Origin of the sequence: Bradyrhizobium sp. A5 (genome assembly GCF_042076515.1) — a bacterium.
In the GTDB taxonomy this organism is placed as follows: Bacteria; Pseudomonadota; Alphaproteobacteria; order Rhizobiales; family Xanthobacteraceae; genus Bradyrhizobium; species Bradyrhizobium cosmicum.
The window spans coordinates 4,910,744-4,967,393 of sequence record NZ_CP148990.1 but is presented as its reverse complement, the minus strand read 5'-3'; the positions used below and the strand labels follow the sequence as shown (position 1 = coordinate 4,967,393).

The 56,650-nt window shown below is 65.0% G+C and carries 50 protein-coding genes (1 of these 50 only partly in view); 30 read left to right on the top strand and 20 right to left on the bottom strand.

Features of this window, described 5'->3' with window-relative positions:
- Positions 1 to 72: 72 nt before the first annotated feature.
- From WHZ77_RS23720 to WHZ77_RS23710, 3 genes are all read right to left on the bottom strand, one after another.
- Positions 73 to 1,350, bottom strand: coding sequence for an acyl-CoA dehydrogenase family protein (locus WHZ77_RS23720; protein ID WP_166351178.1), 1,278 nt, complete (start codon positions 1,348 to 1,350; stop codon positions 73 to 75).
- 295 nt (positions 1,351 to 1,645) lie between these two features.
- The gene (locus tag WHZ77_RS23715; protein ID WP_015687542.1) at positions 1,646 to 2,026 is read right to left on the bottom strand and encodes a VOC family protein; all 381 of its coding nucleotides are present in this window, start codon (positions 2,024 to 2,026) and stop codon (positions 1,646 to 1,648) included.
- Between the two features lie 129 nt (positions 2,027 to 2,155).
- Positions 2,156 to 2,935 (bottom strand): SDR family NAD(P)-dependent oxidoreductase, encoded by a 780-nt coding sequence (locus tag WHZ77_RS23710; RefSeq protein ID WP_375310161.1) that lies wholly within the window; start codon positions 2,933 to 2,935, stop codon positions 2,156 to 2,158.
- 178 nt (positions 2,936 to 3,113) lie between these two features.
- Here WHZ77_RS23710 and WHZ77_RS23705 point away from each other — a divergent pair, with 178 nt between their 5' ends.
- From WHZ77_RS23705 to WHZ77_RS23695, 3 genes are read left to right on the top strand one after another with little or no spacing between them, the layout of a single operon-like run.
- Entirely contained in the window at positions 3,114 to 3,902 is a 789-nt protein-coding gene (locus WHZ77_RS23705) for an enoyl-CoA hydratase/isomerase (protein ID WP_375310160.1), read from the top strand.
- Between the two features lie 10 nt (positions 3,903 to 3,912).
- Positions 3,913 to 4,899: a phosphotransferase family protein gene (locus WHZ77_RS23700; protein WP_375310159.1), complete on the top strand. Its 987-nt coding sequence runs from the start codon at positions 3,913 to 3,915 to the stop codon at positions 4,897 to 4,899.
- Positions 4,900 to 4,902: 3 nt separating this feature from the next.
- On the top strand, positions 4,903 to 5,280 hold the full coding sequence (locus WHZ77_RS23695) for a DUF6285 domain-containing protein (protein WP_375310158.1): 378 nt from the start codon (positions 4,903 to 4,905) through the stop codon (positions 5,278 to 5,280).
- Between the two features lie 137 nt (positions 5,281 to 5,417).
- On the opposite strand, the gene WHZ77_RS23690 is transcribed toward WHZ77_RS23695, so the two are convergent.
- Positions 5,418 to 6,197, bottom strand: a complete 780-nt coding sequence (locus WHZ77_RS23690) for an enoyl-CoA hydratase-related protein (protein WP_375310157.1) — start codon at positions 6,195 to 6,197, stop codon at positions 5,418 to 5,420.
- 210 nt (positions 6,198 to 6,407) lie between these two features.
- Here WHZ77_RS23690 and WHZ77_RS23685 point away from each other — a divergent pair, with 210 nt between their 5' ends.
- A complete protein-coding gene (locus tag WHZ77_RS23685; protein WP_375310156.1) occupies positions 6,408 to 7,682 on the top strand; it encodes an acyl-CoA dehydrogenase family protein in 1,275 nt (424 codons plus the stop codon).
- A 126-nt stretch (positions 7,683 to 7,808) separates the two neighbouring features.
- On the opposite strand, the gene WHZ77_RS23680 is transcribed toward WHZ77_RS23685, so the two are convergent.
- Positions 7,809 to 9,389 (bottom strand): fatty acid--CoA ligase, encoded by a 1,581-nt coding sequence (locus WHZ77_RS23680; protein WP_375310155.1) that lies wholly within the window; start codon positions 9,387 to 9,389, stop codon positions 7,809 to 7,811.
- Between the two features lie 134 nt (positions 9,390 to 9,523).
- Positions 9,524 to 10,396: an SDR family oxidoreductase gene (locus WHZ77_RS23675; protein ID WP_375310154.1), complete on the bottom strand. Its 873-nt coding sequence runs from the start codon at positions 10,394 to 10,396 to the stop codon at positions 9,524 to 9,526.
- Between the two features lie 116 nt (positions 10,397 to 10,512).
- Here WHZ77_RS23675 and WHZ77_RS23670 point away from each other — a divergent pair, with 116 nt between their 5' ends.
- From WHZ77_RS23670 to WHZ77_RS23660, 3 genes are all read left to right on the top strand, one after another.
- A complete protein-coding gene (locus tag WHZ77_RS23670; RefSeq protein ID WP_375310153.1) occupies positions 10,513 to 11,322 on the top strand; it encodes a crotonase/enoyl-CoA hydratase family protein in 810 nt (269 codons plus the stop codon).
- Between the two features lie 136 nt (positions 11,323 to 11,458).
- Complete coding sequence (locus WHZ77_RS23665; protein ID WP_375310152.1) at positions 11,459 to 13,003, top strand: acyl-CoA synthetase; 1,545 nt, start codon at positions 11,459 to 11,461, stop codon at positions 13,001 to 13,003.
- A 165-nt stretch (positions 13,004 to 13,168) separates the two neighbouring features.
- Entirely contained in the window at positions 13,169 to 13,963 is a 795-nt protein-coding gene (locus tag WHZ77_RS23660) for an enoyl-CoA hydratase/isomerase family protein (protein ID WP_375310151.1), read from the top strand.
- Between the two features lie 10 nt (positions 13,964 to 13,973).
- Here the strand turns inward: WHZ77_RS23660 and glgX are convergent, their stop codons facing one another.
- Positions 13,974 to 16,091, bottom strand: coding sequence for a glycogen debranching protein GlgX (glgX, locus tag WHZ77_RS23655; RefSeq protein WP_375310150.1), 2,118 nt, complete (start codon positions 16,089 to 16,091; stop codon positions 13,974 to 13,976).
- A gap of 219 nt (positions 16,092 to 16,310) precedes the next feature.
- Between glgX and WHZ77_RS23650 the strand changes: the two genes are divergently transcribed.
- The 3 genes from WHZ77_RS23650 to ppc all read left to right on the top strand — a co-directional run bounded on the left by WHZ77_RS23650 (position 16,311) and on the right by ppc (position 21,118).
- Positions 16,311 to 16,715: a YccF domain-containing protein gene (locus WHZ77_RS23650; protein WP_375310149.1), complete on the top strand. Its 405-nt coding sequence runs from the start codon at positions 16,311 to 16,313 to the stop codon at positions 16,713 to 16,715.
- Between the two features lie 396 nt (positions 16,716 to 17,111).
- Positions 17,112 to 17,393, top strand: coding sequence for a hypothetical protein (locus WHZ77_RS23645; RefSeq protein ID WP_375310148.1), 282 nt, complete (start codon positions 17,112 to 17,114; stop codon positions 17,391 to 17,393).
- A gap of 932 nt (positions 17,394 to 18,325) precedes the next feature.
- Positions 18,326 to 21,118 (top strand): phosphoenolpyruvate carboxylase, encoded by a 2,793-nt coding sequence (gene ppc, locus WHZ77_RS23640; RefSeq protein WP_375310147.1) that lies wholly within the window; start codon positions 18,326 to 18,328, stop codon positions 21,116 to 21,118.
- A 158-nt stretch (positions 21,119 to 21,276) separates the two neighbouring features.
- On the opposite strand, the gene WHZ77_RS23635 is transcribed toward ppc, so the two are convergent.
- The 3 genes from WHZ77_RS23635 to WHZ77_RS23625 are packed head-to-tail and all read right to left on the bottom strand — an operon-like array spanning position 21,277 to position 23,753.
- On the bottom strand, positions 21,277 to 22,191 hold the full coding sequence (locus WHZ77_RS23635; protein ID WP_143844097.1) for an SDR family oxidoreductase: 915 nt from the start codon (positions 22,189 to 22,191) through the stop codon (positions 21,277 to 21,279).
- Positions 22,192 to 22,196: 5 nt separating this feature from the next.
- On the bottom strand, positions 22,197 to 23,336 hold the full coding sequence (locus WHZ77_RS23630; protein ID WP_375310146.1) for a thiolase: 1,140 nt from the start codon (positions 23,334 to 23,336) through the stop codon (positions 22,197 to 22,199).
- Positions 23,337 to 23,339: 3 nt separating this feature from the next.
- On the bottom strand, positions 23,340 to 23,753 hold the full coding sequence (locus tag WHZ77_RS23625) for an OB-fold domain-containing protein (protein WP_339027603.1): 414 nt from the start codon (positions 23,751 to 23,753) through the stop codon (positions 23,340 to 23,342).
- 180 nt (positions 23,754 to 23,933) lie between these two features.
- On the opposite strand from WHZ77_RS23625, the gene WHZ77_RS23620 reads away from it, so the two are divergent.
- The 5 genes from WHZ77_RS23620 to WHZ77_RS23600 all read left to right on the top strand — a co-directional run bounded on the left by WHZ77_RS23620 (position 23,934) and on the right by WHZ77_RS23600 (position 28,848).
- Positions 23,934 to 25,283, top strand: a complete 1,350-nt coding sequence (locus tag WHZ77_RS23620) for an amidase (protein WP_375310145.1) — start codon at positions 23,934 to 23,936, stop codon at positions 25,281 to 25,283.
- Positions 25,276 to 25,962, top strand: a complete 687-nt coding sequence (locus WHZ77_RS23615; RefSeq protein WP_375310144.1) for a DUF2848 domain-containing protein — start codon at positions 25,276 to 25,278, stop codon at positions 25,960 to 25,962. The genes WHZ77_RS23620 and WHZ77_RS23615 overlap by 8 nt, the downstream gene beginning before the upstream one ends.
- 177 nt (positions 25,963 to 26,139) lie before the next feature.
- Complete coding sequence (locus tag WHZ77_RS23610; protein WP_375310143.1) at positions 26,140 to 26,889, top strand: 2OG-Fe(II) oxygenase; 750 nt, start codon at positions 26,140 to 26,142, stop codon at positions 26,887 to 26,889.
- A 9-nt stretch (positions 26,890 to 26,898) separates the two neighbouring features.
- Positions 26,899 to 27,552: a DNA oxidative demethylase AlkB gene (gene alkB, locus WHZ77_RS23605; protein WP_375310142.1), complete on the top strand. Its 654-nt coding sequence runs from the start codon at positions 26,899 to 26,901 to the stop codon at positions 27,550 to 27,552.
- Positions 27,553 to 27,606: 54 nt separating this feature from the next.
- Complete coding sequence (locus WHZ77_RS23600; protein WP_375310141.1) at positions 27,607 to 28,848, top strand: MFS transporter; 1,242 nt, start codon at positions 27,607 to 27,609, stop codon at positions 28,846 to 28,848.
- On the opposite strand, the gene WHZ77_RS23595 is transcribed toward WHZ77_RS23600, so the two are convergent.
- The 6 genes from WHZ77_RS23595 to hpaH all read right to left on the bottom strand — a co-directional run bounded on the left by WHZ77_RS23595 (position 28,826) and on the right by hpaH (position 35,247).
- Positions 28,826 to 30,454 (bottom strand): thiamine pyrophosphate-dependent enzyme, encoded by a 1,629-nt coding sequence (locus WHZ77_RS23595; RefSeq protein WP_375310140.1) that lies wholly within the window; start codon positions 30,452 to 30,454, stop codon positions 28,826 to 28,828. The genes WHZ77_RS23600 and WHZ77_RS23595 overlap by 23 nt on opposite strands.
- Positions 30,455 to 30,479: 25 nt before the next feature.
- Positions 30,480 to 31,349: a fumarylacetoacetate hydrolase family protein gene (locus tag WHZ77_RS23590; RefSeq protein ID WP_375310139.1), complete on the bottom strand. Its 870-nt coding sequence runs from the start codon at positions 31,347 to 31,349 to the stop codon at positions 30,480 to 30,482.
- Positions 31,350 to 31,351: 2 nt separating this feature from the next.
- Positions 31,352 to 32,335, bottom strand: coding sequence for a 3,4-dihydroxyphenylacetate 2,3-dioxygenase (gene hpaD / locus WHZ77_RS23585; protein WP_375310138.1), 984 nt, complete (start codon positions 32,333 to 32,335; stop codon positions 31,352 to 31,354).
- A 145-nt stretch (positions 32,336 to 32,480) separates the two neighbouring features.
- Positions 32,481 to 34,019, bottom strand: coding sequence for a 5-carboxymethyl-2-hydroxymuconate semialdehyde dehydrogenase (gene hpaE, locus WHZ77_RS23580; RefSeq protein WP_375310137.1), 1,539 nt, complete (start codon positions 34,017 to 34,019; stop codon positions 32,481 to 32,483).
- Positions 34,012 to 34,410 carry a 5-carboxymethyl-2-hydroxymuconate Delta-isomerase gene (locus tag WHZ77_RS23575; RefSeq protein ID WP_375310136.1) on the bottom strand — a complete coding sequence of 133 codons (399 nt, stop codon included), beginning with the start codon at positions 34,408 to 34,410 and terminating at the stop codon, positions 34,012 to 34,014. Before WHZ77_RS23575 ends, hpaE begins: the two co-directional genes overlap by 8 nt.
- 30 nt (positions 34,411 to 34,440) lie before the next feature.
- Entirely contained in the window at positions 34,441 to 35,247 is an 807-nt protein-coding gene (hpaH, locus tag WHZ77_RS23570) for a 2-oxo-hept-4-ene-1,7-dioate hydratase (RefSeq protein ID WP_375310135.1), read from the bottom strand.
- 111 nt (positions 35,248 to 35,358) lie between these two features.
- On the opposite strand from hpaH, the gene hpaR reads away from it, so the two are divergent.
- From hpaR to WHZ77_RS23510, 12 genes are all read left to right on the top strand, one after another.
- The gene (gene hpaR, locus WHZ77_RS23565) at positions 35,359 to 35,877 is read left to right on the top strand and encodes a homoprotocatechuate degradation operon regulator HpaR (RefSeq protein WP_375310134.1); all 519 of its coding nucleotides are present in this window, start codon (positions 35,359 to 35,361) and stop codon (positions 35,875 to 35,877) included.
- A gap of 273 nt (positions 35,878 to 36,150) precedes the next feature.
- Positions 36,151 to 37,296: an ABC transporter substrate-binding protein gene (locus WHZ77_RS23560; protein WP_143844112.1), complete on the top strand. Its 1,146-nt coding sequence runs from the start codon at positions 36,151 to 36,153 to the stop codon at positions 37,294 to 37,296.
- Between the two features lie 81 nt (positions 37,297 to 37,377).
- Entirely contained in the window at positions 37,378 to 38,250 is an 873-nt protein-coding gene (locus tag WHZ77_RS23555; protein WP_375310133.1) for a branched-chain amino acid ABC transporter permease, read from the top strand.
- Positions 38,247 to 40,025 carry an ATP-binding cassette domain-containing protein gene (locus WHZ77_RS23550; RefSeq protein ID WP_375310132.1) on the top strand — a complete coding sequence of 593 codons (1,779 nt, stop codon included), beginning with the start codon at positions 38,247 to 38,249 and terminating at the stop codon, positions 40,023 to 40,025. Before WHZ77_RS23555 ends, WHZ77_RS23550 begins: the two co-directional genes overlap by 4 nt.
- Complete coding sequence (locus WHZ77_RS23545) at positions 40,025 to 40,753, top strand: ABC transporter ATP-binding protein (protein ID WP_375310131.1); 729 nt, start codon at positions 40,025 to 40,027, stop codon at positions 40,751 to 40,753. The genes WHZ77_RS23550 and WHZ77_RS23545 overlap by 1 nt, the downstream gene beginning before the upstream one ends.
- 228 nt (positions 40,754 to 40,981) lie before the next feature.
- The gene (locus WHZ77_RS23540; RefSeq protein ID WP_375310130.1) at positions 40,982 to 41,758 is read left to right on the top strand and encodes an HpcH/HpaI aldolase/citrate lyase family protein; all 777 of its coding nucleotides are present in this window, start codon (positions 40,982 to 40,984) and stop codon (positions 41,756 to 41,758) included.
- A gap of 165 nt (positions 41,759 to 41,923) precedes the next feature.
- Positions 41,924 to 43,447 (top strand): UxaA family hydrolase, encoded by a 1,524-nt coding sequence (locus tag WHZ77_RS23535; RefSeq protein WP_375310129.1) that lies wholly within the window; start codon positions 41,924 to 41,926, stop codon positions 43,445 to 43,447.
- A 186-nt stretch (positions 43,448 to 43,633) separates the two neighbouring features.
- Complete coding sequence (locus WHZ77_RS23530) at positions 43,634 to 44,155, top strand: PAS domain-containing protein (RefSeq protein ID WP_375310128.1); 522 nt, start codon at positions 43,634 to 43,636, stop codon at positions 44,153 to 44,155.
- Positions 44,133 to 45,437, top strand: coding sequence for a methyl-accepting chemotaxis protein (locus WHZ77_RS23525; protein WP_375310127.1), 1,305 nt, complete (start codon positions 44,133 to 44,135; stop codon positions 45,435 to 45,437). Before WHZ77_RS23530 ends, WHZ77_RS23525 begins: the two co-directional genes overlap by 23 nt.
- A gap of 251 nt (positions 45,438 to 45,688) precedes the next feature.
- Positions 45,689 to 48,958 carry a DUF2126 domain-containing protein gene (locus WHZ77_RS23520; RefSeq protein WP_375310126.1) on the top strand — a complete coding sequence of 1,090 codons (3,270 nt, stop codon included), beginning with the start codon at positions 45,689 to 45,691 and terminating at the stop codon, positions 48,956 to 48,958.
- Between the two features lie 27 nt (positions 48,959 to 48,985).
- Entirely contained in the window at positions 48,986 to 51,511 is a 2,526-nt protein-coding gene (locus WHZ77_RS23515) for a circularly permuted type 2 ATP-grasp protein (RefSeq protein ID WP_375310125.1), read from the top strand.
- Complete coding sequence (locus WHZ77_RS23510; protein ID WP_375310124.1) at positions 51,508 to 52,386, top strand: transglutaminase N-terminal domain-containing protein; 879 nt, start codon at positions 51,508 to 51,510, stop codon at positions 52,384 to 52,386. Before WHZ77_RS23515 ends, WHZ77_RS23510 begins: the two co-directional genes overlap by 4 nt.
- Positions 52,387 to 52,407: 21 nt before the next feature.
- Here the strand turns inward: WHZ77_RS23510 and WHZ77_RS23505 are convergent, their stop codons facing one another.
- The gene (locus WHZ77_RS23505) at positions 52,408 to 52,638 is read right to left on the bottom strand and encodes a hypothetical protein (protein WP_375310123.1); all 231 of its coding nucleotides are present in this window, start codon (positions 52,636 to 52,638) and stop codon (positions 52,408 to 52,410) included.
- Here WHZ77_RS23505 and WHZ77_RS23500 point away from each other — a divergent pair.
- The 3 genes from WHZ77_RS23500 to WHZ77_RS23490 all read left to right on the top strand — a co-directional run bounded on the left by WHZ77_RS23500 (position 52,628) and on the right by WHZ77_RS23490 (position 54,756).
- Positions 52,628 to 53,149: a LysR family transcriptional regulator substrate-binding protein gene (locus WHZ77_RS23500; RefSeq protein WP_375310122.1), complete on the top strand. Its 522-nt coding sequence runs from the start codon at positions 52,628 to 52,630 to the stop codon at positions 53,147 to 53,149. The two genes, WHZ77_RS23505 and WHZ77_RS23500, sit on opposite strands and share 11 nt — an antisense overlap.
- Positions 53,150 to 53,371: 222 nt before the next feature.
- Positions 53,372 to 54,199: a metal-dependent phosphohydrolase gene (locus tag WHZ77_RS23495; RefSeq protein WP_375310121.1), complete on the top strand. Its 828-nt coding sequence runs from the start codon at positions 53,372 to 53,374 to the stop codon at positions 54,197 to 54,199.
- Positions 54,200 to 54,303: 104 nt separating this feature from the next.
- Positions 54,304 to 54,756, top strand: coding sequence for a TspO/MBR family protein (locus WHZ77_RS23490; protein WP_375310120.1), 453 nt, complete (start codon positions 54,304 to 54,306; stop codon positions 54,754 to 54,756).
- Between the two features lie 13 nt (positions 54,757 to 54,769).
- On the opposite strand, the gene WHZ77_RS23485 is transcribed toward WHZ77_RS23490, so the two are convergent.
- The 3 genes from WHZ77_RS23485 to WHZ77_RS23475 form a co-directional block, all read right to left on the bottom strand.
- On the bottom strand, positions 54,770 to 55,270 hold the full coding sequence (locus tag WHZ77_RS23485) for a sigma-70 family RNA polymerase sigma factor (RefSeq protein WP_375310119.1): 501 nt from the start codon (positions 55,268 to 55,270) through the stop codon (positions 54,770 to 54,772).
- Positions 55,271 to 55,470: 200 nt separating this feature from the next.
- Positions 55,471 to 56,118, bottom strand: coding sequence for a ChrR family anti-sigma-E factor (locus tag WHZ77_RS23480; RefSeq protein WP_375310118.1), 648 nt, complete (start codon positions 56,116 to 56,118; stop codon positions 55,471 to 55,473).
- On the bottom strand, positions 56,115 to 56,650 hold the 3' portion of the coding sequence (locus tag WHZ77_RS23475) for a sigma-70 family RNA polymerase sigma factor (protein ID WP_375314799.1). The gene runs 10 nt beyond the window's last position; the window shows 536 of its 546 coding nt (coding positions 11-546); its start codon lies beyond the right edge, outside the window; it ends in the stop codon at positions 56,115 to 56,117. The genes WHZ77_RS23480 and WHZ77_RS23475 overlap by 4 nt, the downstream gene beginning before the upstream one ends.

The window sequence follows — 56,650 nt, the reverse complement described above, 5'->3', positions numbered from 1 at the left end:
TCTCGTGCGGCGGCGATGGTGGGCACGACGCGCGAAGAGCGCGTCTTTGCCCACCCTGCGGCATCTCGTGGTTCACGCCATGCTCAGCTCGTGGCGCCCCACCACCATCCAGTGCACCTCGTCCGGACCATCCGCAAAGCGCAGGTGACGGACGTCCTGATACATCTCGGCGAGCGGGGTCCAGTGCGAGATGCCGGTCGCGCCGTGCATCTGGATCGACTGGTCGATGATCTTGCAGGCGCGCTCCGGCACCATGGCCTTGACCATGGAGACCCAGACGCGGGCCTCCTTGTTGCCGAGCACGTCCATGGCCTTGGCGGCCTTCAGCACCATCAGCCGCATCGCCTCGATCTCGCAGCGTGCCTGCGCGATGATCTGCATGTTGCCGCCGAGATGGGCGATCTTCTTGCCGAAGGCTTCACGGGTGAGGCCACGCTGCACCATCAGGTCGAGTGCCTTCTCGGCCTTGCCGATCGTGCGCATGCAGTGATGGATGCGGCCGGGTCCGAGCCGGAGCTGCGAGATCTCGAAGCCGCGGCCTTCGCCGAGCAGCATGTTCTCCTTCGGCACGCGCACGTTGTTGAAGCGCATGTGCATGTGGCCGCGCGGCGCGTGGTCCTGGCCGAACACGTACATGGGCCCGAGCACCTCGACGCCGGGCGTGTCGCGCGGCACCAGGATCTGCGACTGCTGCTTGCTCGGCGCCGCATCCGGATTGGTCTTCACCATCACGATGAGGATCTTGCAGCGGGGATCGCCGACGCCGGAGATGTAATACTTCTCGCCGTTGATGACCCACTCGTCGCCGACGAGCTTTGCCGTCGTCGAGATGTTCTTGGCATCGGAGGAGGCGACGTTCGGCTCGGTCATGACATAGGCCGAGCGGATCTCGCCGTTCATCAGCGGCTTCAGCCACTTCTCCTTCTGTTCCTTGGTGCCGACGCGCTCCAGCACTTCCATGTTGCCGGTATCAGGCGCCGAGCAGTTCATGCTCTCTGACGCGAGCGGGCTCTTGCCGAGCTCGGAAGCGATATAGGCGTAGTCGAGGTTCTTCAGGCCCTGGCCGGTCTCGTCGTCGGGCAGGAAGAAGTTCCAGAGGCCTTCTTTCTTGGCCTTGTTCTTGGCGACCTCGAGCACTTCCAGCTGCTTCGGCGTGAAGCTCCAGCGATCCTCCTTGCCCTCGCCAGCCTTGGCGAACTCGATCGACATCGGCTCGACGGTGTCGCGGATGAACTTCCTGACGTGATCGTAGAGCGGCCGGACCTGGTCCGACATGCGCAGGTCGTTGAGCTCGTCGCCGGGATTGAGGGTGTAGTTGGTGGTGCGGGGTATGTAGGCGTGTTTTGTCATTGTTCCTCCCGGGGTCACTGAGATCGCGTTGGGCGAAAGATAGTCGCAGCGCGGCCAAAGCGCGAGCGCGCATTTTCTCACGCGAGCCATGCCACGTGATGGAATATCGCGAGGGCGTTTGAAATGTTGTTTGAATGGGACGAAGTTTCGGTGCGCACGCGCCGCAATCCCGGCTGTCATCGCCCGATTTAATCGGGCGATCCAGTACGCCGAGACGTCGGAGAGATACTGAGAAGCCGCGGCGTACTGGATTCCCCGCCTTCGCGGGGAATGACAGCGATGGATATAACCGTAGCTAATTCGGCATCCGGTGCATCGCGCAGATCTTGTTGCCGTCGAGGTCGCGCAAATAGGCGAGATAGAGCTTGCCGCCCGGACCCTGGCGCACGCCGGGTGGATCTTCGATCGACGCGCCGCCGGCCGCGAGGCCGGCCGCGTGCCAGGCATCGACCTGCTCGGGCGAAGCGCAGGCAAAGCCGATAGTGCCGCCGTTCGCGCAGGTTGCGGGCTCGCCGTTGATCGGCTTCGACACCGAGAACACGCCGGTCTTGGTGATGTAGAAGATGCGATGGCCGTCGACCCTGGCCGGCCGTACCTCGAGGGTGCTGAGCAGATTGTCGTAGAACGCCTTGGCCTTGTCGAGGTCGTTGGTGCCGATCATGATGTGTGAAAACATTTTGATTTCCCCCTCTGCGCTCCCGAAACGAGACGCCGTAGGGTGGGCAAAGCGCAGCGTGCCCACCACGACAGTTGAAATTGCTGAGGGTGGGCACGCCACGAGTGCGGCTTTGCCCACCCTACGAGATCAGAACGCGGTGTAGCCGCCATCGATCACGAACGTATCCGCCGTATGATACGATGACGCCTTGCTCATCAGGTACACCGCGATGCCGCCGAAATCGCTGGCCTCGCCGAAGCGCCGCATTGGAATCCGAGGCATGACGTTGGCGACGAACTTCTCGTTGGCCATGATGCCGGCGGTCATGTCGCTCTTGATCCAGCCGGGCAGGATCGCATTGGCGGTGACGCCGTGACGCGCCAGCTCGACCCCGAGCGCGCGCACCAGCGCGTTGATGGCTGCCTTGGTCGCCGCGTAGTGCTCGTTGCGCGCGGTGCCGAAGATCGAGGCGAGGCTCGATGTGGCGACAAGACGGCCGAAGGGATCGCCGGCATTGGCGCGGTCGGTCATGTGCTTTGCCGCGGCCTGGAACGCGTGGAACACGCCGTCGAGATTGGTCGCAAACATCGTGCGCCATTCCTCCTCGGTGCGCTCGATGAAGGAGCGCCGGCCGCCGCCGCCGATGCCGGCATTGGCAAAGCACCCGTCGACCCGGCCGAACGTATCGAGCGTGGCCTTCATCGCCGCATTGACCGAGGCCGGATCGGTGACGTCGCAGACGCGGCTATCGACCTTGCCGGAGAAGCCCGCCATGCTCGCGGCAGCAGCCTTGTTCTTGTCAGCATTGCGGCCCCAGATCGAGACGTTGCAGCCCTGGCCGGCAAGCGCCTGCGCGATGCCGAGCCCGATACCGCCATTGCCGCCGGTGATCACGGCCACGCGGCCGGAGAGGTCGAAGATGCTCATGGGGCGTTTCCTGTTTTTGGCACGGTTGCGCGCCAGCCTGTGCGCGCAAGATTGTGCGATACGACGACAAGGTATGTTCGGACCACCATGGACAAGGCCGCGACAAAAATCAAATATGCGCCGGACAAAACCAATTCCGGTCTGCGAAACATCGCCGCCCGCAACTGACGAGGAAACCATGCAGTTCAAACACGTCACGCTCGATTTCGATGGTTCGGTCGCGATCCTCAAGCTCGACCATCAGGAGGTGATGAACGCGGTTTCCGTGGACATGCTGGGCGGTCTTTCCGACGCGCTCGACACGATCGAGGAGAAGAAGGACGAGGTGCGCTGCGTCGTGCTGACCGGCGCTGGGCGGGCGTTCTGCACCGGCGCCAATCTCCAGGGCCGCAACAATCAGTCGAAGAAGACCAAGGCCGGCATGACGCTCGAGACCGGCTTCCATCCGTTCCTGCGCCGCATCCGCAACCTGCACTGCCCGATCGTGACCGCGGTGAACGGTCCGGCCGCCGGCGCCGGCATGAGCTTCGCGCTGCTCGGCGACATGATCCTGTGCGCGCGGTCCTCATACTTTCTGCAAGCGTTCCGCCGCATCGGCCTCGTGCCGGATTGCGGCTCGACCTGGCTGCTGCCGCGCCTGATCGGCAAGGCGCGCTCCGTCGAATTGTCGCTGATGGGCGAGCGCCTGCCGGCGGAGAAGGCGTTGGAATGGGGTCTCGTCAACCGCGTCCATGACGACGGCGTGCTGATGGACGAGGCGATGAAGCTCGCGCGCGATCTCGCCAGCGGCCCGACCGTCGCGCTGTCGCTGATCCGCAAGCTCTATTGGGACAGCCCGGAAAACTCCTTCGAGGATCAGCTCAATCTCGAGTTCCAGTGCCAGCTCCGCGCCGGCGATACGGATGATTTCCGTGAAGGCGTCGGTGCCTTCCTGGAGAAGCGCCCGGCCAAATTCAACGGCAAATGAACAAAGGCAAATGATCGAGGCCGAGCTTTCGCGCAGCGTTCAGCGCTGGTGTCCGGGCGCGACCGGCGTCACCGGCGGGGCAAAGCTGTCGGGTGGCGCCAGTCAGGAGACCTGGCGCTTCGACATCGTGCATCCCGATGGGCCGATCGGTGCGATCCTGCGCCGCTCGCCGAAGGGCTATGGCGCAGCGCCGACACGCGCGGCGGGTCTTGCCGCCGAAGCGCAGTTGATGCAGCTCGCCTATGAGGCGGGCGTGCCGTCGCCGCGCGTGATGCACGTGCTGACTCCGGACGAAGAGCTCGGCACCGGCTTCATCATGCAGCGGGTCGAGGGCGAGACCATCGCGCGCAAGATTCTGCGCGATGACGAGTACGCGGCGGCGCGGCCGCATCTCGCGCGACAGATCGGCGGCGTGCTGGCCGGCCTGCACAAGCTGCCGCAGGGCAAATTGCCCGAGCTGCGCAGTCGTGGCGCGACGCAGGAGATTGACGAGTTCGAGCGCGATTATCGCAGCCTGAACTGGCCCAAGCCCGTATTCGAGCTGGCGCTGCGCTGGCTGCGCGACCACGATCCCGGCCCCTCGGCCGAGACGACGCTGGTGCACGGCGATTTCCGCAACGGCAATCTCATCATCGGCGCCGATGGCGTCCGCGCCGTGCTGGACTGGGAACTCGCCCATCTCGGCGATCCCATGGAGGATCTCGGCTGGGTCTGCGTCAACTCCTGGCGCTTCGGCGAGATCGACAAGCCCGTTGGCGGTTTTGGATCACGCGAGGACCTTTTCGCGGGCTACGAGGCCGCGGGGCGCAAATGCGATCCGGCGCGGGTCAAATTCTGGGAAGTGATGGGCACGCTGCGCTGGGGCATCATGTGCGGCGGCATGATGCAGCGGTTCCGCGAAGGCCCTGATCATTCCATGGAGCGCGGCATGATCGGTCGCCGCGCCTCCGAGACCGAGATCGATTTGTTGCGGCTGCTGTCGCCGCGCGGGAGTTGACGCATGCAGGACGAACCGACCCCGATCGAGCTAACCAAGGCGGTCGCCGATTTCCTCCGCAACGACGTCACGCCGCTGATCTCCGGCCACCAGGCCTTCAAGCTGCGGGTCGCCATCAACATCCTCGACCTCGTCACGCGGCAGTTGACGCGGGAGGAGGCGAGCGACGCTGCGGAAGTGGACCGGTTGCGCGCGCTGCTCGGCATGGACGGCTCGGTCGCCGATCTCAACCGCGCGCTTGCTGAGCGCATCGCGAACAGCGAGGTCGATCTGGCAACGCCGGGGCTGGCCGAGCATTTGTGGGCGACCACGATGGACAAGCTGGCTGTGGATCAGCCGAACTATGCGTCGTACAAGCGAGAGCTGGGACGAGGCGGGTAAACGGCGCCTCATCCTCCGTCATTCCGGGGCGTCGCGTAGCGACGAGCCCGAAATCCATTTTTCCACCGTCACTGTCGCCCGATGGATTCCGGGTTCGCGCCCAAGTGGGCGTGCCCCAATGACCGCTCAAAGCGCGGTCACTTCCCCACCCATTTCGGCGGCCGCTTCTCGGAAAACGCCTTCGGCCCCTCGATGTAATCCTGCGAGGCCACCATCGCCTTCACCGCCGGGTATTCGCGCTGTTCCTCGATCGCCTGCTCCAGCGAGACACCAAGCCCCTTCCGGATGGTCTGTATCGAGGCCCGGATCGACATCGGCGAGTTCTTGGTGATCATCTCGGCCCAGCGCAGCGCGCCGGCAAGCGCCTCGCCCTGCGGCACCACCTCGTTGACGAAGCCGAGCTCGAAGCCTTCCTTTGCGCCAACATGGCGCGCGGTGAGGATCATGCCCATGGCGCGCTTCAACCCGATCTGCCGCGGCAGGCGATGCAGGCCGCCGGCGAGGGCGGCAAGGCCGACGCGCGGCTCGGGCAGGGCGAAGGTCGCATTCTCCGAGGCGATGATCAGGTCGCAGGCCAGCGCGATCTCGAAGCCGCCGCCCATGGCAACGCCGTTCACCGCGGCGATGATCGGCTTGTCGCAGTCGAATCGCGCGGTGAGGCCGGCAAAGCCGCCCTTGTCCCAGCCGCGCTTGCCGCCCGCCGCCTGCCACTTCAAATCGTTGCCGGCGCAGAATGCCTTGTCGCCGGCGCCGGTGACGATCGCGACCCATTGTGCAGGGTCCGCGGAGAAATCGTCGAATACCTTCTGCAGCTCGAAATGCGCATCGGTGTGTAGCGCGTTGTAGACCTCGGGCCGCGACAGCGTGACGATCGTGATCGGTCCCTTGCGTTCCACCTTCGAAAACTTCAGCTCCATCGCGCGCTCCGGCATTTTCTCGTGAAGGAATATTGGCGTCATACTAGCGCGCACCGGCGCTTCGACACCATCGAATTGCGCAATGCGCCTTGCGTGCGTCACACGCCTCGGCTTGCTTGACTTGTCCGCGCTCTTCTCACCTTAATCGCGCGAAGCAGAAATGCGCCTAGCGCCTTAACGCAAAACGATAAAATCATCCGGGAGAGAACTGTGGATTTCTCACTGCCTGCCGATCTCGTCGCCTATCTCGGAGAGCTCGATCGTTTCATCGAGAGCGAGATCAAGCCGCTGGAAGCGGCCGACGACAACATCCGCTTCTTCGATCATCGCCGGGAATGGGCGCGCACCGATTTCGAGAATGGCGGCTTGCCGCGCCATGAATGGGAGGCGCTGCTGCGCAAGGCAAAGGATCTTGCCGATGCGGCGGGCCATTTGCGCTTTGCGGTGTCGAAGCAATATGGGGGCAAGGACGGCTCCAACCTCTGGATGGCGGTGATCCGCGAGCATTTTGCCGCAAAGGGTCTTGGCCTGCACAACGACCTCCAGAACGAGCATTCCATCGTCGGTAATTTTCCGGTTGCCACAATGCTCGACCGCTACGGCCGGGACGACCAGAAGGCGATGATCGACGGCTCGATCAAGGGCAAGTACCGCATCACCTTTGGCCTCACCGAGCCCAATCACGGCTCGGACGCCACGCACATGGAGACGCGCGCGGTGCCGGCGACTCGCGACAACGTCAAGGGCTGGATCATCAACGGCGAGAAGATGTGGACCACCGGCATGCACGTCGCCACGCATTGCGCGCTGTTTGCGCGCACCAGCGGCAATGACGGCGATGCCCGCGGCATCACCTGCTTCCTGGTGCCGGCCAAGAGCGACGGCGTCAAGGTCGAGGAGTACATGTGGACCTTCAACATGCCGACCGACCATCCCCGCGTCAGCTTTACCGACGTGTTCGTGCCGGAAGACGCGCTGTTCGGCGAGGTCGGCCGCGGCCTGTCGCTGGCACAATGCTTCGTGCACCAGAACCGCATCCGCCAGGCCGCGAGCTCGCTGGGCGCCGCCGTCTACTGTATCAACGAAAGCGTCAAATACGCGCGCGAGCGAAAGCCGTTCGGCAAGGCGCTGGCCGAGAACCAGGCGATCCAGTTCCCGCTGGTGGAGCTTGCCACCCAGGCCGAGATGTTGCGCCTGCTGATCCGCAAGACCGCATGGGAGATGGATAAGCTCACCGAGGAGCAGATCGAGCGCACGCTCTCCGACCGCGTCTCCATGTGCAACTATTGGGCAAACCGCCTCTGCTGCGAATCCGCCGACCGCGCCATGCAGGTCCACGGCGGCATGGGCTATTCAAGGCACAAGCCGTTCGAGCACATCTACCGCCACCACCGCCGCTACCGCATCACCGAAGGCAGCGAGGAGATCCAGATCCGGAAGGTGGCGGGATTCCTGTTCGGGTATATGGGGCCGGGGAAGCATTAGTTGTCGTTGCGAGGCGCCGTTGTTTTAGGGTGGGCAAAGCGGAGCGTGCCCACCATTCTTCGGTTATCGTAGCGAGATGGTGGGCACGGCGCTGTGCGCCTTTGCCCACCCTACGAGACCACGCGATCAATTCACCCTTCTATCCTTCCCCGCCCAATAGGGCTCCCGCAACTGCCGCCGCAAAATCTTGCCGCTCGGATTCCTTGGCAGCGCCGGCAGAAACTCCACGCTCTTCGGCGTCTTGAACCCGGCGATGCGCTCGCGGGTGAAGTTGATGATGTCGGTGGCGGTCGCCTGCTTGCCAGGCTTCATCACCACCACGGCCTTCACCGCCTCGCCCCATTTCTCGTCGGGGATGCCGATCACGGCGGCTTCCGCGACGTCAGGATGATCGCACAGCGCGCTCTCGACTTCGGCGGGATAGATGTTCTCGCCACCGGAGATGATCATGTCCTTGATGCGGTCGTGGATGTAGAGATAGCCGTCCTCGTCCATGTAGCCGGCATCGCCGGTGCGCAGCCAACCGTCGCCGCGCAGCGTCGAGGCGGTCGCCTCGGGCAAATTCCAGTAGCCCGCCATGTTCGAGCCCGAGCGCGTCGCGATCTCGCCGACCTGTCGCGGCGGTAGTGGTTTTCCATCGAAATCGAGGATCGCGATCTCGACGCCCGGCAGCGCCTTGCCGGCCGAGCGCATCCGCTCCAGCCCCTCGACGTGATCTTCCGGCGGCAGCGCGACGATGGTGCCGGTCGTCTCGGTCATGCCGTACATCTGCACGAAGCCGCATTTGAAGACCTCGATGCATTCCTTCAGCAGCGCCGCCGGTATCGGCGAGGCGCCGTACAGCATGTATTTCAATCGCGAGAAATCGACCGTCCTGGCGCGCGGCTGCCGCACCACGAACTGCATCGCCGCGGGCACCATGAACAGCTTCGTGATGCCGGACTGCTCGAAGAAATCGAGCACCTTGGTCGGATCGAACTCGCGCGCGATGACGCCGCGGGCGCCGTGATAGAGCCCCATCACGCCCCAGCCGGAGCCGCCGATATGGAAGATCGGCATCGCGACCAGCGACACGTCCTCGGTCGACCACCGGTTCCACTCCGGCTTGTCCGCGGCGTTGCCGGTCTGAACGAGGTTGAGGAAGTTCGCGTGGCTCAGCATCGCGCCCTTCGGCTTGCCGGTGGTGCCGGAAGTGTAGAGCTGGATCGCGATGTCCCCGGTAGCGATCGGCACCTTCGGGTCGTCTCCGCTCTGCGCGTCGCGCCACGCCGTAAAATCCTGCCATTCCGGCGCACCGCCCTCGGTGGTGATGACAGTGCGCACGCTCGGCAGCTGATCCTTGATCTGGCGGACCTGCGTGATGAATTCCGGCCCGACGAACAGCACCGGCGCCTTGCAGTCGCCCACGATGAAGGCGACCTCGGGCCCCGCGAGCCGCCAGTTCACCGGCGCCATCACGACGCCGGCCTTCATCGCGCCCATCAGCAATTCGAAATAGAGATCGCTGTTCTTGCCGAGATAGGCGATGCGGTCGCCCTTCTTCACGCCCATCGCGAGGAGCGCGTTCGCGACCTTGTTGGTCTTGATATCGAACTCGGCAAAGCTGGTGACGCGGCCTTCGAACTCGTAGGCCGTGGCGTTGCCGCGGCTTCTGGCGCGCTCGCGCACCATGTCGGCGAGATCAGTCAATGGCTGTGTGGTGGACATGTCTCTCCCGTGGCGTTTGTTTTTGTGCCCGGGAGTGTGGCGTCATCCGCGGGTGAAGACAAGATGGCCCCGTTGTCGTCCCGGACAAGCGCGCCCCAAGCGCGCGCAGATCCGGGGCGATAGCGGCGGACGCATCACCCCCGCTTCGCCCGATCCTTCTCGTTCTGCGCCATGATGCTTTCGCGCGCAGTCTTCCAGTCGTCGTCGCTCCAGTCGCGGAGCTGGTAGAAGTTGCCGCCCATGGCGAGCGCCTGCGCGCCGTCCATGGCGATGGTCTCGCCATTGATCCAGTCGCAGCCGCCGGAAATCAGGAACACCGCGAGGTTCTGCAATTCCTCCATGGTGCCGACGCGGCCCATCGGGTTCATCGCCTTGGTGCGCGCGCCGGCCTCGTCGCCCGGCTTGATGCGCTTGCTCATGCCCTCAGTCGGGATCTCGCCCGGCGCGATGGTGTTGAGGCGGATGCCGTAGCGGCCCCATTCGGTCGCGAGCGACATCGTCATGGCGTGGATCGCCGACTTGCTCATCGCCGACGGCACCACGTAGGGCGAGCCGTTGCGGACCCAGGTCACGGTGATCGAGACGACGTTGCCGGGCTGCTTCAGCGCGATCCAGCGCTTGCCGATCGCCTGAGTCACGTAGAACGTGCCGTGCATGACGATGTTGGCGACCGCGTCGAAGCCCTTCGGCGAAAGCTCCTCGCTGCGCGAGATGAAATTGCCTGCGGCGTTGTTGATGAGGTCGGTGAGGGGCGCGTCGCGAAAGATGGTCTCGACCATCTCCTCGACCGCGAGCGCATTGCGGATGTCGACGCCGTGGCTGGTGACGCGGCCGCCATACTGATCCATCAGCTCGGTCGCGGTCTCGTCGCAGACGATCTTGCGCCGACCGCAGATATGCACCTCGGCGCCGAGCTGGAGGAAACGCGCCGCCATCGACTTGCCGAGCCCGGTCCCGCCTCCGGTCACGAGAATGCGCCGTCCGGCCAGAAGATTTTCCTTGAACATCGCTGTTTCTCCCGTACGGATTGTCAGTTAATTGGTCGATTGACTAAATCCGGCCGCCGTCTTCCTGTAAAGCGGCACCGAACAAGAACAGGCAAGAACCAGGGGAGAATTCATCCATGGAAGAGCGCGTCTCGATCTCGATCTCGGAAGGCGTCGCCGACGTGCGTCTGGTGCGCGCGGACAAGATGAACGCGCTCGATCAGGCGATGTTCGAGGCCCTTGTCGCCGCAACCGAACGGCTTTCGAAGGAAAAAGGCGTGCGCGCCGTCGTTCTCTCCGGCGACGGCCGCGCCTTCTGCGCCGGTCTCGACATGGGGCGTTTTGCCGCCATGAAGGAGAAGGGCGGCAATGGAATTCCGGGTGGCGAAAATCGTGACCTCACCAAGCGCACGCATGGCCAGGCGAACTTTCCGCAACAGGCGGTGTGGGGCTGGCGCCAGCTCCCGGTTCCGGTGATCGCGGCCGTGCACGGCGTCGCCTTCGGCGGCGGCTTCCAGCTCTCGCTCGGTGCCGACATGCGCTTCCTCAGCCCCGATGCGCGGATGTCGGTGATGGAGATCAAATGGGGCCTCGTCCCCGACATGGCGGGCACGCCGATCCTGGCGTCGCTGGTGCGCGACGACATTTTGCGCGATCTCACCTACACCGGCCGCATCTTCTCCGCGCAGGAGGCGATGAGTTATGGCCTCGCCACGCGCATCTGCGACGACCCGCGCGCCGCCGCGCTCGAAGCCGCGCGCGAGATCGCCGGCAAGAGCCCCGACGCAATCCGCGCCGCCAAGCGCCTGCTCAATAATCTCTCGGTCGATCCCGGTCCCGCATTGCTGGCCGAGTCCGTCGAGCAACAGAAGCTGATTGGAAGTGCGAACCAGACGGAAGCGGTGCGTTCCAATCTGGAGAAGCGCGCGGCGAAGTATGTGGATTAGCCTTTCGTCATTCCGGGATGCGCCTTAGGCGCAGGCCCGGAATCCATCGAGCCTCATCATCCGCTGTGAAATGGATTCCGGGTTCGATGCTTCGCATCGCCCCGGAATGACAAGCCCAACAACAAAGAAAAAACAAATGAGCGAAACGTCCCCATTCCTCGGCATCGTCTCCGGCGAGCGCCGCCGTCCCCATGCGGAAGTCGCCACCCGCGCCGACCGTATCGCCTCCGGCCTCGCCAAAATCGGCGTCGGGCAAGGCGATTGCGTTTGCATGCTGATGCGCAACGACATCGCATTCCTGGAAGCGGCCTACGCCGCGATGCGGCTCGGAGCCTACGGCGTGCCGATCAACTGGCACTTCAAGCCGGAGGAGATCAACTACATCCTCGGCGACACCGGCACCTCCGTGCTGATCGGACATGCCGACATGCTGCACGCCTTGCGCGAGGTGATTCCGAAGGGCGTCACCGTGCTCAGCGTCCCAACGCCGCCGGAGATTCTGTCGAACTACAAGGTCGATCCCGATCATTTGACAACGCCAGATTTTGCGATCGATTTCGAAACCTGGCTCGTGCAGTACCAGCCCTATGACGGCCCGGTCGTGCCACAGCCCATGAACATGATCTACACCTCGGGCACGACAGGCCATCCCAAGGGCGTGCGGCGCAATGCACCGACGCCGGCGCAGCAGGCCGCTGGCGAGCGCATGCGCGCGATGATCTACGGGCTGAAACCCGGCGCCCGCGCGATCCTGCCGGGGCCGCTCTATCATTCCGCGCCGAACTCGTTCGGCATCCGCGCCGGCAAGCTTGGCGGCGTCCTGGTGCTGATGCCGCGTTTCGAGCCCGAAGAGTTTCTTGAACTGATCGAGCGATACAGGATCGACACCATCTTCATGGTGCCGACCATGTTCATTCGCCTGATGAAACTGCCGGAGGCGGTGCGCAGGAAATACGACGTCTCCTCGCTCCGCCACATCATCCACGCCGCCGCGCCCTGTCCGGCGGACGTCAAGCGCGCCATGATCGAGTGGTGGGGGCCTGTGATCTACGAATTCTACGGCTCGACTGAATCCAGCGCCGTCACCTTCGCGACCTCCGAGGACGCGTTGAGGAAGCCCGGCACGGTCGGCAGGATCTCACCCGGCGCCGAGTTGCGCTTCGTCGGCGAGGACGGAAGCGTGCTGGGCGTCGGCGAAATCGGCGAGATCTATTCCCGCATGGCCGAGATGGCGGACTTCACCTATCACAACAAACCGGAGAAGCGCGCCGAGATCGACCGTGACGGTTTCATCACCTCAGGTGATGTCGGTTACATCGACGCAGACGGCTATGTCTTCATCTGCGACCGCAAGCGCGACATGGTGATCTCGGGCGGCGTCAACATCTATCCGGCCGAGATCGAATCCGTGCTGCACGCCGTTCCCGGCGTGCATGATTGCGCCGTGTTCGGCATCCCCGATGCCGAGTTCGGCGAGGCGCTGATGGCCGTGGTCGAGCCGCAGGCGGGCGTCGCGCTCGATGCCGCCGATGTCCGTGCGCGGTTGAAGACCTCGCTGGCCGACTACAAGGTGCCAAAGCACATCGAGATCCGCAACGGTTTGCCGCGCGAAGACTCCGGCAAGATATTCAAGCGCCGCCTGCGCGACCCCTATTGGGAGCAGGCGGGACGGAAGATCTGACAATTCGACGAGGATCAGTAGGGTGAGCAAAGCGACTTGTCCGCCGTAGCTCGAAGAGCGAAGGCGGAAGCGTGCCCACCATGACAGTCACAGGTATTGATGGTGGGCACGGCGCAAATGCGCCTTTGCCCACCCTACGAGACAACGGACAGGGAAACATTTGTGATGACCGACGCCGCAAACGAAGTCCTCTATGAGGTCGCCGACCACATCGCGACCATCACCCTCAATGCGCCGGAGCGCATGAACACGATCTCCGGGCCGATGCTGAACGATCTGGCGCGGCTATTGACCGAGGCCAACGAGGACAAGAACGTCCGCGTCGTCATTCTCACCGGCAAGGGGCGGGCGTTCTGTGCCGGTCTCGACCTCCGTAAGGAGCGCGACGGCAACGGCCTCAGTGCCGCGTCGTCACCGACCACGATCAATTTGCGCAACACGCCGCCGACGGTGTTGCAGGCGATGGACAAGCCGACCATCTGCGCCGTCAACGGCGGCGCGGCCGGCTATGGCATGGACACCGCGCTCGGCTGCGACATCCGCATCATGGCGGAATCCTCCAAGCTGGCCGCCGCCTTCGTCAAGCGCGGCGTCGTGCCGGAATCCGGTGGCACCTGGCTGCTGCCGCGCATGCTCGGCTGGGCCAAGGCCTCCGAGCTGATCTTCACCGGCCGGACGCTGAGCGCGCGCGAATGCCTCGACTGGGGCCTCGCCAACGAGGTGGTGCCGGACGCCGAGCTGATGAGCCGCGCCACCGCGATCGCCCGCGAGATCGCCGCCAACGCGCCGCTCGCCGTGCAGGCCTCCAAGCGCATGATGCGGATGGGCCTGAACGAAAACTTCTCGGACCACGTCCACCACGTCTATCTCCAACTGCTGCCGCTGTTCAAGACGCAGGACATGGCCGAGGGCATGAAGGCCTTCATGGAGAAGCGCGAGCCGAAGTTCGAGGGCCGTTGATACCGCGAGGCTAAGCCAGCTCTCCGCCAACGAACAGCAGGAACGAGCGGCCCAGCACCTTGTAAGTACTTTCGAACTCGAACCGTGCGCCGGATGCGCCGTTGGCGACATTGGTGTCGAGCAACAGCGACCAGCACGGACCCGCCGTCGTGTGCGGCAGCTTGAAATCGACCTCGCCCTCGTAGCTGTTGAGGATGATCAGCACGCTGTCGTCCTCGCCGCGGCGCGGGATCGCGGTCTTTCGTGCGCGGCCGTCGAGCACGACGCCGAAGCACTTTTGCCAGCCGTTCTCCCAATCGGCGCTCGTCATCTCGCCGCCGTTGGCGTTGACCCAGACGACATCGCGGATGTCGAGCTGCGTATCGTGAGCGCCGGTGAGGAAGCGGCTGCGGCGCAGGATCGGGTAGTCGCGCCGGAGCTGGATCACGCGCTTGGTGAAGGCGAGCAGCGCCTGCGCATCGTCGCCCATGGTCCAGTCGAACCAGGAGATGTCGCTGTCCTGGCAATAGGCGTTGTTGTTGCCCTGCTGCGTGCGGCCGAATTCGTCGCCGCCGAGCAGCATCGGCGTTCCCTGCGAGAGCAGCAGCGTCGCAAGCATGTTGCGCTTCTGCCGCTCGCGCAGCGCCATGATCTCCTTGTCGTCGGTCGGGCCTTCGACGCCGCAATTCCAGGACAAATTGTTCGAATTGCCGTCCTTGTTGTTTTCGCCATTGGCGTCGTTGTGCTTGTCGTTGTAGCTCGCCCAGTCGTTCAGCGTGAAACCGTCGTGCGCCGTGATGAAATTGACGCTTGCCCATGAGCGGCGGCCGCCCCAGCGATTGAAGATGTCGCCGGAGCCGAGCAGCCGCGCCGCGAGTTCGGACGGCGGTGCCTCGCCGCGCCAATAGTCGCGCACGACGTCGCGAAACTTGTCGTTCCACTCCGCCCAGCCAGGCGGGAAGCCGCCGACCTGGTAGCCGCCGGGCCCGCAATCCCAGGGCTCGGCGATCAGCTTCACGGTCGCCAGCAGCGGATCCTGGTCCATCGCCTTCAAAAATCCGCTCTGCTCGTCGAAGCCGTAGACCTCGCGGGCGAGAATGGTGCCGAGGTCGAACCGGAAGCCGTCGATATGCATGTGTCCGGCCCAGTAGCGCAAGGAATCCATCACCATCTGGATCACGCGCGGATGGGACAGATTGACCGTGTTTCCGGTGCCGGTGTCGTTGATGTAGTAGCGCTTCCTGTCGGGCAGCAGCCGGTAATAGCTCGCATTGTCGATGCCCTTGAACGACAGCGTCGGCCCGAGCTCGTTTCCTTCGGCGGTGTGGTTGTAGACGACGTCGAGGATCACCTCGAGCCCGGCGCCGTGCAGCTTGGACACCATCTCCTTGAACTCGCGCAAGGAGTTCGGAACGTCGGAGGCGTAGCGGGGGTCCGGCGCGAAGAAGCCGATGGAATTGTAGCCCCAGTAATTGACGAGGTCTTTCCTCAGGAGATAGTCGTCGTTGACGAATGAATGGATCGGCAGCAGTTCGACCGAGGTCACGCCGAGCGATGTCAGATGCGCGATCAGCTCGGGCGTCGCGAAGCCGGCATAGGTGCCGCGGAGGTTCTCCGGCACGGCGGGATGCTTCTTGCTGAACCCTTTGACATGGGTCTCGTAGATGATGGTCTCGTCCCAATGCACGTCGTGCCGCGCCGCCTCGGCCTGCCAGTCGAAATCGGGATCGACCACGACGCATTTCGGCATGAACGGCGCGCTGTCGCGCTCGTCGAAGGTGGTATCGTCGCCCGTCTCCATCTTGTAGCCGAACACGGCCGGATCCCACTGGAGGGTGCCGGCGTGGGCGCGCGCATAGGGGTCGAGCAGCAGCTTGTTGGGATTGAAGCGATGGCCCGCCTCGGGCTGATAGGGGCCGTGGACGCGAAGGCCGTAAAAGGTGCCGGGCCCCACGCCCGCGATGTAGCCGTGGAAGACCTGGTCGGTATATTCCGGCAGCTCGAAGCGGTGCGTCTCGCGATCGCCGTCGAACAGGCAGACCTCCACCTTGGTGGCATTGGCTGAAAAGACCGCAAAATTCGTGCCCTTGCCGCTCCAATGGGCACCCAGCGGATAAGGCAGGCCTTCCTCGATGACGAAATCAGACATTTGACTCCCCGGGCCCCAATGGCCGCGACAGCAACGCCGTTATGTTCCGAATGTTTCAATCGCCGTGCCATTCTGTGCGTCGCGTGCGTCAGTGCGATGAAATTGGCAGATCGCCCGAGGCAATTTGAGACAGTCACACCAGACAACGGCCGGTGGCGGTCTTCGCAGCGGCGATTTTCGCACCTATATAGGCGGGATCATTGGACCGCGGATAAAACCATGACCCCCGTTTCCATCCTGCTCAACCTCCTCTGGATTCTCATCGGCGGCGCCTGGATGGCGGCCGGCTGGCTGATCGCCGCGGTCATCATGGCGATCACCATCGTCGGCTTGCCCTGGGCGCGGGCTGCGTTCAACATCGCTGTCTACACGCTGCTGCCGTTCGGCTCGCGGGCGGTCAATCGCTATGAGGTCACCGGCGTCGAGGATATCGGTACCGGCCCGCTCGGGTTGATCGGCAACATCATCTGGTTCGTGCTGGCCGGCTGGTGGCTGGCGCTCGGCCACCTCCTGACCGCCCTGGTGCTCGCCGTCACCATCATCGGCATCCCCTTCGCCTGGGCCCATCTCAAGCTCGCCGGCATCGCGCTCTGGCCGATCGGCAAGGTGATCGTGCCGGCTTAACGCGAAAATTGCTTAAACAGCCAGATCAATGGTGCGACCGTCAAACATACGGTGACCAGGATAAGTGCCAGCCGACCCAACTTGGCCAACGGGCTGGATTCGAAGAAGTCGCGGTTGGGGACGCGGTCGATCCATCGGCGAAAGCGCGCTAGGTACGGCCCAATTCCACTCAAATCTAACCATTCCATCATATGTAAGACCTAAGCCGCCTAACCGTAAGAAACAACCAGTGGGATATGTCGAACTTGTCGGATGGGATGAGCGGAGCGAACCCCGTCAATCCGTAGGCCGCTGACGAAGCATGATGGCATTCGACTTTTGCACCCGGAGCCGGGAGGCCCGCCCCGTTTTGGCAGGAGTGTGAACCGTCTGCCGCGTGTCGACGACCAACAGCCAATGATGTTCGACAATCTGATGAACGTTCTGGCTGTTCTGTCTTTCGGTTTTCCGGCCGTGCCGTGGTTTTCTGGTGCGCGATGGGGGGCGCGAGGAGTTTGGCTCGGTACAGGGTTGGCTGTCGTCATCCTGCTATGTCTTTTTCCGACATTGTTCTGGGTGTCATGCGGTGCCTGCGGGCAGGGCGCGATAGCGATCTTCGTTCTGGGGCCGATCTGGATTGCGTCGGCATTGCTGACGGTCACCTCGGCGGCAGTCGCTCACTTCAAATTCGCGCGTTGATGGCCACAATCCCTCGCGTTGCCCGACGGGCAAAACACGCCACATGCAGGTCAAGGCCATGCTCCCAAATATTCTGATTGACCGAATTCGCATCTTCGGTTAAACCGCAAGACATCCTGGCCCGCCAAAGGGGCGTTTCGCGATCGTCACGATACGTGAGCCGGGAGGCGATGGACGCGGCAGCGCCGGCGCGTGACGAGATGGCAGGGCGGGCGACCCCCGTGAGCCATCACGATCCGCGGGATGACACGGCGCGGTCACAGCGTTTCTTTTCGGCCTCGGGGGCGAGCACGCGCGAGCTTCCGGGTGTCAGGGGAGGGACGTCCGCGGACGGCAAAAGCGTGTGGTCCTGACGCCCGCAGGCTGGCGTCAAGGCTTGCGGTGGTGAAGCGGCCCAACCGGGTGCGCGCATCGATTATCCGCAAGGCGACGGGGGCAAGAGTGCATCGCTCCCCGGGGAGAGTGCGCCATAAGCCGTAAAACCATTGCGCAGGGAAGGCCGGGCGACCGGCATCACCTGTGGTCACCCCGCGTGCGTCTTCCGCGTGCGGACCCTGGGTGCCAGCCGGCGCCCGGCCTTCCCTGCGCCCTTTGTTCTCGATGAGGGCGAAACGGACAGCAAAACTCGGGCGGAGTATGCCGCGAGACCGCGAAGGCGTGTTTGGTGATGGTGTCCCGGTGATCGTGTTCCGGACGCGCTGCAGCGTGCAACGCTGCTGCGCAGAGCCGGGACCCAGAAGGCTCCACAACTGCTCGGCCCGATGGGCCCCGGCTCTGCAGCGCACCGCAAGGGCGCTGCGCTGCGTCCGGGGCACGAGACAATCACCGCCGGTGTGCACCGCCCCCAAGTTCGTCTTGCGCTGCGGCAGAAAAATATCGCACACTCGCTCGTGCCGGGGAGCCATAGGGAGCTCAAAGAGGAGAGCGCGCCGATGTCCCTCCAAACCATATCATCCGATGCCGCCGAGCCACGCGCCAATCGCGCTGAGGACGTTCAGGCGCTGGAGGCCGATGCGCGGCTGCGGGACGATATCCGCCTGCTCGGACGCATTCTGGGCGACACGGTGCGCGACCAGGAGGGTGCCGACCTGTTCGACTTGGTCGAGCGCATCCGGCAGACCTCGATCCGGTTCCACCGCGACGAGGACCGGCTCGCCCGTCGCGAACTCGAGCAGATCCTCGACAGCATGTCGACCTCCGAGACGTTGCGGATCGTCCGCGCCTTCAGCTATTTCTCCCACCTCGCCAACATCGCCGAGGACCAGAACAACATCCGCCAGATGCGCGCCCGCAGTGCCGCCAGCGGCTCCGGGGTGCTGGCGGAGACGCTGGCCCATGCCAAGGCCGCGGGGATCGGCGCCGATGCGCTGCGCAGCTTCTTCAAGACCGCGCTGGTCAGCCCGGTCCTGACCGCGCACCCGACCGAGGTCCGCCGCAAGAGCACGATGGACCGCGAGATGGAGGTCGCAGCCCTGCTCGATCGCCGCGAGCGCGTCGCGCTGACCGCGGACGAGGCCGCGGCCTCCGACGAGCAGCTTCGCCGCGAGGTGCTGACGCTGTGGCAGACCAATCTGCTCCGCCGCACCAAGCTCACCGTGCTCGACGAGGTCGCCAACGGCCTGTCGTTCTACGATTACACGTTCCTGCGCGAAGTGCCGCGGCTGATCAACACGCTGGAGGACCGGCTGGAGGAGGGCGGCGAGCAGGCCGCGGGCGAGCTCGCCTCGTTCCTGCGCATGGGAAGCTGGATCGGCGGCGACCGCGACGGCAATCCCTTCGTCACCGCCGATGTCATGCGCGGCACGCTGCGGCTGCAGTCGAGCCGGGTGATGCAGTTCTATCTGGAGGAGCTGCACGTGCTCGGCTCCGAGCTGTCGATCGCGGCGCATCTTGCCGACATTTCCGAGGAGCTGCGCAACCTGGCGGAGCGCTCGCCCGATACCTCGCCGCACCGGATCGGCGAGCCCTATCGTCTCGCGGTCTCGGGCATCTACGCCCGCCTGACCGCGACGGCCGAAAAGCTTCAGGTCGAGATCACGCGCCGGCCGGTCGGCAAGGGCGCGCCCTATGGCAGCGTCAAGGAATTCCAGGCCGATCTCGACGTGCTGCACCGCTCGCTGATCTCCAACAACGCCCGGGTCATCGCGCGCGGCAGGCTCCGGCTGCTGCGGCGCGCGGTGGATTGTTTCGGCTTCCATCTGGCGCGGCTCGACATCCGCCAGAACTCCGCCGTGCACGAGCGCACCATCGCCGAGCTGATGGACGCCGCCAATCCCGGCATGTCCTATCTCGCGCTCGGCGAAGACGCGCGTATCTCGCTGCTGACCAACGAGTTGCGCAGCCCGCGCTCGCTGGTGTCGCCGTTCGTCAAATACAGCGACGAGACCATGGGCGAGCTCAACGTCTTTCATGCCGCCGCGGAGGCGCATGCGAAGTTCGGCTCGGACGCCATTCCCCAGTGCATCATCTCGATGTGCAAGAGCATGTCCGACATGCTCGAAGTGGCCGTGCTCCTGAAGGAAGTCGGCCTCGTCCATCCCTCCGGGCGCAGTGCCATCAACATCGTGCCGCTGTTCGAGACCATCGAGGATTTGCAGGCTTCAAGCGTCATCATGGATCGCATGTTGTCGCTGCACGATTACCGTCGCCTCGTCGACAGCTGTGGCGGCGTGCAGGAGGTCATGCTCGGCTATTCCGACAGCAACAAGGATGGCGGCTTCGTCACTTCGGGCTGGGAGCTCTACAAGGCCGAGATCGGTCTCGTCGAAGTGTTCGAGCGCCATCACGTGCGCCTGCGGCTGTTCCACGGCCGCGGCGGCTCGGTCGGTCGCGGCGGCGGTCCGAGCTATGACGCCATCATCGCCCAGCCCGGCGGCGCCGTGAACGGCCAGATCCGCATCACCGAGCAGGGCGAGATCATCTCGTCGAAATATTCCAACGCCGAGGTTGGTCGCAGCAATCTGGAGATCCTCGCGGCCGCAACGCTGGAGGCGAGCCTGCTGCATCCGCGCCAGAGCGCGCCGCGCCGCGAATATCTGACTGCGATGGACGAGCTGTCGAACCTCGCCTTCAAGGCCTATCGCGGCCTCGTCTACGAGACCGAGGGGTTCGTCGATTATTTCTGGGCCTCGACCGTGATCAACGAGATCGCGACCCTCAACATCGGCAGCCGTCCGGCCTCGCGCAAGAAGACCCGTGCGATCGAGGATTTGCGCGCGATCCCCTGGGTGTTCTCATGGGCGCAATGCCGCCTGATGCTGCCGGGCTGGTACGGCTTCGGCAGCGCGGTCGAGCAGTGGATTGCGCAGCATCCCGACAAGGGCATGCCGTTCCTGAAAGAGCTCTACAAGGAGTGGCCGTTCTTCCGCATGCTGCTGTCGAACATGGACATGGTGCTCGCCAAAAGCTCGATCGCGATCGCCTCGCGCTATGCCGAACTGGTGCCGGACGAAGCCCTGCGCGAAAAAATCTTCGGCCGCATCCGCCGCGAATGGCATTCCTGCATCGAGACGCTGCTCGACATCATGGGCCAGGACCGCCTGCTCCAGGGCAACCCGCTGCTGGAGCGCTCCGTGCGCCACCGCTTCCCCTATCTCGATCCGCTCAACCACGTGCAGGTCGAGCTGCTGAAAGAGTACCGCGCGCAGAACCCGGACGAGCAGGTGCTGCGCGGGATTCAGCTCACCATCAACGGGATTTCGGCGGGGTTGCGGAATACGGGGTAGGGTGACGCAGCCGCGATACCCTCAGCCGTCATGCCCGGGCGAAAGCGCGAAGCGCGTCTTCACACAAATGTCCCGGGCATCCACATTCTTCGTGCAGCGCCTCAAGACGTGGATGGCCGGGTCAAGCCCGGCCATGACGGAGGAGATACTGCGCCCACTTACACCGGATCCCACGGGAAAATGTCGGCGGAACGATCGAGCTTGTAGAACGAGCCCTTCAGCGCCGGCATGCCGTGTTCCGCGATCGACTGCGGCGTCCAGCCTTCGCTCCGGTGCACCGAGCGCAGCGGGCGATTCTGGCTGAACAGGAACAGCTCGTTCATGCGCGCGCCGAAGATCTGCCCGGTGACGTCCTTGGCGGCATCGGAGAGCAAATAGGCGCAGATCGGCGCGATCTTCTCTGGGCCCATCTGCTTGATCTTCTCGACGCGCGCCTTCTCGGCCTCGGTCTCGGTCGGGATGGTGCCGATCATCCGGGTCCAGGCGAACGGCGAGACGCAGTTCGAGCGGACGTTGAAGCGGCCCATGTCGAGCGCGATGGATTTAGAGAGCCCGACGATGCCGAGCTTGGCGGCGGCGTAGTTGGCCTGGCCGAAATTGCCGATCAGGCCCGAGGTCGAGGTGAAGTGCACGAAGGAGCCGGACTCCTGCTCGCGGAAAATGCGCGCGGCAGCGTGGCTGACATAGAACGAGCCCATCAGATGCACCTTGATGACGGCCTCGAAGGCCTCCACGCTCATCTTGTGGAAAATCATGTCGCGCAGGATGCCGGCATTGTTGACGACGCCGTCGAGCCGACCGAAATGATCGGTCGCGGCCTTCACGATCTTGCTGGCGGGGATCGCCTCCGCCACCGATTCGAAATTGGCCACGGCACTCCCGCCGCGCTTCTTGATCTCCTCGACCACTTCCTCGGCGGGTGTGGCGCTCGTGCCGGCGCCGTCGGCGGCGACGCCGGGGTCGTTGACGACGACCTTGGCGCCCTCCGCGGCGCACAGCAGCGCGATCTCCCGCCCGATGCCGCGGCCTGCGCCGGTGACGATGATGACCTTGTCCTGCAGTGATTTGCTCATGTGGATTACCTCTCGTTCGTAAACACGATCGTGCCACTCGCGGCGAACATGCCGCCGACGCCGTGGCACACCGAAATCTTCGCGTTCGGCACCTGCGCCGGCGCGATGCCGCGCATCTGGCGCACGCTCTCCTGCAGCGCGTACATGCCGTACATGCCCGAATGCATGTAGGACAGTCCGCCACCATTGGTGTTGAGCGGCAGCTTGCCGCCGGGACGGGTGTTGCCGTCCGCGATGAACTTGCCGGTCTCCTCATGCGGCATGAAGCCGAGATCGCCGAGGCCGAACAGTGGCAGATGCGCGAACGCATCGTAGATCATCAAATGATCGACGTCCTTGTGTGCGATGCCGGCCTCCTTGAACGCGAGGGGACCTGCGGTCTTGAACGCGCGCGAGGAGTTGAATGTCTCCATCTGGCTGACCATCGGCGTCTCCACGCTCTCGCCCGTGCCCATGATGTAGACCGGCTTGCGGGGGAAATCCTTGGCCCGGTCGGCCGAGGTCAGGATCAGCGCGCCGCCGCCGTCGGTGACGAGGCAGCACTGCAGCAGTCGGAACGGATAGGCGATCATGCGCGAGTTGAGGACGTCCGCGACCGTGATCGGGTCCTTCATCATCGCGCGCGGATTCTTCGCCGCCCATTCGCGCTGCACCACGGCGACGGAGGCCAGCTGCTCATGGGTGATGCCCCAGGTCTTCATGAAGCGCAGCACGGGGATCGGGAACATGCTGGGCGGGCCGTAGACGCCGAATGGCGCCTCGAACTGGCCTTGCAGGCTGTCGGCGGGGATCGAGCGCGGCGCCTTGCCGATCATCGACTTGCCGCTCTCGGCATGCGTGATCAGCACGGTTTTGCACAGGCCGGCCTCGATCGCGGCGGCGGCATGGCGAACATGCAGCATGAACGAGCAGCCGCCGACCGAGGTGCCGTCGACCCAGGTCGGCTTGATGCCGAGATAGTGGCAGACCTGCTGCGGCGTCTCGACCGCAGTGGCAAAGCCGTCGATGTCGGAGAGCTTCAGCCCGGCATCGGCAATGGCATTGAGCGCCGCATCCGCGTGAAGCTGGAGCTGCGAGGCGTTGGGGATGATTCCGAGCTCGGTGGTCTCGGCCGCGCCGACGACGGCAACCTGGTTGCTGCGCATGGCTTATCCCTTCGCCGGACGGAAGACGGGGAGGGTGATCTTGTCGTCGAGGGCCTCGAAGGCAACTTCGAGCTTCATGTCGAGTTCGAGCGCCTCCGGGGTCTGCGGGCAGTCGATGATGTTGCTCATCATCCGCGGCCCCTCGGCAAGCTCGACCACTGCGATCGCGTAAGGCGGCGTAAAGCCGGGTGCGGCCGGCCGGTGGTTGATCACATAGCTGTAGAGGAAGCCCTTGCCGCTCGCCTTGAAGATGCTGACCTTGCGCGAGGCGCAGGACGGGCAGAACGGGCGCGGCGGGAAATAGACATGCGCGCAGGCGTCGCAGCGCTGCAGGCGCAGTTCGCCCGCCTTGGTGCCCTCCCAGAAATGCTGGGTTTCCGGCGTCGGTTTCGGTCGCGCGCGCTGCGGTTCGGCCATGTCGGCAGCTCCTCCCAAAAAGGCTCAGGTTTCAGACCTGCCTGTTTCGATCTTGATGCGACAATCGACCATGCCGCGTCAACGGTCCAGCAATGTGCATGCATGCCATCATGCGCACAATGCTTGTGTCGAACTGAGCCGTCGCTATAGATTGCGCGCGTAATATTCCGTGAGACAGACATGACCGATTTTCCGACTCTGGCGAAGCTCGCCGACGACCTCGAAAGCGGCCGCACCACCTCCCGCAAGCTGGTCGAGGCCTGCATCGCTAGGATTGCCGATCCCGCTGGTGAAGGCCAGCGCACCTTCATCCACGTCGACAAGGACGCCGCGCTCGCGGCGGCGGACGCCATGGACGGCTTGCGCAAGGCCAAGGCCGCGCCGTCGCGCTATGCCGGTATCCCGGTCTCGATCAAGGATCTGTTCGACATCAGGGGCCAGGTGACGCGCGCCGGCTCCCGCGCGCTCGACAATTCCCCGCCCGCCGAGCAGGACGCCGCGACGGTGGCGCGGCTGCGTAAAGCCGGGTTTGTCGTGATCGGGCGCACCAACATGACCGAGTTCGCCTATTCCGGCATCGGCATCAATCCGCATTACGGCACGCCGAAGGGGGCCTGGCACCGGGCCGAGGGCCACGTGCCCGGAGGCTCGTCCTCGGGCGCCGCAGTCTCCGTGCTCGACGGCATGGCGCATGGCGCGCTCGGCACCGACACCGGCGGCTCCTGCCGGATTCCGGCTGCCTACAATGGCATCGTCGGCTACAAGCCGACGCAGCGCCGCGTGCCGCTCGATGGCGCCGTGCCGCTGTCGTTCTCGCTCGACAGCATCGGGCCGCTGGCACGATCGGTCAGCTGCTGTGCCATTCTGGACGCGGTGCTCGCGAACGAGCCGCTCGTCGCGCTGAAGCCGCGTCCCGTGAAGGGGATGCGGCTGGCGGTACCGACCACGATCGCCCTCGACGACCTCGATAAGGAAGTGGCCGAGACGTTCGAGCGTGCGCTCAAGAGCCTCACCGACCACGGCGCCGTCATCGAGCGGATCGAGATGGCGGAATTCCACGACATCGGCCCGATGAACGCCAAAGGCGGCTTTGCCGCCTCCGAAAGCTATGCCTGGCACCGCTACCTCATCACGTCCAAGGGCGATGTCTACGATCCCCGCGTCTCCGTGCGAATCCTGCGCGGCGAGGCGCAGAGCGCGGCCGACTACATCGACCTGCTCAATGAGCGCCGCTCGCTGATCGCCCGCGTCAACGCCCGCATCGCGCCTTATGACGCCCTGGTGCTGCCGACCACCGCCAACACGCCGCCCAAGATCGCAGATCTCGCCGACGACAAGGCATTCACCACGCAGAACCTGCGCGCTCTGCGTAATTGTACCCTGATCAACATGATCGACGGCTGCGCCATCTCGCTGCCCGCACATCGCAAGGGCGAAATTCCCGTCGGCCTGATGCTGGCGGGAGCGGGCGGATCGGATCGTCGGATCTTTGAACTTGCTGCCGGCATGGAGGCCGTAATTCGTGTTTGACCTGACTTTCACCGTCGACGCCCAGGACACCACCACGCCGCTGACGCTGGCGATCGACCAGATGGTCATCGCCGGCTGGACCGGCCGCGATCCTGTCGCGCGCGACAAGCACATCGCCGAGCTGGAAGCCGTCGGCATCGCCCCCCCGGCCTCGACGCCAATCTACTACCGCGCCTCGGCGCGGCGCCTGACCCAGCAAGACCGCATCGAATGCACCGGTGACGATTCCTCCGGCGAAGTCGAGTTTGTGCTGATCGGCTGGCAGGGCCGCATCTTCGTTGGCTGCGGCTCCGATCACACCGACCGCAAGGTCGAAGCCTACAACGTCACGGTGTCCAAGCAGATGTGCGACAAGCCGATCGCATCGACCCTGTGGGAGCTCGAGGACGTCATCGGCCACTGGGACAAGATAATTTTGCGCTCCTGGGCCACGATCAAGGGCGAGCGCGTGCTCTACCAGGAGGGCACACTGGACGCGATGCTGCCGGTCGCCGACCTCATCGCGCGCGGTTTCGATGGCGGAAAATTCCCCGACGGCTGCGCCATGTTCGGCGGCACCTTTGCTGCCAAGGGCGGCATCCGCCCCGCCGACCGCTTCGACTTCGAGCTGGAAGACCCCGTGCTGAAGCGCACGATTAGGCACGGCTATGATGTGGTGACGTTGCCGGTGCGGGGTTAGGTTCCTACACGGAAATCGGGTGGTTGTGGCGGCCGCGATCTGCGACACCCACTTTCGTCGTTCCGGGGCGCGCCACTTGGCGCGAGCCCGGAATCCATATTCTCGATGGTGGTTATGGATTCCGGGCTCGCGATTTCGTCGCGCCCCGGAATGACGATCGTAGATAGGATGGTCGCAATGGCAACCGCAAAACATGCAGCCGCGTTCTTCGACCCGGCGACGGACCTCGCCGCCCACGTCGACTCCCTCGACTGGTTCCAAATCAGCAGCGAGCTCGAAACCCAAGGCTGCGCCGTCCTGAAGAACCTGCTGACGCCGGATCAATGCCGCGCTATCGCCGCCCTCTACCCCAACGACGCGAACTTCCGCAGCCGTATCGTCATGGGCCGCCACGGCTTTGGCCGCGGCGAGTACAAATATTTCTCCTATCCGCTGCCCGACCTGATCGCCGAGCTGCGCCGGGCGCTCTACGCGCATCTGCAAGGCGTCGCCAATCGCTGGAACGAGGCGATGGGGATCGACATCCGCTATCCCGCCGCGCACGCGGCCTTCCTCAAGCGCTGCCATGACGCGGGCCAGGCGCGCCCGACGCCACTGCTGCTGCAATATGAAGCGGGCGACTTCAATTGCCTGCATCAGGACCTCTATGGCGAGCACGTGTTCCCGCTCCAGGTCGCGATCCTGCTGTCCGAGCCGGGCCGCGATTTCACCGGCGGCGAGTTCGTGCTGACCGAGCAGCGCCCGCGCATGCAGTCCCGCGCCGAGGTCGTGCCACTGGCGCAGGGCGATGCGGTCGCCTTCGCTGTGCATCACCGCCCGGTGCAGGGGACACGCGGCACCTACCGCGTTAATCTCCGTCATGGCGTCAGCCGGATCAGGTCCGGCCAGCGCCACACCCTGGGTGTGATTTTTCATGATGCCAAATGAGCGCTGCGATTGACGGCTGATTTGTTCGACACCGTCGCCGAAGCCCAGCCGTCGCGCGAGGAGATCGCCGACGGCGCCGTTCTGCTGCGCGGATTCGTCAAGCCGATCGAGAGCGAGTTGATCGAAGCCGTGCGCGCCATCGTCGGGCAGTCGCCGTTCCGGCGCATGACCACGCCCGGCGGCCATCTGATGTCGGTGGCGATGACCAATTGCGGCGAGCGCGGCTGGATCACGGATCACACCGGCTATCGCTACGACCCGATCGATCCGAAAAGTGGCGCGCCGTGGCCGGCGATGCCGCCCGTGCTCCGCGATCTGGCCCGGCACGCGGCAGAGCAGGGCGGGTTTGCCGGCTTCGCGCCCGATGCCTGCCTCGTCAACCGCTACGAGCCCGGCACGCGGCTGTCGCTGCATCAGGACAAGGACGAACTGGACTATTCGGCGCCGATCGTCTCGGTCTCGCTCGGCTTGCCCGCGACCTTCCTGTTCGGCGGCATGGCGCGCGCCGACAAGCCGCGTCGCTTCCGGCTGGTCCATGGCGACGTCGTGGTCTGGGGCGGGGCGAACCGGCTCGCCTATCACGGCGTTGCGCCGCTCGCCGACGGCGAGCATGCGCTGCTCGGGCGCAAGCGGATCAATTTGACCTTCCGCCGGACGCGCTGACGCGTTCCCTCGCGGCCTTCGCTCGTCTAAGGTTCCGGCGGGGGAAAAGGCGACATGGCGACGACACAACTCTCGGCCGGGACGACGACGGCCAACCGCACCGGCCTTTATCTGGCCGTGCTGCAACTGGTGTTCACGCTGGGCTGGACCACCTACGTCATCTATCTCCCGAAGCTCGCGGCCGAAGTCGGCATCGCGCCATCCGCCGTCATCCTCATCCTGATGCTGGACCAGGCGATCTTCACCATCGCCGACACGGCGATGGGGATCGCCGCGGACAAGCTCGCGCCCCATGTCGGCAGGCTTGGCCTGTTCGTCGGGCTCGTGGCCGCGATCTCCTGCGGCGCGTTCGTTGCCATGCCCTTCGTTGCTGGCGTGGGCGCGGCAGCGCAGGTCTGGTTCATCCTGCTGATCGTGGTCTGGTCGATCACCTCGTCTGCCTTGCGCGCGCCGCCGCTGATCCTGCTCGGCAAATACCGCGCAAGGCCACAGGTGCCGTTCCTCGCAGCGCTGGCGATGTTGGGCTATGGCGTCGCCGGCGCGGTCTCACCCTATCTCGGCGTGGTGATGCGCGAGCACGATGCGCGGCTGCCGTTCGTGATCTCCAGCGTCGTGCTGCTGCTCACGGCGCTGGGGCTGTCGCGGATCGAGCACGATGTCGCGCGCGATACCTCGCCGCCGACGCCGGCCGAAGCGGCAAAGCCGCTGGGCCTGGTGCCGATCATCTTCATCGTCGCGATGGTGGCGCTGGCACTCGGCTTTCAGTTGCACTTTGCAATGAACAGTGCGCCGTCCTATCTGCGCTTTGCGAGGCCCGAGGAGCTGCCATGGCTGATGCCGGTGTTCTGGATCGGCTTCAACATCGCGATGTTTCCGGCGAGTCTCGTCGTCAAACATCGCGGCGGCCTGATCGTGATGGGTGCCGCCGGATTGATCGGCGCCGCCGCGATCGCGGCAGCGGAGCTCGCTGGCAGCCTGAACACGCTGATCGCCGCGCAGTTTCTCGCCGGCGCCGCATGGGGCTGCATGCTGATGAGCGCGGTCTCGGCTGCGCTGGCGATCGGCTCGACCGGTGCGGAAGGCAAGGTCACCGGCCTCGTTTTCTCGGCACTGGCGCTCGGCACCTTCGCGCGCATGGCGGCGGTCGCTGGCGGCTTGCAGAAGATGCCGGACTACGCGCCCCTGCTGCATTGGGCGCCGGTCGCCTGCTGGTCGGTCGCTGGCGCCGGCTTGCTGGTGATCGCGGCGGCGCGACTACAGGGTGGCGTTCACCTCAAGGCTTCGGCGGGTGAATGAACGCCCACGGGCTCACCTCGGAATCTCGGGTCACCTCGACCGAGATCAGGTACGGCCCGTCATGGGCCAGCGCCTTCTCCATCGCCGCCTTGAACTGGTCCGGCGCGGTAACGCGGGCCGCCGCGACGCCGAATGATTCCGCCAGCTTGACGAAATCCGGGTTGACGAGATCCGACGCCACCACGCGGCCGTCGAAGCGTTCGCGCTGGTCGCGGCGGACGTTGCCATAGGCGTTGTTGTTGAACACCAGCGTCACCACGCCGATGTTGAACTGCACGGCGGTGGCAAGCTCCTGCACGCCGAACATGAAGCCGCCGTCTCCGGTAATCGCCACCACCGGCTTATCAGGATTGGCGACCTTGGCGCCAAGCGCGGTCGGGAAGCCCGAGCCGAGCGTGCCCTGATAGCCTGACGTAATGAAGGTGCGCGGCTCGTAGATCGGAAAGCCGTACCAGGAGGCGAAGCCGAACTGCGATAGTTCGTCGGTGACGATCGCATTCGCGGGCAGCACCTCGCGCAGGATGTTGAGATACGCCATCTGCGGCTGGATGCGCTGGATTTCTGCCAGCGCGGTCGCGGTTGCCTCGCGGATCGCGGCACGACGTCCGGCGGTCCTGCTGTAGCCGGCCTTGCTGACGGCGGCGGCGAGGTCGGCGGTCGCGGCCTTGGCATCGGCCACGATCGCGGTGTCACAGACAACACGGCGCATTTCGGCGGGATCGATATCGATGCGAACCGACTTCAAGCCAGGCGGTTGGTAGGGCCAGCGGAAGCCCGATACGGGCAGCTCCGCGCGGGTCCCGATTGCGATCATCAAGTCGGTCTTCGCCCACAGCTTGTAGGCGGCCGCCATGGTCAGCCCGAGTTCGTGCGCATTGGAGACGATGCCGCGCCCGCTGCGGAAGGCGACCACGGGCGCATCGATCATCTCGGCGAGCGCGAGGATCTCCTCGCCGGCCTCGATCGCACCGCTGCCGACGAAGATCATCGGCGCCTTGCTGTTCTTGATCAGCCTGGCGGCCTGCTTGATCATATCGGGGTCGGGCCGCGGCGCGGGCAGCGGCTCCAGCACCTGTGCCGCCGCGGTGTCCGCGCGCAGGGTGAAGACATCCCAGGGCATCTCGACGGAGGCGGGGCCGCGGCGGCCCGAGGTCATCTCCTGGAAGGCACGTGCGACCACCGTCGGCGCGTATCCGGGATGCTCGATCCGCTCGGCCCATTTCACATAGGTTCGCAAGGTCGCGAGCTGGTCCGGCATCTCGTGGAGATGGCCGCGGCCCTTGCCCAGGAACTGCGTTGGCACCTGGCCGGTGACGCACAGCACCGGCTCGTTGCAGCCAAACGCGGTGAGCAGCGCTGCGCTGGCGTTGAGCACGCCGGGGCCGGGCACCACGCTGAACACGCCGGGCCTGCCGCTGGAGCGCGCATAGCCGAACGCCATGTAGCCGCAGGCCTGCTCGTGCCGCGCGCCGATCACCTTGAGCTGGGCCTGGTGGAAGGCGTCGAACAAGCCATAGACCTGCGCGCCGGGCAGGCCGAACACGGTGTCGACGCCATGGGCGACAAGGCCACTTACGATCGCTTCGCCGCCGGTGAGGGTGGTCATTGCATCATTCCACTTCAATTATTGATCAGGCTTCGTCGACGACGCCGTTGCGCAAGGCCCCGATGCCCTCGGCCGCGATCTCGACGACATCGCCGGGCTTCAAATAGCGCGGCGGATCGAACCGTGCACCGGCGCCGGTCGGCGTGCCCGTGACGATGATGTCGCCGGGAACGAGCGTTGCGAAGGTCGAGATATAGCTGATGAGGGTGCGGAACGGAAACATCAGCCGACTGGTGCGGTCATCCTGCCGCAGCTCACCATTGACGTGTGTGGTCAAGCGAATATCGGCGATCTGCGCTTCCCTGGTGTAGGGCACGAGCCATGGCCCGAGGCTGCCGCTGGAATCGAAGTTCTTGCCCTGCGTGACGTTGAATTTGCCATGGCGCAGCCAGTCGCGCACCGAGCCTTCGTTGCAGAGCGTGAGCGCGGCAATGTGGTCGAGCGCGGCGCTTTCCGGAATGTGCCGGCCGGGCTTGCCGATCACCAGCACGATCTCGCCCTCATAGTCGAGCTGCGCAGAGGCACGCGGGCGCACCAGCGGGGTGTCGTGGCCAACGAAGGAGCGGGGCGAGCGCATGAACATGCTCGGATATTTCGGCGCGTCCTGACCGTCCTTGTACTCGGCGTTGCGGTCGGGATAGTTGACGCCGATGCAGATGATCTTTTCCGGTCCCGGCACTGGCGCAAGCCAGGTGACGTCGCCGAGCGCATGGTCCGGCGTGCGGCTGGCTGCCTCTTCGGCGAGGCTCGCGAGCTTTCCTGCGGCGATCACCTCGCGCAGCGTCGGATAATCCTTGGCGTGGTGTGGCGAGAGATTCACGATGCCTCCCTCCAGCACGGCGCCGTAGCGGGTTGCACCCTTGACCGAGTAGGTGGCGAGGCGAGGGAGTCTCATCGTCAATCCGCCACCAGCACGTCGGCCACAAACTTGGGTTCTCGGACGGCCTGCCCCGTGAAGGGCGAGCCCTGCTCGAACCACGAGCGCGGCGCCGGTGCGCCCCACAGCGTCTGGCGGCGCGGATCGCGCAGCGACCAGCGCAGCGGCTCGTGGTCGTGATCTCCGGTAAAGTAATCGCTGGTATAGAGCTCCAGCCGGTGTCCATCAGGATCGCGGACGTAGAGGAAGAACGCATTGGAGATGCCGTGGCGCCCGGGCCCGCGCTCGATGTTCTTCACGTAGCCGGAGGACGCCATCACGTCGCAGAGATGGATGATGTTCATCGCCGTCGGCGTCCAATAGGCGAAGTGGTGCAGCCGAGGGCCCTTGCCGTTGGTGAAAGCGAAGTCGTGGACGTTGCCCTTGCGATGCATCCAGGCCGCGGCGATGCGGCCGTTCGGTCCGTCCTCCTCGGCATATTCGCTGAGGCGGAAGCCGAGCCGCGCATAGAACTCGACAGTATCCTGCACCTCGGCAGCGAAGACGTTGAAATGGTCGAGCCGCTGCGGATGGCAACCCTTGTAGAGGTCGAAGCGGCGGAGCAGATGCGGCCGCCGGTCCATCGTCGCATAGAGCTCGATCTTGAAGCCGAAGGGATCGGTGAATTGCAGCGTGCGACCCTGGAAGGGCTGGTCGACGAAGGCGTAGCTGAGGCCATTCTCGGAGAGGAAGGCCGCGGCCTTGTCGAGATCCCCGTCGTTGCCGACCTTGAAGCCGAGCCGGGCGCAGGCGGGCACCGCCGCCTTGCGCAGCACCAGCGAGTGATGCTGGTGCTCTTCGGCTGCGCGCAGGTAAACCACCTTGTCGTCGGCATCCTCGACATGCAGGCCGACGGTGGTCTCGTAGAACGCGCGGCTGAGCTTCAGATCGGTCACGTCCAGCACGACGTGGCTGGAGCGGATGATGTTGAAGGGCGGCTCGAAGACGTGTTGCGGTACCGGCATTGGCGTTTCCCCCTTTGTCATTCCGGGGCGGCTCGCAGAGCCGAGCCCGGAATCCATCGCGCGGCAGAGTCAGTAGAAAAATGGATTCCGGGCTCGTGCTCCGGGCGCTTGCGGTCCCGTCGCACGCCCCGGAATGACCGTTTCCCTAAATCCCCAGTTTCTGAATCTTGTGCGTGCCCCGCGCCAGCGAGACATGCTTGGTTTCCATGTAGAAGTCGAACGAGTAGTCGCCGCCGTCGCGGCCGATGCCGGAGGCCTTCATGCCGCCGAACGGCGTCGGCAGGTGGCGGACATTCTCCGAGTTGAGCCAGATCATGCCGGCCTCGAGCGCGTCGGCGACGCGCAAGCTCCGGCCGACGTCGTTGGTCCAGACATAGCCGGTGAGGCCATAGCGGATGTCGTTGGCAATCTCGATCGCATCCTTCTCGTCGCGGAAGGGCAGCACGGTGAGGAAGGGGCCGAACACTTCCTCCTGCGCCACCCGCATCTTGCCGCTCGCGCCGGTCACCAGCGTCGGCTCGACATAATGTCCGCCGCCGGGGCCGTCATAGGCCTTGCCGCCGACCGCGATCACAGCGCCATCCTGGCGTGCGACGTCGAAATAGGAGCAGACCTTGGCCAGATGCCGTTCGTGGATGAGTGGCCCGATCTCGGTGGCGGGATCGAGGGGATGGCCGACCTTCAGCGCCTTCACTCGCGCGGTCAGCTTCTCGACGAACTTATCGGCGATGTTCTGCTGGATCAGGAGGCGGCTGGATGAGGTGCAGCGCTCGCCGTTGAGCGAGTAGATCATGAACACGACGGCGTCCAGCGCGCGGTCGAGATCCGCGTCGTCGAACACAATCACCGGATTCTTGCCGCCGAGCTCGAAATGCACGCGCTTCAGCGTCGGCGCGCCTTGAATCATGATCGCCGAGCCCGTCGCGCTCTCGCCGACAAAGCCGATCGCCTTGATGGCGGGATGCTCGGTCAGTGCCTTGCCGGCCTCTTCGCCAAAGCCATGGACGGTATTGAGCACGCCGTCGGGCACGCCGGCCTCCTTGACGAGCCTTGCAAGAATAGCCGCCGTCACCGGCGACCACTCTGCGGGCTTGTGCACGACGGTGCAGCCCGCCGCGAGGGCAGGAGCGATCTTCCAGGTCGAGAGCATGAACGGCGTGTTCCACGGCGTGATCACGCCGACCGGACCGATCGGTACGCGGGTGGAAATATTCCAGTGCTCGTCGCTCGGCGTATTCTGGCCGTCGCGCGCCTCCGCGCATTTGTCGGCGAAGAAACGAAAATTCTCGGCGGCCCGGATCGCGGCCTTGGCCATGAAGCGATAGGCCTGGCCGGTGTCGATGCATTCGAGCACCGCGATGTCGTCGGCATTGTCCTCGATGGCGTCGGCCACGCGATGCAGCAGCTTCTTCCGCATCGCCGGTCCCATGTCGCGCCAGGACTTGAAGGCGAGCGCGGCAGCCGTGGCCGCGGCGTCGATGTCCTCGGCGTTGCCACGGGCGACGCTTGCAAGCACCGCGCCGTCGACCGGTGACTTCGTCTCAAAGGTCTCGCCGGATATGGACGGAACGATCTTGCCGTCGATCCTGTGGCCGATGCCGTCGGCGCGGAGTTTTTTCAGCAGCGGCGCGACGCGGTCGCGGTTGGCCCGAAACACATCGGCTTTCGGCGTGGGCTTATCCATGGGCGGCCTCCACTTTCAGGGCGTCGTGGATGTTGTTGCGCTTCCAGCTGGTGTCCTTGTCGTTGATCTGCATGTCGAACGACAAGGCGAACTTGCTGGCGGCGAAGACGGGATCGAGGTGTTTTGAGAGCGTCTGGAAGACGTGTTCGCCGGCTTTTTGGCGGGTCGGAAGGTCGCGGCCCTCGCCGATGCGCAGGACCATGTCGAGAAAACCGTAATCCTGCCTGCTATCCGCGATCGCGTAATGCTCGCACCTGACGGCGCGCACGCGGATGCCGCCGAGCGGGAAGATGCCGGTTTCGACCGCCGCCTTGCGCACGACCTCGCACACCGCCGCTATGTCGAGGCGGCCATCGAGATTGGCCGAATATTCGATCGTGAAATGCGGCATCGCGGTTTCACTCCCTGTGTCTTTGTTCGCCTAAGCGAAGTAGCAGCTGACAGAGCCGTAGGCGCCATAATCGGCCTGAATTGTGTCGCCCTTGCGGGTCTCGATCGGACGGATGAAGGAGCCGGCGAGCACGACCTGTCCCGGTTCGAGCGCAAGGCCGAGCGGCGCGATCTTGTTGGCGAGCCAGGCGACGGCGGTCGCGGGATGATTGAGCACGCCGGCGGCTAGGCCGGTTTCCTCGAGCTGGCCGTTCTTGAAACACAGCGCACCGATCCAGCGCAGATCGGCGTCCAGCGGACGGATCGGCCGGCCGCCGAGCACGATGCCGGCATTCGCGGCGTTGTCGGCGATGGTGTCGTAAATTTTTCGCGTCGCCTTGGTGTTGGGATCGACGCGCTCGATGCGGGTATCCAGGATCTCCAGCGCCGGCACCACGAAGTCGGTGGCGTTGAGCACGTCGAACATCGTGCAGTCTGGTCCGGCAAGACGCTCGCTCATGACGAAGGCGAGTTCGGCCTCGACGCGCGTGGCGATGAAGCGCTCGGTCGGAATGATCCCGCCATCGGCGAAGAACATGTCGTCCAGCAGCACGCCGGAATCCGGCTCATTGATATTGAGCGCGCTCTGCATCGCCTTCGAGGTCGGGCCGATCTTGTGGCCCTTGACGACCCGCCCTTCAGCGATCTTGACGTCGACCCAGGCCTTCTGAATCGCGTAGGCATCGGCGATGGTGATGTCGGGGAAGTCCTGCGAGAGCTGCCGGATCTGCGTGCGGGTCTTCTCCGCGTGGTGCAGACGCTTCGCGCAAGCTTGGATATCGTCGCTGGAAAGCGCCATCTGTGATCTTACAAATCGTGGTGCCGAAAGATACTTAACATGTTAAGTGAATGCGTCAAACGCAAATTGAGCTTGCTGCACTGCAAACGTTTTGCGGCTTGAAAGGGCGATATGGCGAAGAGACCGGCTGATCCCGCAAACGCAGATGCGCCGTCCGCGCGGCAGGTGCCGATGCGCGACTTCTCGCGGTCGCTGCCGATGTCGCTGCTGCGGGCGCGCGAGGCCGTGATGCGGCAGTTCCGCCCCAAGCTGCGTGAACACGGCCTTACCGAGCAGCAATGGCGCATCCTCCGTGCGCTTGCGTCCATTGAAGCAGCGGAAGTTACGGAACTCGCGCGCACCGCGTTTCTCCTCGGGCCGAGCCTGTCGCGTATCCTGCGCGATCTCGAGGCGCGCAATTTGATCGAGCGCAAGACCGCAAAGGCTGACCAGCGCCGCACCATGGTGTCGATCTCGAAAGAGGGCGTGAAGCTGATGGCTGCGGTCGCGCCGTCCTCGGAAGCGATCTACGCCGAGATCACGCAGCGCTTCGGCGCGCGCAAGCTCGCCGAGTTGCAGGAGATGCTCGGACAGCTGGAGTTGTGCCTCGCTTCCACCGGCGCGAGTGATGAAGTCACGGATGAAGCGTAACGGCAAATTTGCATGATCGCTTTCCCACGACGCATGACTATCGTCATTGCATAACGCGTGAGCAGCGTCATCGCCGCGAAAAGCACTGAGAATAGACTGCTGTCGCGGGTGTGAATCACTATTGGGTGCGTGCTCTGCGCATTTAGTCGATGTTGGCGCAATATCAATTTACTCGTATCGGCAGAATTCGTAACTAGCATCCGGTTCTGCATTCAGCGATAGAGCCAAGACAAAGAAGGGCCGACAAGGATGCCCGGCCCCAGGGAGGAATGAATGAGACTGACGAGACGCGACTTCGCGGCCGGAATTGCTGCCGGCATTGCCGCGCCCTACCTCATCAAGAGCGCGAACGCGCAAGGCGCCACCATCAAGATCGGCATGTGTGCGCCGGTCACGGGTCCCGCCGCCGAGTCCGGCGGCTACGCCATCAAGGGCGCCAAACTCGCGCTCGAAGCCGTCAACAAGGCGGGCGGCATCCTGGGCAAGCAGGGCGAGTTGATCGTCGAGGACGACCAGACCACCAATCCCGGCATCGTGCTCGCGTTCTCCAAGCTCGCAGCGCAATCCGACATCGTCGGGTTCCTTGGTTCGATTCGTTCGACCCAGGTGCACGCGATGGCTCCCGACGTCATCAAGCTCGGCAAGCCGGTGATGATCGGCGGTACCGATCCGAACCTGACGCATATGGGCAATCAATGGCTGTTCCGCTTCCGGCCCAATGACAGCTATTCCGGCCGCGTCATCGCGGAATACGGCGTCAGCACGCTGGGCAAGAAGAAATGGGCGGTGTTGCACTCTACCGATGCGTTCGGTACCGCGGGCGGCAAGGCGTTGACCGGCGCGCTCGAAAAGCTCGGCGCTCCGCCGGTGCTCGACCAGGGCTACGCCAACCAGAGCCAGGACTTCACACCGGTCGTGCTCGCCATCAAGCAGTCGGGCGCGGATATCCTCGGCTCCTACTTCACCTTCGAGAACGATCTCGGCATCTTTGCCCGCCAGTTGCGCCAGCTCGGCGTGAACATTCCGTGGGTCGGCTCGCCCTCGATCGTCAACATCACCGCGCTGAAGCTGGCGGGACCGGCGCTCTACAACACCTACGGTGTGGCGGATTACGCCGAGGATTCCAGCGAAGGCTCGAAGGCGTTCGGCAAGCTCTACCGCGATGCGGTCAAGGTCGCGCCCGACAACCAGAGCTCATGGACCTATGACGCCGTGACAGTCCTGGCGGCGGCGATCAACAAGGCCGGCTCCACCGATCCCGGCAAGATTCGCGAATCCATCCTCGCGATCAAGAAGTTCCCGGGTGCCGAGGGCGAATACAATTTCGATCAGAACGGCGACGGTCTCCACGGCTACAACATCGTGAAGAACGAGAAGGGCAAAATCGTCTTCGACAAGCACATCGAGTTCAACGACTGACAGAAACGACCTCTCCGATGCCGGTCGGGGAGGTCGTGATGTCTTTTGTCGAACCTATTTGACCTCCAACAAAAGCTTGTCATGGATCTTGCCCTACAGCTCCTTTTTACCGGCATCGGCATCGGCGCCGTCTACGCGCTCGTCGCGCTCGGCTTCGTGCTGATCTTCCGTGCCACCAACGTGGTGAATTTTGCCCAGGGCGAATTCTCCATGGTCGCGGCCTATCTGATGGTGGTCGCGATCGAAGCTGGTCTGCCCTATTGGGCGGCCTTCATCGTCGCGCTGCTCGGCATGGCGCTGCTCGGTGTGGTCTTCAATCTCGGCGTCTATTATCCGCTGCGCCACCGCACCTATCTGCCTGTCATCATCGCCACCATCGGCGCCTCGATCCTGCTCGCCAATTCCGTGCTCGCGATCTACGGCCCGCAGCCGCAGGTGCTGGAAGGCTGGTTCGAGACGCCCGGCATTCAGGTCGGCCCGGTCTATCTCGACAGCCAGTACCTCCTGATCATCGGCGTCACCATCTGCCTCGTGATCTTCAATTTCTGGTTCTTCGAGAAGACCCTGCTCGGCAAGAAGCTGCAGGCGACCTCGCAGGACAAGGAGATGGCCTCGCTGCTCGGCATCTCCGTCTCGACGATGATCATGATCACCTTCATCTATTCGGCGGTGCTCGGCGGTCTCGCCGGCATTCTCGTCGCGCCCGTGCTGTTCGTCTCGATCCAGATGGGCTCGACGATCGCGCTCAAGGCCTTCGCGGCCACCATCATCGGCGGTTTCGGCGATGTCGCCGGCGCCATCATCGGCGGTCTCGCCCTCGGTGTGATCGAGACCTTTGGTGCGGCCTATATCTCGGTGCCCTACAAGGACGGCTTCGCCTTCCTCGTTCTGGTCGCCTTCCTGATCTTCCGGCCGCAAGGCATCTTCGGCGAACGCGTGGCGGAAAAGGCATGAGCGCACCCAGCGACAACATGCCGATTCCGGCGCCCGCCATCCGTTCGAAACCGCTCGTGGTCCGGCACCTGCCGTACTTCATCGGCGCAGCGATCCTGGTCGCGCTCGCGGCCAACATGCGTTTCGACGGATACGTTCACAACATCCTGCTGCAGGCCACCACGTTCTCGATCGCCGTGTTCGGGCTCTCGGTGGTGCTCGGCCTGTGCGGCCAGATCAATCTGGCGCAGGCCGCGTTCTTCGGGCTCGGCGCCTATGCGGTCGGCATCGGGACGAACGATCTGCATGTCAGCTTCTGGCTGTGCCTCGCCGGCGGCTGCGTGATCTCACTGCTCGCGGGCGCGTTTCTGGGCATGTCGACCTTGCGGCTCGGCGGTCATTACCTCGCGATGGTCACGATCTCGTTCCAGCAGATCGTCACGCTGGTGATGATCAACGCGATCTGGCTGACACACGGCCCCGACGGCGTCTCCAACATCAAGCGGCCCGACCTGTTCCAGTCGTCGCAGAGCTATCTCGCCTTCTGCGTGGCGATGCTGGCGATCGTCGGCTATCTGGTCTGGCATCTCTCCGACACCAAGCTCGGCCGCGCCATGCGCGCGGTGCGCGACAACGAGCTTGCGGCCGGGGTCAACGGCATCGACGTCTTCCGCACCAAGATCTATGCGTTTGCGCTCTGTGCGTTGCTCGGCGGCCTCGCGGGCGGACTTTTCGCGGGCGGATTCGCCTATGTCAGCCCCGATCAGTTCTCCTTCGCGGAATCGATCGTGTTCCTGACCATGTCGCTGCTCGGCGGCGTAGCCTCGCCGATCGGCTCGGCGATCGGCACGGGCCTCTTGATCCTGATCCCGGAATGGCTGCGCTTTCTCAAGAGCGTGCCGGGCCTTTACCTCGCCATCTACGGCCTGTTCGTGATCCTGATCATCCGCTTCATGCCCGACGGCATCTGGGGCTTCGCCGCGGACGCGTTTGCACGCTGGCGCGCCAAGAGCGCAGCGCCTCCGGTGGCGGGCGCCTTGCATCTGAAGCCGGCGACAATTGGCGGCGACTTCGTGCTGGAGGTCACCGGCCTGTCGAAGCACTTCGGCGGCCTCAAGGCCGTCGACGGCGTCGATATCGCGGTGAAGCGCGGCGGCGTGCATGCGCTGATCGGGCCGAACGGCTCGGGCAAGACCACGACGCTCAACGTGCTCTCGGGCCTCTACCAGGCGACGGCCGGCAAGATCGTGCTCGACGGCACCGACATCACCAACATGCCGCCGCATCGGCGCACGGCCTCTGGTCTCGGCCGTACGTTCCAGAACATCCGCCTGTTCCGTTCGATGACGGCGCTGGAGAACGTCGAGATCGGCGCGGAGCGGCCCGGTAATACCATGGTCGGGAAGGGCGACGACGCCCTGACCGAACGCGCGATGGAGGCGCTGACCTTCGTCGGCCTCGGCAGCCGCGCCAACGAGCTGATCTCTAGCTTCTCCTACGGCCATCAGCGCCTGATCGAGATCGCGCGTGCGCTCGCATCGAACCCGACGCTGTTGCTGCTCGACGAGCCCGCGGCGGGACTCAACTCGACCGAGAAGCTCGAGCTGCACGAGCTGCTCAAGCGCATCGCGGCGCAGGGCCTCACCATCCTGATCATCGATCACGACATGACGCTAGTCTCGGAAGCCGCCCAGCACATCACGGTGCTCAACTTCGGACGCCGAATCGCGGACGGCGAATCCATGGCCGTGCTGCGTCATCCGGACGTCGTCTCCGCCTATCTCGGGAGCGAATGATGCCGTTGCTCGAAATCCGCAATCTGGTCGTGCGCTACGGCGAGATCGAAGCGCTGCGCGGGATCACCTGCGCCGTGGAGGAGGGGCAGGTCGTGACCTTGCTGGGCGCCAACGGCGCCGGCAAGTCGACGACGCTGCGCGCGATCTCCGGCCTTGCCAAGCCGACCTCGGGCGACATCCTGTTCGACGGCAAGTCGATCGCGGGCCTCGGCCCGGAAGCGATCGTCCGCATGGGCATCAGCCACGTGCCCGAAGGCCGCCGCGTCTTTCCGGGGCTGACGGTGAAAGAGAACATCATGCTCGGCGCGTCCAATCGCCGGGCCTCGACCTCGGAGATCTCGCGCGAGGCCGATGCGATGTTCGATTTGTTCCCCGACATCCGCAAGTTCGCCGACGCGCTCGGCTGGACCTTGTCCGGCGGCCAGCTGCAGATGGTGGCGGTGGCGCGCGGGCTGATGGCCAAGCCGCGGCTGCTGCTATTGGACGAGCCGTCACTCGGCCTTGCGCCTGTCATCGTGCAGGCCGTCTTCAAGATCATCTCCGAGATCCGGCGCAACACGACGGTCCTGCTGGTCGAGCAGAATGCACGCATGGGCCTGTCGGTCGCCGATTACGGCTATGTGCTGGAGACCGGCCGCATCGTGCTCGGCGGCAAGCCCGACGAGCTTTGGGGTAACGAAGCCATCCGCGCCGCCTATCTCGGCGGCCATGCCAAGGTGAGTGCTTAACCGGAGGGTTCCGTCCGGGGTCACAATCCGGATTGGCATCCCCTTGCCGGATGAACCCGGGCGGCGATACTGTCGCCGCCGTCGAGGTCCGCACCCAGTGGGCGAGCGCATAGGTCTTGCGTCATTGCGAGCGTAGCGCGGCGGTCAGGTTGGCGCTAACAACAGGGTCGTGCTGTCGCGGCGTTCGGCGTGGTGCCGAAGACCCCAACAACAAAGAAGGAAGGCAACGTGGCGAACAAGGTCAAGGAAATCTGGAAGTCGGGCAAGGCCGTGGTCAACGCATGGCTGGCGATTCCCTCCGGCTTCTCGGCCGAGATGGTCGCGCAATGCGGCTTCGACAGCGTCACCGTCGACATGCAGCACGGCGTGCAGGACTATCTGTCGATGGTGCAGTGCTTCCAGGCGATGGACAAGCATCCGGTCACGCCGATGGTCCGCGTGCCCTGGAACGAGCCCGGCATCATCGGCAAGGTGCTCGACGGCGGCGCCTATGGCGTGATTTGCCCGATGGTCAACACGCCGCAGGAGGCCAGGAACCTCGTCTCCTATGCCAAATATCCGCCGAAGGGCGTGCGCTCCAACGGTCCGATCCGCGCCGGCATGTACGGCACCGCTGGCTCCTACCAGAAGACGGCGAACGACGATATCGTGCTGCTTCCGATGATGGAGACCCGGACCGCGGTCGAGAACATGGAAGCGATCCTCGACGTCGAGGGCATCGACGGCGTCTATATCGGCCCGTCCGACCTCGGCTTCTCCTACGGCCTCGAGCCGAAGCTCGACCGCACCGAGCCCGAGATCCTCGCGATCTACGACAAGATCATCAAGGAATGCGGCAAGCGCGGCCTCAACCCGGGCATCCATTGCAGCGGCGCCGAAGGCGCGGCGCGCGCCATCAACATGGGCTTCAAGCTGGTGACGCTCTCGAACGAAGTCGGCCTGATGGCGACTTACGCCAAGATGCAGGTCAATGCGACCCGCAAGGATTCCGGCGGCAAGGCGTAAGGTCTCCTGTCCCGGACGCGATGCGGCGTGTAACGCCGCTTCGCGGAGCCGGGACCCGGAGGCCTGCGAAGTACATGACGTGACAACTGAGCCCCGGACCCAGCGCATCGTTTCACGCTGCGCTGGGTCCGGGGCACGATAGTTGAAGACCCAAGGAGACCTCCCATGACCATCAGCCCCGTCATTCGCCTGCATCCCGATGATGGCGTGCTGATTGCGCGCGCGAGCCTGCCGCCTGGCACATTGGTGGCTGACGGCGTGACGACGGTCGAGCGCATTCCCTCCGGCCACAAGGTTGCGATCAAGCCGATCGCGGTGGGCGAACCCATCAAGCGCTACGGCCAGATCATCGGCTTCGCGACCATTCCGATCGCACCGGGCCAGCACGTGCACGTGCAGAACTGCGGCATGGGCGACTTCGCCAAGGACTACGCCTATTGCGTCGACGTCAAGCCGACGCCGAACTTCGACCTGCCGGCGACCTTCGAGGGCATTCGCCGCCCGGACGGCCGTGTCGCCACGCGCAACTATATCGGTATCCTCACCTCGGTGAACTGCAGTGCGCATGTCGCGAGCCTCGTCGCCGACGTCTTCAAGAAGAATCCCTTCACCGGCGACAATCCGTTGGCCGAATTCCCCAATGTCGACGGCGTGGTCGCGCTGACCCACAAGACCGGCTGCGGTATGACGCAGAACGAGCCGCTCGCGCTGCTTCGCCGCACGCTCGGCGGTTATGCGCGGCACGTCAATTTCTCCCACGTCATCGTGCTCGGTCTCGGCTGCGAGGTGAACCAGATCGGCGGCCTGATGGAAGAGCAGAAGCTCGCCGGCCGCCTGCGCGCGATGGACATCCAGGAGGTCGGCGGCACCCGCAAGACGGTGGAAGCCGGCATTGCCTTCGTGCGCGAGGCCCTCGCTGACTCCAACAAGGTGAAGCGCGAGAGCGTCGCCGTGAGCGAGCTCACCGTGGCGCTGCAATGCGGCGGCTCGGACGGCTATTCCGGCGTATCGGCCAATCCCGCGCTTGGCGCGGCCAGCGATCTCATCGTGCGTCACGGCGGCACCGTCATCCTGTCGGAGACGCCGGAGACCTACGGCGCCGAGCACCTGCTCACCCGCCGCGCTGTCAGCCGCGAGGTCGGCGAGAAGCTGGTCGATCTCATGCGCTGGTGGGACGAGTACACGACGCGCGAAGGCGCCGAGATGAACGCCAATCCGAGCCCCGGCAACAAGGCCGGCGGCCTCACCACCATCCTGGAGAAATCGCTCGGCGCAATGGCCAAGGCCGGCACCACCAATCTCGTCGACGTGCTGCGCTATGCAGAACCCGTGACCAAGCGCGGTTTCGTGTTCATGGATACGCCCGGCTACGATCCCGTCGCAGCCACGGGGCAGGTCGCCGGCGGCGCCAATCTGGTCTGTTTCACCACCGGCCGCGGTAGTGTGTTCGGCTGCAAGCCGGCGCCGTCGATCAAGCTCGCCACCAACACGCCCATGTACAAGCGCATGGAAGACGACATGGACGTCAATTGCGGCACCATCCTCGAAGGCGAGGAGACGGTCGAGCAATGCGGCCAGCGCATCTTCGAGTTGATTCTGAAGACCGCCTCCGGCCAGCCGACCAAGAGCGAGAGCTTCGATTTCGGCGGCGCCGAGTTCGCTCCCTGGGTGCTGGGCGCGACGATGTAATTGCGTCCAGCGCGCTTCGCCGCGGAAATACGCAGGATCAGCGGGAGGCGTCCGTAAATTTACGGAGGCGCCTTGTAGCCGCACGGGTTCCCGCGGTCACGCATGATTAATACATTCTGCCGTATTCCGATGGCGATGCGGGCTCCACTTCTTCGAGGCGTTGCCCTTCGAAAGGGTACGTCAACGATGACGCGAGCGATACGGCCTACCGGCGTGGAGGATTTCCTCGGTGAAGAGGAACTGATCGTGTCGAAGACCGATCTCAAGGGCCGCATCACCTACGCCAACGACGTCTTCATTCGCATGGCGAAATATTCCTACGCAGAGCTGATGGGCGAGCCCCACAGCATGATCCGCCACCCCGACATGCCGCGCTGCGTCTTCAAGCTGCTGTGGGACACGCTGCAGTCCAGGCAGGAGATCTTCGCCTACGTCGTCAATCTGGCGAAGGACGGCAGCCATTACTGGGTGTTCGCCCACGTCACGCCGACCTTCGACGAGCGCGGCAATATCGTCGGCTATCACTCCAATCGCCGCAAGCCGGATCCGGCGCAGATCGAACGCATCAAGCCGATCTACAAGACGCTGTGCGCCGAAGAGGCGCGGCATGCCAATGCCAAGGACGGCATGCATGCCAGCTTCGATGCGATGGTCGGACTGCTCAAGCAACAGGGTGTCGGTTACGATGAATTTGTGCTCTCTCTCTAAGGCGCAGGGAGCGACCGCGCTCGCGTGTGTTCTTGCCGTCGTTGCATTCGCCGTTTCGCTGCTCGGCGTGACCGGCATCGCCGGCGCGGCATTGGCGGGCGCGACGGTCGCGTTGCTCGGCTACGCCGTCTGGTGCCAGCAGCGCACGGCGGTGGCCGTCGATGAGGTTGCTGACGTCTGCCGCAAGGCGGCGCGCGGCGATCTGGAGGCGCGCATTCTCAGCAGCCGGCAGGCCGGGCGGATCGGGGCGATCCAGAAGTCGGTCAACGACATGCTCGACATCACCGACGCCTTCCAGCGCGAGGCCTCCGCGTCGATGGACTATGCCAGCCGCGGCAAGTATTTCCGCAAGATCCTCGCGCGCGGTCTGCCTGGCTCGTTCCGTCGCTCGGCGGTCGTCATCAATTCCGGTACCGACAGTCTTGGCCGTCGCGTAGTCGAGATCGCGGACCTCGCAAATCAGTTCGGCACGCATCTCGACCAGGTCGCAGGCACGCTCATGGGCGCCGCGACCGATCTCGAATCCGACGCCGGCCAGATGGCGGCGGCGGCCGAGAAGACCAGCCGGCAGACCTCCGGCGTGCTCAGCGCCTCCGACCGGGCCTCGCGCAACGTCGCGACGGTCGCGAGCGCGGCCGAGCAGCTCGCATCCTCGATCGCCGATATCGGCCGTCAGGTGGCCGGCTCGACCACGAGCACGGGGCGCGCGGTGAACGAGGCCAATCGCGCCGGCAGCGAGATCCGTTCGCTTGCGGACGCGGCGCTCCGGATCGGCGACGTCGTCAAGCTGATCAGCGAGATCGCCGAGCAGACCAACCTGCTCGCCCTCAACGCCACCATCGAGGCGGCGCGTGCGGGGGAAGCCGGCCGCGGCTTTGCGGTCGTGGCCTCCGAGGTCAAGAGCCTCGCCAACCAGACCGCGAAGGCGACCGAGGAGATCAGCGCCAAGGTCGGCGAGATGCAGCAATCGACCGCCAATTCGGTCGCGGCCGTCGAGGCGATCGCGCAGACCATCACCGAGATCAACGGCATCACCGCCGCAATCGCGACCTCGATCGAGCAGCAGGGCCTGGCGACCCGCGAGATCGCCCGCAACGTTCACGAGGCCTCGTCCGGCACGTCGCAGGTCTCGACCAACGTCACCGGCATCAGCGAGGCCGCCGCCGACACGGGACGCGTCGCCAGCCGCGTCAACAGCGCCTCCGAACGCGTCCATGGCGAGGTCGAGACGCTGCGGCGCGAGGTGAACCAGTTCCTGCAGCGGCTGACCTCGGCAGCGTAGGGTCGCCTCACATGAGGTCGTCATGGCCGGGCTTGACCCGGCCATCCACGTTCTTTGGGACCGCACAAGAAGGTCGTGGATGGCCGGGACGAGCCCGGCCATGACGCGGTGAAGCGCCAAACTCTCGTCTCTTATGCGATTGCCCCGTGGACCGACGGGGTACTTCCTAGGCACCCTCTGCCCGTTGTTAGTGCTTGATCGCACCGACCTCAGGTGTTCTGCTCAAAAAAGCTGCTGGAGCATCGCACCCCGTGTCGATCTACGTCGCATTACACCACGTCACGCACTACAAATACGACCGCCCGATCGATCTTGGCCCGCAGACCATCCGGCTGCGGCCAGCGCCGCACACGCGCACGCCGATCCTGAGCTATTCGCTCAAGGTCACGCCGGCCAACCATTTTGTGAACTGGCAGCAGGACCCGCAGGGCAACTGGCTCGCCCGCTACGTCTTTCCGGAGAAAGCGACCGAGTTGAAATTCGAGGTCGATTTCACGGCGCAGATGACCGTGGTCAATCCGTTCGACTTTTTCGTCGAGCCCTACGCCGACAGCTTTCCGTTTGAATATCCGAAGGACTTGAAGACGGAGCTGGCCCCGTATCTGGAGACGATCAAGCCCGATCGCCTGTTCGCGAAATACCTCGACACGATTCCGCACGAAGCCCCGAACACGGTCAATTTCCTGGTCGACGTGAACAGGGAGCTGCAGAAGAAGATCAGCTACATCATCCGGATGGAGCCGGGCGTGCAGACGCCGGAGGAGACGCTCACTTCCTGCGCCGGATCCTGCCGCGACTCCGCCTGGCTCTTGATCCAGACCTTCCGTCATCTCGGTCTCGCCGCGCGTTTCGTCTCCGGCTATCTGATCCAGATCCGTCCCGACATCGATCCGATCGAGGGACCGCCGGAGGTGGAGAACGACTTCACCGACCTGCACGCCTGGGCCGAGGTCTATCTGCCGGGCGCAGGCTGGATCGGTTTCGACGCGACCTCCGGCATGCTCGCGGGCGAGGGGCACATCCCGGTCGCCGCCACGCCGCATTATCGCTCGGCGGCGCCGATCTCCGGCGGTGCCGGCTTTGCGGAAGTCGAGTTTGCCTTCGACATGAGCGTCAAGCGCATCCGCGAGGCGCCGCGCATCACCAAGCCGTTCTCCGACGAGGCCTGGGCCCGGCTCCACGATCTCGGCGAGCAGGTCGACGGCGATCTCGCCTCCGATGACGTGCGGCTGACGATGGGCGGCGAGCCCACCTTCGTATCGGTCGACGATCTCGAAGCGGCGGAGTGGAATACGGAGGCGGTCGGCCCGACCAAGCGCGCGCTCGGTGACGATCTGATCCGCCGCCTGCGCACGCGCTTCGCGCCCGGCGGCCTTCTGCATTACGGCCAGGGCAAATGGTATCCGGGCGAAAGCCTGCCGCGCTGGGCCTTTGGCCTCTATTGGCGCAAGGACGGCGTGCCGATCTGGAAGAACGCCGATCTCATCGCGAAAATCGAAAATCCCCGCCGCGCCGAGGTGAAGGACGCCGAGGTCTTCATCGAGGGCGCGGCGCTGCGGCTCGGGCTCGACCCCGGCTACATCATGCCGGCCTATGAGGACACCGCGCTCTGGCTTCAGAAGGAGGCCGAGCTTCCCGTCAACGTCGATCCGTCCGACTCAAAATTGGCCAATCCGGAAGATCGCGCGCGCATGGCGCGCGTGTTCGAGCAGGGCCTCAACACGCCGCGCGGCTTCGTGCTGCCGGTGCAGCGCTGGAACGCGCCGCCGCGCTGGCGCAGCGAGCGCTGGCAATTGCGACGCAATCATCTGTTCCTGATGCCGGGCGATTCCCCGCTGGGCCTGCGCCTGCCGATCGGGTCGCTCGGCTACGTTCCGTCCAACCAATATCCCTACATCGTCGAGCGCGACCCGATGGAGCCGCGCGGCAAGTTGCCGGTGTTCACCCTCGAAGCGCGCCCGGAAGCGCCGCCGCGGGCCCCGCCGGAGCAACTCAACACGTCCGTCCCGGTCCGGACCGCGCTGTCGGTCGAAGTCCGCGACGGCGTGCTCTGCGCTTTCATGCCGCCGGTCGAGCGCATCGAGGATTATCTCGAAATGGTCGCGGCGCTCGAAGCCACCGCCGAGGAGATGCAGCTCCAGGTTCATGTCGAGGGCTACCCGCCGCCGTTCGACCCGCGTATCGAGGTGATCAAGGTGACGCCAGATCCTGGCGTGATCGAGATCAACATCCAGCCGGCGAAGAGCTGGCGCGACGCGGTCGATATCACCACCGGTCTCTATGAGGACGCGGGCAAGGTGCGCCTCGGCGCCAACCGCTTCCTGGTCGACGGCCGCCACACCGGCACCGGCGGCGGCAATCATGTCGTGATCGGCGGATCCAGTCCGGAGGACTCGCCGTTCCTGCGCCGTCCCGACCTGCTCAAGAGTCTCGTGCTGTACTGGCAGCGGCATCCGTCGCTGTCCTACTTCTTCTCCGGCCTGTTCATTGGCCCGACCAGCCAGGCGCCGCGCATCGACGAAGCCCGGCACGACAGCATCTACGAGCTCGAGATCGCGCTCTCCCACGTGCCACCGCCGGGCTACCAGACCCCGCTCTGGCTGGTGGACCGCCTGTTCCGGCACCTGCTCGTCGACATCACCGGCAACACCCATCGCGCCGAGATCTGCATCGACAAGCTGTATTCGCCGGACGGGACCACGGGGCGGCTCGGCCTCGTCGAATTCCGCGCGCTCGAAATGCCGCCCGATCCGCGCATGTCGCTGGCGCAGCAGCTGCTGATCCGCGCGCTGATCGCAAAATTCTGGCGCGAGCCGCAATCCGGCAAGTTCGTGCGCTGGGGCACGGCGCTGCATGACCGCTACATGCTGCCGCACTTCATCTGGGAAGATTTTCAGGACGTGCTGTCCGAGCTGAAGCAGTCCGGCTACCCGTTCGAGGCGGAATGGTATCTGGCTCAGCTCGAATTCCGTTTCCCCGCCTTCGGCCGTATCCATCATGGCGGCGTCACGCTGGAGCTGCGGCAGGCGCTGGAGCCCTGGCATGTGCTCGGCGAGGAGGGCTCGGCCGGCGGCACGGTGCGCTATGTCGACAGCTCGGTCGAACGGCTCCAGGTCAAGGCGGAGGGCTTCGTCGAGGGGCGCCACATCGTCACCTGCAACGGCCGCCGCCTGCCGATGACCTCGACCGGCCGCTCCGGGGAAGCCGTGGCCGGTGTCCGCTTCAAGGCCTGGCAGCCGGCCTCCGGCCTGCACCCGACCATTCCCGTTCACGCGCCCCTGACGTTTGACCTGATCGACACCTGGAACGGCCGCTCGCTCGGCGGCTGCGTCTATCACGTCGCCCATCCCGGCGGCCGCAGCTACGACACGAAGCCGGTCAACACCTACGAGGCCGAGGCGCGGCGGCTGGCGCGCTTCCAGGACCACGGCCATACGCCGGGCCCGATGCAGCCGCCGCCCGAGGAACGCACAAATGAGTTTCCGCTGACCCTCGACTTGCGGACCCCGCTCCTGCAATGAGTATGAGGGCGGGGCAGGGAGAGGCGCATGGGCGAGGGCGCAGCCGAAGAGGACGACAGGGCGGGTAAGGCGCAAGGTCAGCGCGAAGGCCAGCGTCGCCTCGCGCAATGGGTCCGCGACTATCGCCGCCTGCCCGGCATCCCCGACGAGTTTTTGGGGTCCGACGGCGCCCCGCGCGCGGTCTGGGGCCGCTTTTTCGACGCCTTCGGCGCGCTTGCGCCCGACGAGATCGAGCGGCGGTTTGGCATGGCCGACCGCCACCTCCGCGAGGCCGGCGTCACCTACCGCGCCCCCGGCGACGGCGCCGACCGGCCCTGGTCGCTCAGCCACCTGCCGCTGCTGATCGACGAGGCCGACTGGAAGCAGCTGTCCGCCGGCATCACCCAGCGCGCCGAGCTGCTCGAGCTCGTCTTGCGCGACATCTATGGCGAGGGCCGGCTGGTCGCGGAAGGCGCGCTGCCGGCGGCCGCGATCGCCGGCAGTCCCGAATATCTCCGTCCCGTCTGCGGCGTGCCGCCGCCGGGCGGGCGCTACCTTTCGCTCTATGCCGCCGATGTCGGCCGCGGCCCCGACGGCCGCTGGTGGGTACTCGGCGACCGCACCCAGGCGCCGTCGGGCGCGGGCTACGCGCTGGAGAACCGCCTGGTGCTCTCGCGCGCCTTCTCCGATCTCTACAAGTCGATGAACGTGCCGCGCGTCGCGCCGTTCTTCGAGGCGTTCCGCGACAGCCTGCGCGCGCGCGCCGACCGCGACGAGCCGCGGATCGGCGTGCTCACGCCCGGCAGCTTCAGCGAGACCTATTTCGAGCATGCGACGCTGGCGCGCTATCTCGGCTTCCTGCTGGTCGAGGGCGACGATCTCGCCGTCAGCGACGACCGCGTTCACATCCGCACCGTCGCCGGCCTGAAGCGGCTCGACGTGCTGCTCCGCCGTGTCGATTCCAACTCGCTCGATCCGCTCGAGCTCGATGCGTCCTCGCATCTCGGCGTGCCCGGCCTGATCGACGTGCTGCGCAAGGATGGCGTCGTCGTCGCCAACATGCCGGGCTCCGGCGTGCTGGAGGCGCGCGCGATGCTCGGTTTCCTGCCGGCGCTGAGCCGCCGTCTGCTCGGCGAAGAGCTGAAGATGCCGCATATCGCGACCTGGTGGTGCGGCCAGCGCATCGCGCGCGACGAGGTGCTGTCGCGGCTCGACGAGGTCGCGATCGAAGGCGCCTATGGGCGCGGCGTTCCCGGGTTCGATAGCAACGGCCCGGTACTCGCGAGCGAGCTCGACGCGGCCGGACGCCAGCGTCTGATCGATTCCATCAGCGCGCGCGGCATGGACTATGTCGGCCAGGAGGTGGTGCGGCTTTCGACCATGCCGGTGTGGGAGCAGGGCCAGATTACGCCGCGCCCCTTCGTGCTGCGCGTGTTCGCGGCAGCGACTCCCGACGGCTGGGCCATCATGCCCGGCGGATTCTGCCGGATCGCCGAGCAGGCCGACGCGCGTGCGGTCTCGATGGGCGACGGCGCCCGCGCCGCCGACGTCTGGGTCGTCTCGGAGAAGAAGGTCGCCACCGCGACGCTGCTGCCGGCGGTCGACAAGGTGCGCATCCGCCGCATCGCTGGCGTGCTGCCGAGCCGCGCCGCCGACAACCTGTTCTGGCTCGGCCGCTATCTCGAGCGCGCCGAAGCGACGCTGCGGCTGGTGCGGGCGCTGGGCTCGCCGAGCGGGCCCAACAAGGGCACCGCGGCCTCGCTGCAATCGGCGGAGCGCATCCAGCGCCTGCTGGTGGCCTGGGGCGCGATCTCCCAAGCCTCGCGCGCGACGCCGGGACGCGTCACCGCCGAAGCGCTGCAGAACGCCGAGCGTTTCGGCTCGGCGCTGTCGCTGGTGCGCGCGGCCCAGCGCACGGCGACGTCCTTGCGCGAGCGGCTGTCGCCCGATGCCTGGCAGGTCATCACCGAAATGGCCGAGCGGCTCGCCGTCGAGGTCGAGGATGACGACAGTGTGCTGAGCGCGGCCGAGCTGACCCTGCAGGAGCTTGCGAGCTTTGCCGGTCTTGCCCAGGAGAACATGAATCGTGCCGCCGGCTGGCGCTTCCTCGATGTCGGCCGCCGCACCGAGCGCGCCATCAACACCGCGCGCTTCGCGCGCCAGTTCGCCTATGACGAGGCCGGTGACGAGGATCTCGACATCCTGCTGACGCTGGTGGATTCCCAGATCACCTACCGCTCGCGCTATCTGCTGGCGCCGATCCTGGCCCCGGTGCGCGACCTCGCCGTGCTGGACAGCTACAATCCGCGGTCGGTGGCGTTCCAGGTTGCGACCCTGAACGAGCACATCGCCGCGCTGCCGAGCCTGAAGGAGCACGGCCTGATCGAGCGGCCGCAGCGGCTCGCGCTTGCCGTGCAGGCGATGCTGACCACGGCTGAAGCCGAGAAGCTCGAGGTCAAGTCGCTGTTCTCGCTGGAGCAGGATCTGCTCAGCCTCGCCGAGGCGATCGGGCTGCATTACTTCCCGCACGGCCCGAATGCCAGCCGGCCGGAAAAGCTGACGGGGCTGGCGTGATCTACGACATCCGGCACGTCACCACCTACGAATATGAGAGCGCGGTCAGCTTCGCTCGCTGCACGTTGCGGCTGGAGCCGAAGAACGGAGACGGCCAGGAACTGATCTCGCACCGTGTCGAGATCCGTCCGCGCCCCGCCGAGCGGCATGTCCGTCGCGATTTCTTCGGCACGCTGACCGAGAGCATCGTGATCGAGACGGCGCATCGCAATCTGCGCATCGACTCGCGCTCGCGCGTGTCGGTCTCGCGCAAGCCGCCGGCGCGCGATGCCGCGAGCCCGGCCTGGGAGAGCATCCGCGACCTCGCGTTTGAGGCGACCAGCCTCGGGCCGTCCTCGCCGGTCGGCTATGTCTTTGCAAGCCCGCTGGTGCCGGTGCTGCGCCCCGTCAGCGCCTATGCCGCTTTGAGCTTTGCGCCCGGCGCGGGAATCCTCGCCGGCGCCGCCGATCTCATGCATCGCATCCGCACCGAGTTTCGCTACGATCCCAAGGCGACGGTGATCTCGACGCCGCTCGATGAGGTCTTCGACAAGCGCCATGGCGTCTGCCAGGATTTCGCCCATGTGATGATCGCGGGCCTGCGCGGGCTCGGTCTGCCCGCCGCCTATGTCAGCGGATACTTACGCACCATTCCGCCCGCGGGCCAGCAGCGTCTGCAGGGCGCCGATGCCACCCACGCCTGGGTGTCGCTGTGGTGCGGGGCGGAACTCGGCTGGGTCGATTTCGATCCCACCAACGATCTCCTGGTGGCAAACGACCATATCGTGCTCGCCGTCGCACGCGACTTTTCCGACGTCTCGCCGGTCGATGGCATCATCGTCGGCTCGCGGAAGCAGAAGCTCGGCGTCGCCGTCGACGTGTTGTTGGTGGAGTAGCAGATGATCGGCGCGCGCCGATCATCGCACCATGGTTTCGCGGTCCCAGGCATGGTAGTCGGGTGAACCTTCGATGCGGATGGGACCGTCGTAGCCGAATTCCACCATGTGCACGGTCACGTAGTCGTCCCCGAAAAAGACGACGCCATAGGCCTGCGGCAGGTCGGACGCGCTCAGCAGCCTGGTCTCGGAGAACAACCACGCATTGATAGTCAGGAAGATCGCCCCAATCGGCAACGCCATGCCGCGCATGGTGCTGATCGCGGCCTTTCGCAATCTGCATCTAAAGATTCAGATCAACATCGAGATCGGAAGCTGGTCGGCGATCATGGCGGCCGTGGTCGACCAGCGCGTCGTCGCGATCTGCCATCCCGTTCACGACCTGAGCCGTGAATCGCGCGTGTCGGTCGCCAGCCTGATGCAGTATCCGCTGGTCTTTCGCACCCGGGATTCGTCGACCCAGCGTGCCGTGGACAGGGCGTTTCGCGCCGTCAATCTGCGCGCAAGTCCAGCGATCATCGTCAACACGCGGGAGGGCATGCTGGAGGCGGTCGCCAATCGGCTCGGTGTCGGGTTTGTCTGGGAGCACAGCTCGAGCCGCGTCGATCGCATCGCCAAGGTGGCGATCGCGGAAATCAAGGCGGAGTCGCCCGAATACATCTTCTCGTTGGCCGGCAGACGCGGCAAACTGGTCGAATTGTTCTATCTGGCCAGAAGTCTGTCGCCCTCGGCCGACGGCGCCGACATCCTGGCTGCGCCTTGAAGGGGCGGTCGGACCGGGACCGTTTCCTGCCCACCCTCAAGGTGTGACGAAATGCGACCTCAACCGGGATGTTGCGCAGCGGGATTGTAACATATTGCCAAATTTGGGTTCCCGGGATTTGGTCAGGCGGCCCAAGATGGGCTATGCTGGCCTCTGCGTCGAGGACAAGAGCGGGGCGTCGGGAGAACGCGTGGGACACCACCGACAAACGGGGCTGAATCCATGATCACGTTGCCAAGACTGGCGGCCGAATCCCTGGAGAAGTTGCTGGGCACGTTCATGCGTCGGCGCTACGACGAGGACTCCGCAAGGATCGTAGAGGGGGCGACGCGCACGGCACTGGAGTGCATCGGCAACAGCGACGCACTCTACCACAATATCGAGCATACCATGCTGGTGACGCTGGCGGGCCAGGCGATCCTCCAGGGCCGCCATCTGCACGGACACCTCTCGGCGGAGGATTACACCCACATCCTCGTCGCCTGCCTCGCCCACGACATCGGCTACGTCCGTGGCCTGTTCGAGGACGACGACGAGGACGGCTTCGTGATCGACGCGGCGGGCAACAAGGTCTCTCTGCCGCGGGGTGCATCGGATGCCAGTCTGATGATGTATCACGTCGACCGATCGAAGCTATACGTAGAGCAGCGGCTACGGCCGGTCGAGGGGCTCGACAGCGAGCGCATTGCCCGCGCCATCGAGGGCACGCGTTTTCCGGCCCGCGAGGGCCAGGACTACGACGAGGACGCCTCGATCCTGCGCGCTGCCGATTTCATCGGCCAGCTCGGCGATCCCAATTATCTGCGCAAGGCCAACGCGCTCTATTACGAGTTCGAGGAGGTCGGCATGAACCGGCAACTCGGCTACGACTCGCCCGCAGACATCGTGAACCGCTATCCACAGTTCTACTGGAACAGCGTCGCACCGCACATCCAGACCGAGATCGGTTATCTCAACAAGACCGAGATCGGCCGGCAATGGATCGCCAACCTCTACAGCAACGTCTTCCGCGCCGAGCGCGAGATTTCGCTGTCAGGCCCCCAGAAATAAGGGCCGGACGGAGCACCTCGATCCGCGACCCCTGGGTGATCCAATCCTGCCGCTGCAGCGTTTGAAGAGATGACACCTGTCTCGATCACGCGCGGCGTTGGCTGATGGTAACCTATGCAAGAGCGGCTCTATTCGTCCTGGTCGTCTTCGGGATCGGCTTCGCCATCGGCAGCACAAACCTGCCCGGGGCCTGGTACGCCGGGCTGACCAAGCCGCCGTTCAATCCTCCGAACTGGGTTTTCGCGCCGGTATGGTCCTTGATCTACCTGCTGATCGCGCTCGCCGGCGCGCGGACCTGGGCGCGGGCGCCGCGGGGCGCGGCCATGCTGCTCTGGACCGCGCAGATGCTGCTGAATTTCATCTGGTCGCCGGTGTTCTTCACGTGGCATCGAACTGGCGTCGCGCTGGCCGTGATTGTCGCGATGCTGCTGGCGATCATCGGATTCATCGTCGAGCGCTGGCAGGCCGATCGGGTGGCCGCGGCGCTGTTCGTGCCCTACCTTGCCTGGGTGGCATTTGCCACCCTGCTCAACGCCAGCATTTTCTTGCTCAACTGAGCCGCGGCTCGGGTCATCCGGCCGTCGGCGGCGAGGCGATCGGATGAGGCGCGGCCGCGCCTGACGCACAAGCCAGGCAATCGGCGCGGACCGAGGCAAGCGTCCGATGCAGCCAGGTCTTGATCGTGCCGACGGGCACGCCAAAGCGCCGCGACAGGCTCAGCCGGCTTTCACCCTCGAGATAGGCAAGCGAGAGCAGATGCCGGCGATCCCGTGGAAGTCTGTCGAGAACACCAGCCGCGATCGGCTGAACCAGATCGTAGTCGAACGGGTCGGAATCCCGACCCCCGGCGTCGGGCACGAACAAGGCCTCGTCCAGATCCGCCGTGGCCACCTGCTTGAGCCGAAGCGCGTCGATAGTGGTGTTGCGCATGATCGTGCACATCCACGTGATGGGCGAGGCGCGCTCAGGATCGAAACTCGCGGCGTGTTTCCAGATCTTCAGATAGGCTTCCTGAAGCAGGTCGTCGAGATCGACGATCGACGGCGACACCGACAGCGCGGTCTTGCGCAACCTGTTTCGCGTCGACGCATGCAATTCCGCAAAGGCCCGCTGGTCGCCGTTTCCGGCGCGCCGGAGCAGGGCGCTCAAACGCTCGATGCTTGCATCCTTTTGAACGGCGCGACCGCAGCTCATGCTTCGTCTCCGGCATCAGTCAGCTAGGAAACGATCGTTGTGCGGCGCTGGATCACCTCCGCGACCGGAGGCCGCGCTTAAAGTCGGACGAAAGGCGAAATCAGCCTGCCAAGCAGTCCATGCAGTTCGAGGTCTCCGGTCATGGCGACCAGGCACAGGCAAGGCTCTTCCGGCCCCACGACCGGCTGATGATCGACCTCGCCGTCGCCGAAGTCGAAATCGCCGGGACCGTAGCGGCCGGCTTCGTGACTGAAGCTGCCCTTCAACACGCAGGTCAGCTCCGTTCCCGAGTGCGAGTGTTGCAGCATGCGTGCGCCCGGCGCGGACCACAGCAGGAACGCGCGCGATTGTTTCGCGCTCGGCAGAATGATCGGCTGAAGCTTGAGGCCCGGTGCCACGCGGCGCTGCTTGCCGAACCGGCAGCGGCGCAGGAGCTCCGGCAAATCCTCGTCCGGAAGCGCGGAGGGGGGCGGGACATCGGCGCGCGGCGCCGGCTGCGGCTCGTCGAGCTTCGCCATGATCGCCGCGAACGCATCGGCCTTCATCGCAACCGGTGCGGTCTCCTCGAGCGCGGCGCCGGCCAGATGTTCCATCGCCCCGGCAAAGCGGCGGCACGCCGGGCACTGCGCGACGTGCACGGCGACAACGAGATGATCGGCCTCGTCGAGTCGGCCCGTTGCGAAGTCGGCAAGCAGTTCATCCGGTGGGTGGTGGCTGATGGTCATGTCGGTTCGTCCAGCAGGTCTCGCAGGCGGCTCATGGCCAGTCGGATGCGCGATTTCACGGTTCCCAGGGGAATGCCGAGACTCTCGGCGATCTCGGCATGTGGGCGCTCCTCAATGAACGACATCCGGACCACCCTGGATTGCTCCTCCGACAGGCGAAGCAGCGCTGCCGCGACGCGCGACACATCCTCGCCCCTGGCCATGAGGATCTCCGGCGAGTCCACGATGTCGTCAGCGTTATCGATGAGGCCGGGCTGGTCGGCACGCGCCTGGCGCACCGCGCGCCTCGCCGCGTCGATGCGCAGATTCCGCGCGATGGTGAAGATCCACGCGGCTGCGCCGCCGGACGACGGATCGAATTGAGCCGCCTTGCGCCAGACGGCAAGCAGCGTGCTCTGCGCAATTTCCTCCGCGGTGTCGGCGTCCGTCCCGATCTTCATCAGGAGGCCCTTCACGCGAGGAGCAAAATGCTCGAACAGAAGCCTGAAGGCATCGCGATCGCCATGGGCCGCGACACGTCCGATCAATTCAG

What these genes read in the sequence shown, in the direction of transcription:
- WHZ77_RS23620 (WP_375310145.1), top strand. Translation starts at nt 23,934, where the DNA reads ATGACCGATTTTCCGACTCTGGCGAAGCTCGCCGACGACCTCGAAAGC.
- WHZ77_RS23680 (WP_375310155.1), bottom strand. Translation starts at nt 9,389, where the DNA reads ATGTCCACCACACAGCCATTGACTGATCTCGCCGACATGGTGCGCGAG.
- glgX (WP_375310150.1), bottom strand. Translation starts at nt 16,091, where the DNA reads ATGTCTGATTTCGTCATCGAGGAAGGCCTGCCTTATCCGCTGGGTGCC.
- WHZ77_RS23560 (WP_143844112.1), top strand. Translation starts at nt 36,151, where the DNA reads ATGAGACTGACGAGACGCGACTTCGCGGCCGGAATTGCTGCCGGCATT.
- WHZ77_RS23545 (WP_375310131.1), top strand. Translation starts at nt 40,025, where the DNA reads ATGCCGTTGCTCGAAATCCGCAATCTGGTCGTGCGCTACGGCGAGATC.
- WHZ77_RS23695 (WP_375310158.1), top strand. Translation starts at nt 4,903, where the DNA reads ATGCAGGACGAACCGACCCCGATCGAGCTAACCAAGGCGGTCGCCGAT.
- WHZ77_RS23625 (WP_339027603.1), bottom strand. Translation starts at nt 23,753, where the DNA reads ATGGCCGAACCGCAGCGCGCGCGACCGAAACCGACGCCGGAAACCCAG.
- WHZ77_RS23505 (WP_375310123.1), bottom strand. Translation starts at nt 52,638, where the DNA reads ATGCGCGGCATGGCGTTGCCGATTGGGGCGATCTTCCTGACTATCAAT.
- WHZ77_RS23610 (WP_375310143.1), top strand. Translation starts at nt 26,140, where the DNA reads ATGGCAACCGCAAAACATGCAGCCGCGTTCTTCGACCCGGCGACGGAC.
- WHZ77_RS23595 (WP_375310140.1), bottom strand. Translation starts at nt 30,454, where the DNA reads ATGACCACCCTCACCGGCGGCGAAGCGATCGTAAGTGGCCTTGTCGCC.
- WHZ77_RS23635 (WP_143844097.1), bottom strand. Translation starts at nt 22,191, where the DNA reads ATGAGCAAATCACTGCAGGACAAGGTCATCATCGTCACCGGCGCAGGC.
- WHZ77_RS23535 (WP_375310129.1), top strand. Translation starts at nt 41,924, where the DNA reads ATGACCATCAGCCCCGTCATTCGCCTGCATCCCGATGATGGCGTGCTG.
- WHZ77_RS23715 (WP_015687542.1), bottom strand. Translation starts at nt 2,026, where the DNA reads ATGTTTTCACACATCATGATCGGCACCAACGACCTCGACAAGGCCAAG.
- WHZ77_RS23710 (WP_375310161.1), bottom strand. Translation starts at nt 2,935, where the DNA reads ATGAGCATCTTCGACCTCTCCGGCCGCGTGGCCGTGATCACCGGCGGC.
- WHZ77_RS23650 (WP_375310149.1), top strand. Translation starts at nt 16,311, where the DNA reads ATGACCCCCGTTTCCATCCTGCTCAACCTCCTCTGGATTCTCATCGGC.
- WHZ77_RS23645 (WP_375310148.1), top strand. Translation starts at nt 17,112, where the DNA reads ATGATGTTCGACAATCTGATGAACGTTCTGGCTGTTCTGTCTTTCGGT.
- hpaR (WP_375310134.1), top strand. Translation starts at nt 35,359, where the DNA reads ATGGCGAAGAGACCGGCTGATCCCGCAAACGCAGATGCGCCGTCCGCG.
- WHZ77_RS23500 (WP_375310122.1), top strand. Translation starts at nt 52,628, where the DNA reads ATGCCGCGCATGGTGCTGATCGCGGCCTTTCGCAATCTGCATCTAAAG.
- WHZ77_RS23575 (WP_375310136.1), bottom strand. Translation starts at nt 34,410, where the DNA reads ATGCCGCATTTCACGATCGAATATTCGGCCAATCTCGATGGCCGCCTC.
- WHZ77_RS23705 (WP_375310160.1), top strand. Translation starts at nt 3,114, where the DNA reads ATGCAGTTCAAACACGTCACGCTCGATTTCGATGGTTCGGTCGCGATC.
- WHZ77_RS23690 (WP_375310157.1), bottom strand. Translation starts at nt 6,197, where the DNA reads ATGGAGCTGAAGTTTTCGAAGGTGGAACGCAAGGGACCGATCACGATC.
- WHZ77_RS23665 (WP_375310152.1), top strand. Translation starts at nt 11,459, where the DNA reads ATGAGCGAAACGTCCCCATTCCTCGGCATCGTCTCCGGCGAGCGCCGC.
- WHZ77_RS23490 (WP_375310120.1), top strand. Translation starts at nt 54,304, where the DNA reads ATGGTAACCTATGCAAGAGCGGCTCTATTCGTCCTGGTCGTCTTCGGG.
- WHZ77_RS23480 (WP_375310118.1), bottom strand. Translation starts at nt 56,118, where the DNA reads ATGACCATCAGCCACCACCCACCGGATGAACTGCTTGCCGACTTCGCA.
- WHZ77_RS23530 (WP_375310128.1), top strand. Translation starts at nt 43,634, where the DNA reads ATGACGCGAGCGATACGGCCTACCGGCGTGGAGGATTTCCTCGGTGAA.
- WHZ77_RS23590 (WP_375310139.1), bottom strand. Translation starts at nt 31,349, where the DNA reads ATGAGACTCCCTCGCCTCGCCACCTACTCGGTCAAGGGTGCAACCCGC.
- WHZ77_RS23600 (WP_375310141.1), top strand. Translation starts at nt 27,607, where the DNA reads ATGGCGACGACACAACTCTCGGCCGGGACGACGACGGCCAACCGCACC.
- hpaE (WP_375310137.1), bottom strand. Translation starts at nt 34,019, where the DNA reads ATGGATAAGCCCACGCCGAAAGCCGATGTGTTTCGGGCCAACCGCGAC.
- hpaH (WP_375310135.1), bottom strand. Translation starts at nt 35,247, where the DNA reads ATGGCGCTTTCCAGCGACGATATCCAAGCTTGCGCGAAGCGTCTGCAC.
- WHZ77_RS23525 (WP_375310127.1), top strand. Translation starts at nt 44,133, where the DNA reads ATGAATTTGTGCTCTCTCTCTAAGGCGCAGGGAGCGACCGCGCTCGCG.
- ppc (WP_375310147.1), top strand. Translation starts at nt 18,326, where the DNA reads ATGTCCCTCCAAACCATATCATCCGATGCCGCCGAGCCACGCGCCAAT.
- WHZ77_RS23700 (WP_375310159.1), top strand. Translation starts at nt 3,913, where the DNA reads ATGATCGAGGCCGAGCTTTCGCGCAGCGTTCAGCGCTGGTGTCCGGGC.
- WHZ77_RS23660 (WP_375310151.1), top strand. Translation starts at nt 13,169, where the DNA reads ATGACCGACGCCGCAAACGAAGTCCTCTATGAGGTCGCCGACCACATC.
- hpaD (WP_375310138.1), bottom strand. Translation starts at nt 32,335, where the DNA reads ATGCCGGTACCGCAACACGTCTTCGAGCCGCCCTTCAACATCATCCGC.
- WHZ77_RS23555 (WP_375310133.1), top strand. Translation starts at nt 37,378, where the DNA reads ATGGATCTTGCCCTACAGCTCCTTTTTACCGGCATCGGCATCGGCGCC.
- WHZ77_RS23670 (WP_375310153.1), top strand. Translation starts at nt 10,513, where the DNA reads ATGGAAGAGCGCGTCTCGATCTCGATCTCGGAAGGCGTCGCCGACGTG.
- WHZ77_RS23720 (WP_166351178.1), bottom strand. Translation starts at nt 1,350, where the DNA reads ATGACAAAACACGCCTACATACCCCGCACCACCAACTACACCCTCAAT.
- WHZ77_RS23495 (WP_375310121.1), top strand. Translation starts at nt 53,372, where the DNA reads ATGATCACGTTGCCAAGACTGGCGGCCGAATCCCTGGAGAAGTTGCTG.
- WHZ77_RS23515 (WP_375310125.1), top strand. Translation starts at nt 48,986, where the DNA reads ATGGGCGAGGGCGCAGCCGAAGAGGACGACAGGGCGGGTAAGGCGCAA.
- WHZ77_RS23550 (WP_375310132.1), top strand. Translation starts at nt 38,247, where the DNA reads ATGAGCGCACCCAGCGACAACATGCCGATTCCGGCGCCCGCCATCCGT.
- WHZ77_RS23630 (WP_375310146.1), bottom strand. Translation starts at nt 23,336, where the DNA reads ATGCGCAGCAACCAGGTTGCCGTCGTCGGCGCGGCCGAGACCACCGAG.
- WHZ77_RS23675 (WP_375310154.1), bottom strand. Translation starts at nt 10,396, where the DNA reads ATGTTCAAGGAAAATCTTCTGGCCGGACGGCGCATTCTCGTGACCGGA.